Annotated in this window: 44 protein-coding genes (2 of these 44 only partly in view); 16 read left to right on the top strand and 28 right to left on the bottom strand. The window is 64.9% G+C overall.

All coding sequences use genetic code 11. The features are described 5' to 3' along the window. The 9 genes from AB4136_RS23765 to hutI form a co-directional block, all read right to left on the bottom strand. Nucleotides 1-400 carry the 5' portion of a D-lyxose/D-mannose family sugar isomerase gene (locus AB4136_RS23765; protein ID WP_024922250.1) on the bottom strand. Its footprint begins 287 nt before the window's first position, so the window shows 400 of its 687 coding nt (coding positions 1-400); its start codon is at nucleotides 398-400; its stop codon lies off the left edge, out of view. 191 nt (nucleotides 401-591) lie between these two features. Beyond that, on the bottom strand, nucleotides 592-1,347 hold the full coding sequence (locus AB4136_RS23760) for a heme ABC transporter permease (RefSeq protein WP_024922249.1): 756 nt from the start codon (nucleotides 1,345-1,347) through the stop codon (nucleotides 592-594). Nucleotides 1,348-1,475: 128 nt separating this feature from the next. Continuing rightward, nucleotides 1,476-3,251 carry a glucan ABC transporter ATP-binding protein/ permease gene (locus AB4136_RS23755; RefSeq protein ID WP_024922248.1) on the bottom strand — a complete coding sequence of 592 codons (1,776 nt, stop codon included), beginning with the start codon at nucleotides 3,249-3,251 and terminating at the stop codon, nucleotides 1,476-1,478. A 276-nt stretch (nucleotides 3,252-3,527) separates the two neighbouring features. Next, nucleotides 3,528-12,083: a GH36-type glycosyl hydrolase domain-containing protein gene (locus AB4136_RS23750; RefSeq protein ID WP_024922247.1), complete on the bottom strand. Its 8,556-nt coding sequence runs from the start codon at nucleotides 12,081-12,083 to the stop codon at nucleotides 3,528-3,530. A gap of 280 nt (nucleotides 12,084-12,363) precedes the next feature. Next, nucleotides 12,364-12,939, bottom strand: coding sequence for a HutD/Ves family protein (locus AB4136_RS23745; RefSeq protein ID WP_024922246.1), 576 nt, complete (start codon nucleotides 12,937-12,939; stop codon nucleotides 12,364-12,366). Nucleotides 12,940-12,944: 5 nt separating this feature from the next. After that, nucleotides 12,945-14,621 carry a urocanate hydratase gene (gene hutU, locus AB4136_RS23740; RefSeq protein WP_024922245.1) on the bottom strand — a complete coding sequence of 559 codons (1,677 nt, stop codon included), beginning with the start codon at nucleotides 14,619-14,621 and terminating at the stop codon, nucleotides 12,945-12,947. Nucleotides 14,622-14,640: 19 nt separating this feature from the next. Then, on the bottom strand, nucleotides 14,641-15,459 hold the full coding sequence (gene hutG / locus AB4136_RS23735) for an N-formylglutamate deformylase (protein ID WP_024922244.1): 819 nt from the start codon (nucleotides 15,457-15,459) through the stop codon (nucleotides 14,641-14,643). Continuing rightward, nucleotides 15,456-17,000 (bottom strand): histidine ammonia-lyase, encoded by a 1,545-nt coding sequence (gene hutH, locus AB4136_RS23730; RefSeq protein ID WP_137900730.1) that lies wholly within the window; start codon nucleotides 16,998-17,000, stop codon nucleotides 15,456-15,458. The genes hutG and hutH overlap by 4 nt, the downstream gene beginning before the upstream one ends. Further along, on the bottom strand, nucleotides 16,997-18,229 hold the full coding sequence (gene hutI / locus AB4136_RS23725; protein ID WP_137900731.1) for an imidazolonepropionase: 1,233 nt from the start codon (nucleotides 18,227-18,229) through the stop codon (nucleotides 16,997-16,999). The genes hutH and hutI overlap by 4 nt, the downstream gene beginning before the upstream one ends. 100 nt (nucleotides 18,230-18,329) lie before the next feature. Here hutI and AB4136_RS23720 point away from each other — a divergent pair, with 100 nt between their 5' ends. Beyond that, entirely contained in the window at nucleotides 18,330-19,685 is a 1,356-nt protein-coding gene (locus AB4136_RS23720) for a formimidoylglutamate deiminase (RefSeq protein ID WP_137900732.1), read from the top strand. 36 nt (nucleotides 19,686-19,721) lie between these two features. After that, nucleotides 19,722-20,450 carry a histidine utilization repressor gene (gene hutC / locus AB4136_RS23715; RefSeq protein WP_137900733.1) on the top strand — a complete coding sequence of 243 codons (729 nt, stop codon included), beginning with the start codon at nucleotides 19,722-19,724 and terminating at the stop codon, nucleotides 20,448-20,450. 12 nt (nucleotides 20,451-20,462) lie between these two features. Here hutC and AB4136_RS23710 read toward each other — a convergent pair whose 3' ends face one another. Further along, nucleotides 20,463-20,891 carry a GNAT family N-acetyltransferase gene (locus tag AB4136_RS23710; RefSeq protein ID WP_441931585.1) on the bottom strand — a complete coding sequence of 143 codons (429 nt, stop codon included), beginning with the start codon at nucleotides 20,889-20,891 and terminating at the stop codon, nucleotides 20,463-20,465. Between the two features lie 100 nt (nucleotides 20,892-20,991). Further along, a complete protein-coding gene (locus tag AB4136_RS23705) occupies nucleotides 20,992-22,527 on the bottom strand; it encodes a DEAD/DEAH box helicase (RefSeq protein ID WP_137900734.1) in 1,536 nt (511 codons plus the stop codon). A gap of 487 nt (nucleotides 22,528-23,014) precedes the next feature. Here AB4136_RS23705 and AB4136_RS23700 point away from each other — a divergent pair, with 487 nt between their 5' ends. Further along, the gene (locus AB4136_RS23700) at nucleotides 23,015-24,547 is read left to right on the top strand and encodes an acyl-CoA carboxylase subunit beta (protein WP_024922237.1); all 1,533 of its coding nucleotides are present in this window, start codon (nucleotides 23,015-23,017) and stop codon (nucleotides 24,545-24,547) included. Between the two features lie 10 nt (nucleotides 24,548-24,557). Here AB4136_RS23700 and AB4136_RS23695 read toward each other — a convergent pair whose 3' ends face one another. Together AB4136_RS23695 and AB4136_RS23690 are read right to left on the bottom strand one after the other, a co-directional pair. Then, nucleotides 24,558-25,565: a hypothetical protein gene (locus AB4136_RS23695; RefSeq protein WP_024922236.1), complete on the bottom strand. Its 1,008-nt coding sequence runs from the start codon at nucleotides 25,563-25,565 to the stop codon at nucleotides 24,558-24,560. A gap of 94 nt (nucleotides 25,566-25,659) precedes the next feature. After that, the gene (locus AB4136_RS23690; protein WP_162835308.1) at nucleotides 25,660-25,836 is read right to left on the bottom strand and encodes a hypothetical protein; all 177 of its coding nucleotides are present in this window, start codon (nucleotides 25,834-25,836) and stop codon (nucleotides 25,660-25,662) included. A 316-nt stretch (nucleotides 25,837-26,152) separates the two neighbouring features. On the opposite strand from AB4136_RS23690, the gene AB4136_RS23685 reads away from it, so the two are divergent. Next, nucleotides 26,153-26,542 carry a hypothetical protein gene (locus AB4136_RS23685; RefSeq protein ID WP_024922235.1) on the top strand — a complete coding sequence of 130 codons (390 nt, stop codon included), beginning with the start codon at nucleotides 26,153-26,155 and terminating at the stop codon, nucleotides 26,540-26,542. Between the two features lie 9 nt (nucleotides 26,543-26,551). On the opposite strand, the gene cckA is transcribed toward AB4136_RS23685, so the two are convergent. Further along, nucleotides 26,552-29,176, bottom strand: coding sequence for a cell cycle histidine kinase CckA (cckA, locus tag AB4136_RS23680; protein WP_024922234.1), 2,625 nt, complete (start codon nucleotides 29,174-29,176; stop codon nucleotides 26,552-26,554). Nucleotides 29,177-29,449: 273 nt separating this feature from the next. On the opposite strand from cckA, the gene AB4136_RS23675 reads away from it, so the two are divergent. Next, a complete protein-coding gene (locus AB4136_RS23675; protein WP_036254749.1) occupies nucleotides 29,450-30,175 on the top strand; it encodes a flagellar biosynthetic protein FliO in 726 nt (241 codons plus the stop codon). A 163-nt stretch (nucleotides 30,176-30,338) separates the two neighbouring features. On the opposite strand, the gene dksA is transcribed toward AB4136_RS23675, so the two are convergent. Continuing rightward, nucleotides 30,339-30,755, bottom strand: a complete 417-nt coding sequence (dksA, locus tag AB4136_RS23670; protein ID WP_024922232.1) for an RNA polymerase-binding protein DksA — start codon at nucleotides 30,753-30,755, stop codon at nucleotides 30,339-30,341. A 251-nt stretch (nucleotides 30,756-31,006) separates the two neighbouring features. On the opposite strand from dksA, the gene AB4136_RS23665 reads away from it, so the two are divergent. The 4 genes from AB4136_RS23665 to AB4136_RS23650 all read left to right on the top strand — a co-directional run bounded on the left by AB4136_RS23665 (nucleotide 31,007) and on the right by AB4136_RS23650 (nucleotide 34,831). Then, a complete protein-coding gene (locus tag AB4136_RS23665) occupies nucleotides 31,007-31,510 on the top strand; it encodes a SixA phosphatase family protein (RefSeq protein ID WP_024922231.1) in 504 nt (167 codons plus the stop codon). 111 nt (nucleotides 31,511-31,621) lie between these two features. Further along, nucleotides 31,622-33,097, top strand: a complete 1,476-nt coding sequence (locus AB4136_RS23660; protein WP_024922230.1) for a YcjX family protein — start codon at nucleotides 31,622-31,624, stop codon at nucleotides 33,095-33,097. Continuing rightward, a complete protein-coding gene (locus tag AB4136_RS23655; protein WP_024922229.1) occupies nucleotides 33,094-34,173 on the top strand; it encodes a YcjF family protein in 1,080 nt (359 codons plus the stop codon). The genes AB4136_RS23660 and AB4136_RS23655 overlap by 4 nt, the downstream gene beginning before the upstream one ends. A 103-nt stretch (nucleotides 34,174-34,276) precedes the next feature. Further along, nucleotides 34,277-34,831 (top strand): hypothetical protein, encoded by a 555-nt coding sequence (locus AB4136_RS23650; protein WP_024922228.1) that lies wholly within the window; start codon nucleotides 34,277-34,279, stop codon nucleotides 34,829-34,831. Between the two features lie 93 nt (nucleotides 34,832-34,924). On the opposite strand, the gene AB4136_RS23645 is transcribed toward AB4136_RS23650, so the two are convergent. Next, nucleotides 34,925-35,194, bottom strand: a complete 270-nt coding sequence (locus AB4136_RS23645; protein WP_024922227.1) for a hypothetical protein — start codon at nucleotides 35,192-35,194, stop codon at nucleotides 34,925-34,927. A 260-nt stretch (nucleotides 35,195-35,454) separates the two neighbouring features. On the opposite strand from AB4136_RS23645, the gene AB4136_RS23640 reads away from it, so the two are divergent. Both AB4136_RS23640 and AB4136_RS23635 read left to right on the top strand, forming a co-directional pair. Then, nucleotides 35,455-37,299, top strand: coding sequence for a monovalent cation:proton antiporter-2 (CPA2) family protein (locus AB4136_RS23640; RefSeq protein ID WP_024922226.1), 1,845 nt, complete (start codon nucleotides 35,455-35,457; stop codon nucleotides 37,297-37,299). Between the two features lie 31 nt (nucleotides 37,300-37,330). Further along, nucleotides 37,331-37,879 carry a DUF924 family protein gene (locus AB4136_RS23635; protein ID WP_024922225.1) on the top strand — a complete coding sequence of 183 codons (549 nt, stop codon included), beginning with the start codon at nucleotides 37,331-37,333 and terminating at the stop codon, nucleotides 37,877-37,879. A gap of 10 nt (nucleotides 37,880-37,889) precedes the next feature. Here the strand turns inward: AB4136_RS23635 and AB4136_RS23630 are convergent, their stop codons facing one another. From AB4136_RS23630 to folP, 4 genes are read right to left on the bottom strand one after another with little or no spacing between them, the layout of a single operon-like run. After that, nucleotides 37,890-38,057 (bottom strand): low temperature requirement protein A, encoded by a 168-nt coding sequence (locus tag AB4136_RS23630; RefSeq protein ID WP_137900735.1) that lies wholly within the window; start codon nucleotides 38,055-38,057, stop codon nucleotides 37,890-37,892. A 42-nt stretch (nucleotides 38,058-38,099) separates the two neighbouring features. Beyond that, complete coding sequence (gene folK, locus AB4136_RS23625; RefSeq protein WP_024922224.1) at nucleotides 38,100-38,612, bottom strand: 2-amino-4-hydroxy-6-hydroxymethyldihydropteridine diphosphokinase; 513 nt, start codon at nucleotides 38,610-38,612, stop codon at nucleotides 38,100-38,102. Further along, the gene (folB, locus tag AB4136_RS23620) at nucleotides 38,596-38,955 is read right to left on the bottom strand and encodes a dihydroneopterin aldolase (protein ID WP_024922223.1); all 360 of its coding nucleotides are present in this window, start codon (nucleotides 38,953-38,955) and stop codon (nucleotides 38,596-38,598) included. Before folB ends, folK begins: the two co-directional genes overlap by 17 nt. Nucleotides 38,956-38,957: 2 nt before the next feature. After that, on the bottom strand, nucleotides 38,958-39,806 hold the full coding sequence (gene folP, locus AB4136_RS23615) for a dihydropteroate synthase (RefSeq protein WP_024922222.1): 849 nt from the start codon (nucleotides 39,804-39,806) through the stop codon (nucleotides 38,958-38,960). 85 nt (nucleotides 39,807-39,891) lie between these two features. Here folP and AB4136_RS23610 point away from each other — a divergent pair, with 85 nt between their 5' ends. After that, nucleotides 39,892-40,506: a DUF922 domain-containing Zn-dependent protease gene (locus tag AB4136_RS23610; protein WP_024922221.1), complete on the top strand. Its 615-nt coding sequence runs from the start codon at nucleotides 39,892-39,894 to the stop codon at nucleotides 40,504-40,506. A gap of 296 nt (nucleotides 40,507-40,802) precedes the next feature. Beyond that, nucleotides 40,803-42,284 (top strand): MDR family MFS transporter, encoded by a 1,482-nt coding sequence (locus tag AB4136_RS23605; protein WP_137900736.1) that lies wholly within the window; start codon nucleotides 40,803-40,805, stop codon nucleotides 42,282-42,284. A gap of 44 nt (nucleotides 42,285-42,328) precedes the next feature. Here the strand turns inward: AB4136_RS23605 and AB4136_RS23600 are convergent, their stop codons facing one another. Next, nucleotides 42,329-42,649 carry a 2Fe-2S iron-sulfur cluster-binding protein gene (locus tag AB4136_RS23600; protein WP_024922219.1) on the bottom strand — a complete coding sequence of 107 codons (321 nt, stop codon included), beginning with the start codon at nucleotides 42,647-42,649 and terminating at the stop codon, nucleotides 42,329-42,331. A gap of 150 nt (nucleotides 42,650-42,799) precedes the next feature. Further along, nucleotides 42,800-43,168 carry an Hpt domain-containing protein gene (locus AB4136_RS23595; RefSeq protein ID WP_137900817.1) on the bottom strand — a complete coding sequence of 123 codons (369 nt, stop codon included), beginning with the start codon at nucleotides 43,166-43,168 and terminating at the stop codon, nucleotides 42,800-42,802. Between the two features lie 282 nt (nucleotides 43,169-43,450). Between AB4136_RS23595 and AB4136_RS23590 the strand changes: the two genes are divergently transcribed. Both AB4136_RS23590 and AB4136_RS23585 read left to right on the top strand, forming a co-directional pair. Continuing rightward, the gene (locus AB4136_RS23590) at nucleotides 43,451-50,191 is read left to right on the top strand and encodes a kinesin (protein ID WP_137900737.1); all 6,741 of its coding nucleotides are present in this window, start codon (nucleotides 43,451-43,453) and stop codon (nucleotides 50,189-50,191) included. A gap of 123 nt (nucleotides 50,192-50,314) precedes the next feature. Continuing rightward, nucleotides 50,315-50,725, top strand: coding sequence for a GNAT family N-acetyltransferase (locus AB4136_RS23585; protein WP_024922216.1), 411 nt, complete (start codon nucleotides 50,315-50,317; stop codon nucleotides 50,723-50,725). Between the two features lie 34 nt (nucleotides 50,726-50,759). Here the strand turns inward: AB4136_RS23585 and AB4136_RS23580 are convergent, their stop codons facing one another. From AB4136_RS23580 to AB4136_RS23565, 4 genes are all read right to left on the bottom strand, one after another. Continuing rightward, nucleotides 50,760-51,356, bottom strand: a complete 597-nt coding sequence (locus tag AB4136_RS23580; RefSeq protein WP_024922215.1) for an ABC-type transport auxiliary lipoprotein family protein — start codon at nucleotides 51,354-51,356, stop codon at nucleotides 50,760-50,762. Nucleotides 51,357-51,429: 73 nt separating this feature from the next. After that, nucleotides 51,430-52,803, bottom strand: coding sequence for an MlaD family protein (locus tag AB4136_RS23575; RefSeq protein ID WP_024922214.1), 1,374 nt, complete (start codon nucleotides 52,801-52,803; stop codon nucleotides 51,430-51,432). Between the two features lie 8 nt (nucleotides 52,804-52,811). After that, on the bottom strand, nucleotides 52,812-53,630 hold the full coding sequence (locus tag AB4136_RS23570; RefSeq protein ID WP_171020938.1) for an ABC transporter ATP-binding protein: 819 nt from the start codon (nucleotides 53,628-53,630) through the stop codon (nucleotides 52,812-52,814). A gap of 1 nt (nucleotide 53,631) precedes the next feature. Continuing rightward, nucleotides 53,632-54,816: an ABC transporter permease gene (locus tag AB4136_RS23565; RefSeq protein ID WP_137900739.1), complete on the bottom strand. Its 1,185-nt coding sequence runs from the start codon at nucleotides 54,814-54,816 to the stop codon at nucleotides 53,632-53,634. Between the two features lie 78 nt (nucleotides 54,817-54,894). Between AB4136_RS23565 and dgcA the strand changes: the two genes are divergently transcribed. Continuing rightward, nucleotides 54,895-55,875 carry an N-acetyl-D-Glu racemase DgcA gene (dgcA, locus tag AB4136_RS23560; RefSeq protein WP_137900740.1) on the top strand — a complete coding sequence of 327 codons (981 nt, stop codon included), beginning with the start codon at nucleotides 54,895-54,897 and terminating at the stop codon, nucleotides 55,873-55,875. On the opposite strand, the gene AB4136_RS23555 is transcribed toward dgcA, so the two are convergent. Both AB4136_RS23555 and AB4136_RS23550 read right to left on the bottom strand, forming a co-directional pair. After that, complete coding sequence (locus AB4136_RS23555; protein WP_137900741.1) at nucleotides 55,846-57,060, bottom strand: MFS transporter; 1,215 nt, start codon at nucleotides 57,058-57,060, stop codon at nucleotides 55,846-55,848. The two genes, dgcA and AB4136_RS23555, sit on opposite strands and share 30 nt — an antisense overlap. 142 nt (nucleotides 57,061-57,202) lie before the next feature. Then, a protein-coding gene (locus AB4136_RS23550; protein ID WP_024922209.1) for a UDP-2,3-diacylglucosamine diphosphatase crosses the window boundary here: on the bottom strand, nucleotides 57,203-57,671 show its 3' portion. 368 nt of this gene lie beyond the right edge of the window; the window shows 469 of its 837 coding nt (coding positions 369-837); its start codon lies off the right edge, out of view — the gene reads right to left on this strand; the stop codon is at nucleotides 57,203-57,205.

Here is a 57,671-nt window from a genome sequence, read left to right as displayed (position 1 = left end):
TGCCGCCCTCGGCGTCGGGCATGAACAGTTCCAGCACCAGCTTGCCGCCGCCGCGGTTGATGATGTCTTCCGCCTTGATGACGTGGCGGTGCATGGGCGAGAGCTGGTCCTTGCGCGAGATCATGATCTTCTCGGCATAAAGCATGCCGGCGCCCTTCTTCATGTCCTCGAAGCGGCCGTTGCGCACGGTGAACAGGAAGAGGCCAAGCTCGTCGAATTTGCCCTGGCCGTAATCGGTGATGTCCCAGCCGAGGCGGGACTCGAAAATGCCGGCCGAGCTGCCGCGCCGCGCCTTCATCTCCTCCGGCGTCCAGTAAGCGAACGGAGGCATGATGTAGCCGAAGGAGCGGATGAAGGCGTCGGCCTCGCGGATGATGGCGTTGACGTTCGAGCGTTTCATGAAAGCGGTCCCGTAAGAGCGGCGGTGGCGTTAGAGCGCCGCGCGTCCAATTGGACGCGCAAAGGACGCTCTGACACTTTTTATCTGCTGCATCGTGCCTGTCGAAAATCGATTCCGATTTTCTGGCCGATGCAGCAGCATTTCGCATAGCGCAACGCCCCGCCGCTGTCGATGCGCGGGCAGCGATCCGATCAGCTATCGGCGCGCCGTGCCGCCATGCGGCGCATGGCGATGACGCGGCGGCGGCGGATTTCGGTGCGCATCGCCATCATGTGCAGCGCGAAGAACAGGACGGTGAAGCCCACCGCCATCACCAGCAAGGGCCACAACAGGCTGGGATCAATGGTCGGACCGTCAAGCCGGAACACGGATGCCGGCTGGTGCAGCGTGTTCCACCAGTCGACCGAAAACTTGATGATCGGGATGTTGATGAAGCCGACCAGCGTGATGACGGCCGCCGCCCAGGCGGCGCGGGTGACATCGTCCAGCGCGCGGGTCAGCGCGATGATGCCGAGATACATCAAGAACAGCACGAACACGGAGGTGAGCCGGGCGTCCCACACCCACCAGGTGCCCCACATCGGCTTGCCCCAGATGGAGCCGGTGATGAGCGCGAGCGCCGTGAACACCGCGCCGATGGGTGCCGCCGCCTTCAGCGCGACATCGGCCAAGGGATGTCGCCACACCAGCGTGCCGAGCGCCGAAATGGCCATCACCGAGTAGCACATCATCGAGAGCCAGGCGAAAGGCACGTGGATATACATGATGCGCACGGTGATGCCCTGCTGGAAATCCTCCGGCGCGGTGAAGCTCATATAGAGGCCGACGGCCAGCACGACGGCCGCAATGCCGACCAGCCACGGCACCAGCCTGTCTGCCAGCGTCATGAAACGCGTCGGGTTGGCCAGGTCCGCCCAGCTCGAAGAACGTGCACTCGTTTCGCTCATGCGATGTTCTTTAGAGCTTTTCGGATCGGGATTGAAGCCGTTCTGAAAAGACAACACCGCGCACCTTGAAGGTACGCGGTGTCATGATTTTCGCGAAACTGGCGACCAGAGGCCAGCCGGTTCGATGATTAAGCGGCTTCGCCGGTCACCGACACGACGCTGAGGCGGCGAACCTCGTCGTCGTTGAGCAGGCCGCCGGCACGCAGCAGCGAGGCAAAACGGCCATTGCGCAGCGACAATTCCTGGAAACCGCCCATCTCGACGACCTGGCCCTTGTCCATGAAGACGACCAGATCGGCGTCGCGGACGGTGGTCAGGCGGTGAGCGATGACGAAGGTGGTGCGGTCGCGCCGCAGATCGTCGATGGCTTCCTTGACACGGCCTTCCGTCTCGACGTCGAGCGCGCTGGTCGCCTCGTCGAGAACCAGGATCGGCGCGTCCTTCAGCACGGCGCGGGCGATGGCGATACGCTGACGCTCGCCGCCCGAAAGCTGGCCGCCGCGCTCGCCGACAAGCGTGTCGTAGCCGTTGCTCTTCGACAGGATGAAGTCCTGCGCGACCGCGGCGTTGGCGGCTGCGTGCACTTCCTCATTGGTGGCGTCGGCGCGGCCGACGCGGATGTTGTCCTCGATCGAGCGGTTGAGCAGGCCGGCATCCTGGAAGACGGTGGCGATCGAATGGCGCAGCGACTTGCGGGTCACGCTGCGCGTGTCGATACCGTCGATGAGGATGCGGCCCTGGTCCGGCGTGTAGACGCGCTGCAGGAGGTTGATGAGCGTCGTCTTGCCGGCGCCCGTCGGGCCGACGATGGCGACCGTCTGGCCGGCGGCGACTTCGAAGGAGACATCCTCGACGCCCTGGGTGGAGTTGGCGAAGGAGAAGCCGACATTCTCGAAGCGGATATGGCCGGTGACCTTGCCAAGATCGCGCAGGCCTTCCGGCTCGGCCGTCTCGGCGGCCGCTTCCTCGAGCTTGTAGAAATCCTCGAGCTTGGCGCGTGCTTCCGAAATCTGCGTCACGAAGGCCGAAACCTGGTCGAGGCGCGAGATCAGCAAGGTGGCGAAACCGGTGAAGGCAACGACATCGGCGATGCGCAGTTGATTGTGCATGACCAGATAGGAACCGATCAGGAGCACCACCATCATCGAGATGGTCGAGGACAGGCGGTTCATGGCGCTGGCCAGCGCCCACCAGTCGAGAACCGGGTTCTGGGCATTGAGCAGGTCGCGCACATAACGCTTCAGCGTTTCGGTTTCCTGGCCGATACGGTTGTAGCTCTGCAGCACGGCAACGTTGCTGACGGTGTCGGTCACGTGGCCGAACACTGTGTGATAGTGGCGCTCCACATTGGCCTGGCCCGCCTTGGTCTTGCGCATGACCAGCCGGCCGACGGCGAAGTAGAACACGCCGAGCACGAGCAAGACTGCGGACATGCGCATGTCGAGGCGCATCGCGGTCGGCACCAAGAACATCAGTGCGACGACGGTCGACAGATGCTGGCGCATGAATTCGAGCCAGAGGCTGAACAGCGACTCCACCGCGCGCAGCAGCGTCTGCAGCGAGTTCGAGGTGCCGCGCTGCTGGTGCCAGGCAAGCGGCATGGTGATGACGCGCTCGAAGGATTCGCACAGCACTTCCGAACGCCGCTTGTGAGCGAAACGGTCGGCGCCGCGGGCGACGAGCACGAATGCAATGATGTTGAAGGCGCCGAGACCTGCCCACATGACAAGTTCGCTGATCGGGTTGGTGCGCTCGGCGATGGCGCCGATGACCTTACCCAGCAGCAGCGGCTCGTAAACCGCGACCATCGCAAGCATGACGTTTGCCAGGCAGATCAGGGTGAGACGCTTCTTGTCGGCAGTAAGATAGCCGAGCGCTCTCCAGTAGATTTGCAGCAGTGACAACTCGATTACTCCGCGAAACGATCCATTGCGCGCCGCATTATTGCGGTGAACACGTATCTCCAGATGAGCGGCAAAACAATGCCCACCAGTGCCTTCTGTTCCGTTCCGTCGAACAAAACATGACAACGGGCAGAAATCTGCCGTGATCGCGTAACGGTTTGAGATAAAAGGTGAAATCCCAATGCTGCGGCAAAATTGCGGCAGAAGCCCGCCGCTGCCACATTTTTGTGCATTTCAAGGCAGCCGCCGGTGACTTCCGGCGGCCGCCCTCCGGCATCAGGCCGGTATCTTGACGACGACCTCGGTAATCTTGCCGTCCTTGAGGTCGAAGGCGTTGCCCTTGACCTTGGCGCCATCCACTTCCAGCGAGATCGTCTTGGCGCCCTTGGCGCGCACGACGCGGACCGCGTGCTCGGTGCCGTCGATCTTGAGCCTGGCCGAATAACCCGGCCAGTCGGACGGCAGTTTCGGGTTGATCTCGACGCGCTTGCCGCGCCGCTCGATGCCCAGAATGCCTTCCACAGCGGCACGGTAGAGCCATCCGGCGGAACCGGTGTACCAGGTCCAGCCGCCGCGCCCGCCCTTGCCTTCGCCGGCATAGATGTCGGCCGCGACGACATAGGGCTCGACCCGGTAGTGTTCGGCCGCGTCCGCGTCGAGGGCGTGGTTGACGGGGTTCAGCATCGAGAAGCAGCGATAGGCCTCGTCAGTGCGCCCCATCTCGGCCAAGGCGATGACGAACCACGTCGAGGCGTGGGTATATTGGCCGCCATTCTCGCGCACGCCCGGCGGATAGCTCTTGATGTAGCCGGGATCCTTCGTGGTCTTGGAGAAGGGCGGCGTGAACAGCTTCACGATCTTGAGCTCTTCGTCGACCAGATGCTTGATCGCCTGATCCATCGCCGTATGGGACCGCGCCGGATCGCCCTCGCCCGACAACACACTCCACGACTGCGCGATCGAGTCGATCTTGCACTCGTCGGAACCGCGCGAACCGAGCGGCGAGCCGTCATCGAAGCTGCCGCGCCGATACCACTCGCCGTCCCAGGCCTTGTTCTCCAGCGCTCGCTTGAGGTTGGCGGCATGCGCCTCCCAGGCCTTGGCGTGCTTGGCATCGCCCTGTGCCTTGGCGACCGCAGAGAAGTCGGTCAGCGTCTTCAGCAGGAACCAGCCCAGCCAGACGCTCTCGCCCTTGCCGCCAACGCCGACACGGTTCATGCCGTCGTTCCAGTCGCCGCCCAGCATCAACGGCAACCCGTCGGCACCGGTGCGCTGGATCGCTAGGTCCAACGCCCGCGCGCAGTGCTCGTAGAGCGGCACGATCGTCTTGGAGACTTGCGGCTCGAAGAAGGAGTCGTGCTCGCCCTCGGCCAGCGGCTTACCCTCGATGAACGGCAGCGCTTCCTTCAGGATCGACTTGTCGCCGGTCACGGTGATGTAGCGCGACACCGCATGCGCGAGCCAGACGACGTCGTCCGAGATCGTGGTGCGCACGCCGGCGCCGGTGCGCGGCAGCCACCAATGCTGCACGTCGCCTTCCGGGAACTGGCGTCCGGCGGCGTTCAGGATTTGCTCACGTGCCAGCGACGGGTCATGCGCCAACAGGGCCAGCGTGTCCTGCAGCTGGTCGCGGAAGCCGAAGGCGCCGCTCGCCTGATAGAAGGCGGTGCGGGCACGAATGCGGCAGGCCAGCGCCTGATAGGGCAGCCAGTGATTGACCATGGCATCCAGTGCCTTGTCGGGCGTTTCTACCTGGATCGTGTCGAGGAAGCCGCGCCAGGCGACCTCGTTGTCGGCAAGCCGCTTGTCAAAGTCCTTGGCGCGATGCGTCTTGACCAATGCGCTCGCCTCGCCGGCGGAACCGGCGTCGCCCATCAACCACAGCAGCGTGACGTCGCCGCCCGCCGGAATGTCGACGTCGCGCGCCAATGCCGCGCATGGATCGTCGCCGGCCTCGATGCGGCCGGAGAGCGCAGCACCCGCGGTGACGGACTGCGGCGACGCGCTGGTGCCGTGCCGGCCGAGGAACTCCTGTCGGTCAGCGGTGAAGGATTGCGGTTCGCGATCGCTGGCCAGGAAGGCGACGCGATCACCGAAGTCGAGCCCATAGGGGTTCTGGGCCAGGAGCGCGCCGGTTGCCTCGTCGCGCTGCGACAGGATGGTCGCGGCCGTCTTCGAGCGATGGCTGCCGAGCACCCATTCGGCGTAAGCGTAGATGCGCAGCCTTGCCGGCTCTGTGCCGGAGTTCTGGATACGCAGCCGCGTGACGCGCACGGGGTCCGTCGGATCGACGACATGGGTCAAATCCATCGACAATGCGCCACGCTTGGTGCGGAAAGTGGAAAAACCCTGCCCGTGCCAGGTCTCGTAGACCATGGCCGGGTCGCGCAGCAGCGCCGCCGTCGGCGAATAGGATTCGCCGCTGTCGAGATCGTGGATGTAGATGCCCTCGCCCGGCCGGTTGGCGACCGGATCGTTCGACCACGGCGTCAACTGATAGTCGCGGCTGTTGCGGCTCCAGGTGAAGGCAGCGCCTTCAGCCGATGTGTGGAAGCCGAACGCCTCGTTGGCGATGACGTTGATCCATGGCTGCGGCGTCGAGCGACGACCGGTCAGGCGCACCACATAGTGACGGCCGTCGCCGTCGAAGCCGCCATAGCCGTTCCAGTAGTTGAGATCGGTGCCGTCGGCGGCGATGTCCCTGCCATCCTTTTCCGGCTTGCGGGGCGCGGGTGTCTCGGCGATTTGTGCCGCCCGACCCGGATTGAGCACGTCGCGTGCCTGGATCGCCGCCGCCTCGGCCCGTTCGATCTGGTCGAAGATCATGCCGTTGCGGGTGTGCAGCACCACGCGCGCCACCGCCAGCAGCGTCTTGTAGGTGGTCTCGTCCATCAAATCGCGACGCACCGCGAAGATGTGCTGGCGCGGGCCGAACTCGTTGCCGCGCAGGCGGCTGTTCTCGCACAGAGCATCGATCGCCTGCTGCAGGTCCTGGACATAGGAAGACGCCTGCTCGTTGACGATGACGAGGTCGGCCGTCATGCCGCGTGCACGCATATACTCCTGGAAACGCAGCGCCTCGGCGACGATCTCCAGATCGGCGACGTCGCCGATGCGTACCGCGAAGATCGGGAAGTCGCCCGAAATGCTGGTTGGCCACAGGCTGGACTGCTTGCCGAGACCGGACGCGACCGCGTCCGACGGCAGGCGCAGGAACGGATCGGGATAGATCAGGTAGCGCGCCAGCTTCTGCACATTGGCCGCGTCGGTCAGGCTGAGGCCGAGATGGCGCGTCTGCACCTGCGAACGGGTCCAGGCCAGCATCGCCTGGCGGGCGAAGCTCTCGGCATGGTCGAGCCGTGCGATCGCCTCGTCCAGTTCGGTGCGGTTGGCACCGACCACCGTCCAGAAAGTGAGCGATATCTTCTTGTTGGCCGGCACGCGCACGCGCCGCCTGAGTGCGGCGACCGGATCCAGTGTAAAGCCGGCATGACCGCCGAGCTTTGCGTCGGGATCGAAGGCGGCGGCATCGGCGATGGTGCGGCCACGGCCGATGAAGGCGCGGCGGTCGGTCTCGGCTTCGCCGTCGCGGGCAAGACCGGACGGATCGGTGACGAAGTGGGCCGCGGCGATGTCCGGCTCGCCGGCGTCGCGCTTGCGGCGCGCGGCGAAGATCGCATTTCTGTTAGGCGCGATCTCAGTCTCCACGAACATCTTGGAAAACGCCGGATGGGCATTGTCGGAGGCGTCCGTGCCGAGCACCAGCTCGGCGAAGGAGGTCACCTCGATATGACGATCGGTGGCGCCGTCATTATAGAGCGTGACCCGCCTGCCCTCGCCATTGCCTTCGGAAATGACGATGCATTCCACTTCCGAGCGCAGCGAATGCACGGTCTTGATGAAGGACGCCTTGTCGTCCGAGAACTGTGCCTGGGCAACCTCGCCCGGCACGCGCTTCGGCTCGACGGTGGCCGACCACCAGTCGCCGGTGTCGGCATCGCGCAGGAAGATGTAGGAGCCCATCCGGTCCTCGGTCGGGTCCGGCTGCCAGCGGGTGACGGAAAAGTCGCCCCAGCGCGAATAGCCCGAGCCGGTCGCCGTCACCATCACCGAATAGCGGCCGTTCGACATCAGATTGGTGGCACGCAGCGCCCAGGCGGGGTCGAGCACGACCCGCGTGTCGGGGTTCTGGAATTCGGTCTCGTCGGCGACGGCCTGTTCCTCGACGTCGGTTCGCACCGTGTCGGCCGGGATTTCGCGCGGCGCCTTCTCCTGCAGCAACAGTTCAGCGGATTCGATGACCGGATCGCTGTGGAAGCGGTCGCGCAGCCGGCCCTCGAAGACGGCGTCGGCGATGGCGGCGATCGACATGCCGGAATGGTGCGCGAAATAGTTCTGCACCACGGCATGGTCGGTGCCTTCCGGCACGCGCTGCGGCGTGAAGTCGACGGCGTCGTAATAGCCGTAGCGGCCAAGCGCGCCGATGCTTTCGAGACGCTTCAGATTGGCGACGGCCTCGCGCGGCATGAACTGCGCGGCCATGATCGTCGCATAGGGCGCGATCACCGTGTTCTGGCCAAGACCGCGCTTCAGGCCTAGGCCGGGCACGCCGAAATTGGTGTACTGGTAGTTCATCTCGCGGTCGCGGGCATTGTAGGCCGCTTCCGAAATGCCCCACGGCACGTTCTTGGAACGGCCGTACTGCATCTGCCGCTTGATGATCAGCTTGCTTGTCTGGTTCAGGATAGAGCCCTGCGGTTCCTTCATGACCAGCGGCGGCATCAGATATTCGAACATCGAGCCGGACCACGACATCAGCGCGCCGCGGAAACCGATCTCGACCACCGGGCGGCCGAGGCGGAACCAATGCTCGGTCGGCAGGTCGCCCTTGGCGATGGCGAACAGGCTGGTCAGGCGGCATTCGGAGGCAAGCAGGTCGTAGCAGGCCTCGTCGAGCTGACGCTCCTCGACCCGGTAGCCGATCGACAAGAGTTTGCGGTCCTGCCGCAGCAGGAAACCGAACTCCATCTCGAAGGCGTAGCGACGGGTGCGCTCGTGCAATTCGAGCAGCTTGACGCGCAACGCCTGCGCCGCCTTCTCGTCGGCCTGCGCGTCCTGCACATGCGCCTCGCATGTCGCTTCGAGCCGCGCCGCCCAGTCGACGATGATGTCGCTGGCGGTCGAATTGGCTTCGGCATGGATGGCGGCGGCGAGCTTGCGGATTTCTCCGGCAAGCACGGTCAGGTTGACGGTGCGCGCGGAAGCCATTTCGGGCTGCGCCTTGATGGTGCGCACGGCGCGGCGCATGCCGTCCAACCGGTCGGCCAGGCGCTGACGCAGCGGCCGCAGCTGGCGACGGTCGTCCGGCAGATCGTCCAGGCTTTCATTGAGGATGGCCACGGTGTCGAGCACCCCCTCGACATCGCCATGCAGATGCACGGACGGCGCTTCCGCCCATTCGGCGCAGGTCGCCGCCACCGTCACCAGATGGCCGGCGAGATTGCCGCTGTCGACCGCTGAAATATAGGTCGGACGCAGCGGGTTGAGCGTCGTCGTCTCGTACCAGTTGTAGAGATGGCCGCGGCTGCGCTCCATGCGCTCGATGGTCTGCATGGTCGCGTCGATGCGCGCGATCGCTTCCGACAGGCTGATCCAGCCGAAATCGCGGGCCGAGACGACCGAAAGCAAATAAACGCCGATATTGGTCGGCGAGGTGCGCGACGCCACGATCGGCTTCGGGTTTTCCTGGAAATTGTCCGGCGGCAGATGGTTCTGTTCGGCCGTGACGAAGTTCTCGAAATAGTGCCAGGTGCGGCGCGCCGCGACGCGCAGCGCATGCACGTCCTGCGGCAACAGGTGCAGCCGGTCCTCGGTTTCGGCCGAACGGCTGACCAGCCAGGCAAAGGCCGGCGAGCCGATCCAGAACAGGGCGAAGGCGAAGGCGACGAAGGCGCCGGTAGAATCGTCGAACACCGGGATGACGAGGCCGATGGCGCCGATGATCACCGCGCCATACATCATGCTGTAATAGGAGCCGATGTCGTTTCCGCTGCCCTTGTGCGCCTGCGAGGCGGTGCGCCATTCGAGCAGATTCTTGCGGCTGACGAACAGGCGGTAAAGCGTGCGGATGATAGCGTCGCCCATCATCCAGGCCTGGTGTGCCATCAAGACGATCTTCAGCGCCACCATGGCGGTGCCGAAGGCGATGTCGTGCGCCAAGGCCGAGAAATGCCCGCGCGGCGTGGCATCGCTGCTCTTCGGGATGATGGCGTTGACGATGTCGAAGGTGGGCGCCATGAACAAAGTCAGGATCAGCAGCGCCTGCCACTGCGCGGCTTGCGTGAACGGCAAAAGCGTCCAGCCGGCGATCGCCGCCATCACCCAGAAGATCGGGGTGAGCGAACGGCGCAGATTGTCGATCATCTTCCAACGCGACAATGCGGGCACGCCAGAACGCGGATCGAAGATGAAGCTCAACAGCTGCCAGTCGCCGCGCGCCCAGCGATGGGTACGCGAGGCGTCCACCCAGTAGCGGGTCGGATAATCCTCGACCAGCTCGACATCGGTGACCAGCGCCGAACGCGCCAGCGCGCCTTCGAGCAGGTCGTGGCTGAGCACGGTGTTGTCTTCGATGCGCCCCTTCAGCGCGGCCTCGAAGGCATCGATATGATAGAGGCCCTTACCGGTGAAGGAGCCGTCACCGAACACGTCCTGATAGAGATCGGACACGGCGAAGACATAGGGATCGAGGCCACGATTGGCCGAGAACACGCGCTGGAAGAACGACGCCTCGTCGCCGGTGGTCAGCGACGGCGTGATGCGCGGCTGCATGATGCCGTAGCCGGCGGTGACGCGGCGCTTTACCGGGTCGAAATGCGGCTTGTTCATCGGATGGCACATCTTGCCGATGAGCTTGGCGATCGCGTCGCGCGTGGTGCGCGTGTCCGCGTCCAGCGTCATCACATGCACGATGTTCTCCGGCAGCGGCGTCTCCAGCGGCAGGAAGGTGGTGTCGCTGTCGCCGCGCAGAAGCAGGTTCAATTCGTGCAGTTTGCCGCGCTTGCGTTCCCAGCCCATCCATGCGCCCTGCGCCGGATTGTAGAGCCGGCGCCGATGCAGGAGATAAAAGCGCGGCGCGCCCTCGGTCGGATAGCGCTGGTTGAGCATCGCGATCTGGCTATGGGCGAAATCGAGGATCTCGGTGTCGTTGGCACTGATTTCCGCCTTGCTGTCGGGCCAGTCCGAAAGCAGGGCGAAATGCAATTCGCCCGACATGTTGGCGAGGTGATGCACCTCGATGTTGCGGACATTCTCCTCGACATCGTCGCGGGAGCCGATCAGCGACGGCACCACGACCAGGGTGCGCGCCTCGACCGGAATGCCGTCCTTGTATTCATAGCCGACAAGGCGTGTCGGCTTGAGGAACAAAAGCACCACGGTGTTGAAGAAGGCGAGCGCGCCTTCGCTGGCCGGTACGGCGAACAGCAGCAACATCAGCGTGATGCCCGCGATCGGCAGACCAAGAGCGGCCAGCGCGTTGCCCGTCAACCACAACAAGAGGACGGTGAGCAGGAAAACCGGCAGCACGATGCCGAGCCAGCCGGTCTTGCGGAAACCGCGCAGGAAGCTGCGGCCGAGGCTCGGCGAATAGCCGATCGCCTTTTCAAGTTCGGGACGGCGCGAACCGACAAGGAAAAAGCCGATGTCAGTGCCGTTGGCCGCATCCGTAGCCTGGTCGACAGCCTGCCCGGCCGCCGCCGCCATATCCGTCGCCTTTTCGGCAACGACGTATTCCGACTGCTTCGAACGCTTGGCCAGTTCCTCGATCTCGGTGCGGTATTGGTCGCGCGAGGCGAAATCGAGTTCCGAGAAATTGGTCCGCTCGCGCAACAACGCGTCGATGCGGCTGACCCCTTCGAACCAGACCGTCCAGTCGACGTCGTTGATCAAGCGCAGGCCGCGGATGATGTTACCGGTGGTGACGTTGCCGCTCGACAGCGTCTGGTGCTCGGCGATGGTGATTTCCTCGGCGTCGGTGCCGGACTTCTCCAGCTCCGCCTCGAGCCATTCGAGCGCCCTGCCGGCATTCTGCGAACCGTCGCGCAGCCGGTAGAGCAGCTGGGTGGCGAAAGTGGTGTCGCCCGCATGCGCCTGGTACTTGCCCAGGATCGACTGGCGGTCGGCGCTGTCGCCGGCGGCAAGCACCTTGTCGGCGACGTCATTGGCGATGAGCCGCATGTCGCGCGAGCGGTTGACGCGCACGGCAAGGCGGCGAAGGTTTTCGATCAAGACGAAGCGCAGCAGCGACGGCAGCGCCCAGATCTCGCCGATCTTCATCGGCTCGATCGACTGGAAGCCCTCGACGATCGCCTTGAACATCTGCGAGGAGATCGAACTGTCGGAATGCGCGACATAGGCCCAGGCAACCGCAAGCGCGCGCGGAATGGCGGTGCCATCGGCGAGCTTCAGCGTCGGCAGCTGGCGATAGAAGCGGCGCGGCAGGTCACGCTTGATCTGATAGATCGTTTCCTCGACCAGATAATTGTTGTCGAGCAGCCACTGGGCGGCCGGCGTCACCGTCTCGCCCCGCGCCTGCGCGGCATTGGTCAGGCGGTAGACTTCGAGGATCTTCTTGGCGCTGTCGCGGTTGCGCTTCTGGAAATCGAACGGCTCGAGCCCGGCGAGATCGGAGACATCGCCCCGTGCCAGGCTTTCGCCCAGCGCCCGCAACCTGTCCTCGGACAAGTACTGCGACCGGATCGGCTCCTCCGCAGCGGCTGGGAAACGCGCGGCGGCGGTCCTGATTTCGGCGGGGCTATTCTGAATGTTCATCAAGCAATCCGTGCGGCGGGAACCGGTCGCGGCGCGACCCTATCGTCCCCGATGTTCGATATCGATTTACAGGTGATTGATTGCGTAGCAAAGCGGGTCGAACGAGCTTGTCCTCTCATCTCGTCGAAGATTAGTGGCCGTTGCTCCCCCGACAACCTCTATGCACGCGCCTGCGCTACCAACGGGCCGATCGAATGGCAAGGATTCAGGCATTTTCGTGATAGCGCAACCGCCCGGCGCGATATTTCGGGCCGGGCGCGATAACGCTTGGAATCAGCCTTTAATCGTTTTGGATGGCGATCACAAAAAGGATCGCGTGCGGCTGGGGCACGAGCCGCAGCGTTTCGCTGGCTCCGTCGAGCCACAGCGTGTCGTGGGCATCGAGCGCGACGGGCGACGATTCGCCGATCGCGATGCTGCCTTGATGGCAGAACAGAAGCGTGGTGGCGGCTTCAGAGACGAAGTCGAACGGCTTGGCAAGCACCAGCCGGCGAACGCCGTGGCGCGCGCGGCCACGGCGGGTCATGACATTGAGGTCGGTAATCGGTCCCGCCGGCAGCGACGCATCGGTCGCCGCGTCGGCGGGAAAGAAAAGCGGATCGGATGCGCGCGTGAGCTCGACCGGCGCGCGGCCGGCGATCGTCAGCCGCATCCCCTCGCCTTCCAGGATCGACAGCGTGCGGTCGATGCCGGCAAAGACCGAGAACGGCCCGCCCGCCTCGACGCGCGCCATCGAGATGCGCCAGTCGAAATCGTCCAGTCCGGCGCCGGCCGGCGAGACGGCGATTTCCGTCGTCACGCCGCCGCCGTTCTTCCACGGCATGGAACGATAATCGGCCGCACGCAGGATGCGCATCGCGTTTAGCCCAGGATGCCCGGCAGGTTGAGCTGGTGTTCCCTGGCGCATTCGATGGCGATGTCGTAGCCGGCATCGGCATGGCGCATGACACCAGTGGCCGGATCGTTCCACAACACACGCTCGAGCCGGCGTGCCGCATCTTCCGTGCCGTCGGCGACGACGACCATGCCGGAATGCTGCGAGAAGCCCATGCCGACGCCGCCGCCGTGATGCAGCGACACCCAGGTGGCACCTGACGCGGTGTTGAGCAGAGCATTCAGCAGCGGCCAGTCGGACACGGCATCCGAACCGTCCTTCATCGCTTCCGTCTCGCGGTTGGGCGACGCGACCGAGCCGGAATCGAGATGATCGCGGCCGATGACGACCGGGGCCTTCAATTCACCCTTGGCGACCATTTCGTTGAAGGCGAGGCCGAGGCGGTGACGGTCGCCGAGGCCGACCCAGCAGATGCGCGCCGGCAGGCCCTGGAACTTGATACGCTTCTGCGCCATGTCGAGCCAGTTGTGCAGGTGATGATTGCCGGGGGTCAGTTCCTTCACCTTGGCGTCGGTCTTGTAGATATCCTCCGGATCGCCCGAGAGTGCTGCCCAGCGGAACGGGCCGATGCCGCGGCAGAAGAGCGGACGGATATAGGCCGGCACGAAACCGGGGAAATCGAAGGCGTCCTTGACACCTTCCTCCAGTGCCATCTGGCGGATGTTGTTGCCGTAATCGACGGTGGGCACGCCCATCTTATGGAAGTCGAGCATCGCCTTGACATGGGTGGCCATGGATTTCTTGGCGGCGACGACGACAGCGTTGGGATCGCGCTCGCGCTTTTCTTCCCATTGCCCGACGGTCCATCCCTGCGGCAGATAGCCATTGACCGGATCGTGGGCCGAGGTCTGGTCGGTGACCGCGTCGGGGCGCACGCCACGCTTCACCAGTTCGGGGAAGATGTCGGCGGCGTTGCCGAGCAGCGCCACGGAAATCGCCTTCTTTTCCTTGCAGGCCTTGTCGATGATGGCCAGCGCATCGTCGAGGTCCTTGGCCTGGACGTCGACATAACCGGTCTTCAGACGCATCTCGATGCGCGAGGGCTGGCACTCGACGGCAAGGCAGGAGGCGCCGGCCATGGTGGCGGCCAGCGGCTGCGCGCCGCCCATGCCGCCGAGGCCGGCGGTGAGGATCCAGCGGCCGGACAGGTCGCCATTGTAGTGCTGGCGGCCGAGCTCGACGAAGGTCTCGTAGGTGCCCTGCACGATGCCCTGCGAGCCGATATAGATCCAGGAACCGGCCGTCATCTGGCCGTACATCATCAGGCCCTTCTTATCGAGCGCGTTGAAATGCTCCCAGGTCGCCCAGTGCGGCACGAGGTTGGAATTGGCCAGCAAAACCCGCGGTGCATCCTTGTGCGTCTTGAACACGCCGACCGGCTTGCCGGACTGAACGAGCAGCGTCTCGTCAGCCTCGAGCTTGCGCAGCGCGCCGGCGATGCGGTCGAAACTGTCCCAGTCGCGGGCGGCGCGGCCGATGCCGCCATAGACCACCAGCTCGCCGGGCTTTTCGGCGACGATCGGGTCGAGATTGTTCATCAGCATGCGCAGCGGCGCTTCGGTGAGCCAGCTCTTGGCGGTCAGCTCGGTGCCGGTGGCGGCGCGGATGGTGCGGGAATTGTCGATACGGGTGTGTTGGGTCATGCGAATGCTCCCTCGAAGATCAGGCCTTCGCCCAGTTGAGTGCGGTCGTCAGGATTTCAGTCAGCGTCGCGCGCATCGGCGCGGCGAATTCGGGATCGTAGCGGCTCGGCCAGTTGGCCGGACCGACCTTGCCTTCCGGCTCCAGCATGTAGCCACGGCAGGAAAGCTCCATCTGCAAGGCATGGACGCCGTCTTGCGGCCGGCCATGATCGCGGGTGATCCAGCCGCCCTTGAAGCGGCCGTTGACGACCCAGGGCCGCCCCGTCGCGACCATGATGTCGGCGACCTTTTTCTCAAGCGCCGGATCGGCGCTCTTGCCGGAATTGGTGCCAAGGTTGAACAGCGGCAGCTTGCCTTCGAACAGCCTCGGGATGACGGAACGGATCGAGTGGCAATCGTAGAGCACGATCTTGCCGTGCAGGCCGCGCAGCCGCGCGATCTCGGCCTCGAGCGCGGCATGGTATGGTTCGAAATAGATCTTGCGGCGCCCGGCCACGTCGTCGGTGTTCGGCTCAAGCCCTGATTTATAGAGCGGTTCACCGTCGAAGGTCGTTGTCGGGCACAGTTCCGTCGTCGCCTGCCCCGGATAAAGCGAGACGCCGGACGGATCGCGGTTCACGTCGATGACGGAACGCGAGATCGTGGTGCGCACCACGGTGGCGCCGAGGCCGACGGCGAAATCGTAAAGCTGCTCGATCCACCAGTCGGCGTCGCGGCGGGCGAGCCAGGCAGAGACGAAACGATCGTCCAGCCCGGCAAGGTCGGTACCGGTGTGCGGGATCGAGACCAGCAGCGGCGCCTCGCCGCGCTGGACGGTGAGCCAGGCGGGTTGCGTCATGCAGCGCCCCCGCTGATCGCCGGCAGCTTGATCGCCTTGGCGGCCTCGACCAGCGCGCCACCGCGCACCAGCGCGATCGCCTTTTCCATGTCGGGATGGAAATGACGGTCGTCGTCGAGATAAGGCACCTGCGTCCGCACCGCCTTGCGCACGGCCTCCAGCGCGGCACTGGAAGCCAGCGGCTGGTGGAAATCGCAGCCCTGGGCCGCGGCAAGCAATTCGATGCCGATCACCGCGGTGGCGTTCTCGATCATGCCGATCAGGCGGCGCGCGCCATGCGCGGCCATCGAGACGTGGTCTTCCTGGTTGGCCGAGGTCGGGATGGAATCGACCGAGGCCGGATAGGCCTTCTGTTTGTTTTCGGAAACGAGTGCGGCCGCCGTCACCTGCGGGATCATGAAACCGGAGTTGAGGCCGGGTTTTGGCGTCAGGAAGGCCGGCATGCCGGACAGCGCCGGATCGACCAGCATGGCGATGCGCCGCTCCGACAGCGAGCCGATCTCGCAGACGGCGAGCGCGATCATGTCGGCGGCGAACGCCACCGGCTCGGCATGGAAATTGCCGCCGGACAGCGCGGTGTCGTCCTCGGCGAAGATCAGCGGGTTGTCGGTGACGCCGTTGGCCTCGGTTTGCAGCGTGTCGGCGGCCTTGCGCAGAACGTCGAGTGCGGCGCCCATGACCTGCGGCTGGCAGCGCAGGCAATACGGGTCCTGCACGCGCTCGTCGCCGACGCGGTGGGATTCGCGGATGGCGCTGCCGGCCATCAGGTTGCGCAGCGCTTCCGCGGTCTCGATCTGGCCGCGATGCTTGCGCAGCAGATGAATGCGCGGATCGAACGGCGCGTCGGAACCTTTCGCGGCATCCGTCGACAGCGCGCCGGCTATCAGCGCCGATTGATAAAGCACTTCTGCCTCGAACAGGCCGGCCAGCGCATAGGCGGTGGAGAACTGCGTGCCATTGAGCAGCGCCAGCCCTTCCTTGGCGCCCAGCGTCACCGGTTCCAGGCCGTGCGAGGCAAAGGCGACCCTGGCCGGGAAGCGGCCATGCGGGGTAAAGCATTCGCCAACGCCGATCATCACCGCCGTCATGTGCGAGAGCGGTGCGAGATCACCCGAAGCGCCGACCGAGCCTTGCGCCGGCACCACCGGAATGACGTCGTTGGCCAGCATCTTCTGCAAGAGATCGATCGTCGCTGGCTTCACGCCGGAAGCACCCTGGGCCAGCGAGGCAAGCTTCAGCGCCATCATCAATCGCGCCACCGCGACCGGCATCGGCTCGCCTACACCGGCGGCATGGCTGAGCACGATGTTGCGCTGGAGCGTTTCGAGATCGGCGGCGGGAATGCGCACGCTGGCGAGTTTGCCGAAGCCGGTGTTGATGCCATAGACCGGCTCGCCCTTGGCGACGATGCGTTCGACCGCCCTGGCACTGGCCTCGATGACCGGCTTGCAGGATGGATCGAGCACCGGCACGGCACCGCGATAGATGGCGCGCCAGTCGGCCAGCGTGGCGTTACCGGGTTTCAGCACGAGTTCGGTCATTGTCCCCTCCAGATACGGGCATGGAGCGGATTGAAGCCCATGCGATAAACAAGTTCAGCCGGCCGTTCGATATCCCAGATGGCGAGGTCGGCCCATTTGCCGGCTTCCAGCGTGCCGGTCTCGCCCTGCAATCCGAGCGCGCGGGCGGCTTCGCGGGTGATACCGGCGATGCATTCGTCCACCGTCATGCCGAACAGCGTCGCCGCCATGTTCATGGTGAGCAGCAGCGAGGTGAGCGGCGAGGTGCCGGGATTGTTGTCGGTGGCCACCGCCATCTTCACGCCGTGCTGGCGAAACAACGCGATCGGCGGCTTCTTCGTCTCGCGGATGAAATAATAGGCGCCGGGCAGGATACCGGCGACCGTTCCCGCCTTGGCCATCGCCGCCGCTCCGGCATCGTCGGTATATTCGAGATGATCGGCCGAAAGCGCGCCGTAGCGCGCCGCGAGCGCCGCGCCATTCAGATTGGACAGCTGGTCGGCATGCAGTTTCACCGGCAGGCCGGCAGCCTTCGCCGCGTCGAAGACGCGGGCAATCTGCTCCGGCGAAAAGGCGATGCCCTCGCAGAAACCGTCGACGGCATCGGCGAGCTTTTGGGCGGCGATTGCCGGCAGCATCGTCTTGGCCACCAGGTCGATGTAAGCGTCCTTGTCGCCATTGGCTTCGACCGGCAGCGCATGCGCGCCGAGGAAGGTTGTGCGCACCGCCACCGGGCGCTCCACGCCGAGGCGGCGCGCCGCCCTCAACGACTTCATTTCATTGGCAAAGTCGAGCCCGTAGCCGGATTTCACCTCTACGGTAGTGACGCCTTCGGCCATCAACGCATCGAGGCGCGGCAGGGTCTGCGCGACCAGTTCATCCTCGCTCGCTGCACGCAGCGCCTTCACCGAAGAAACGATGCCGCCGCCGGCGCGGGCGACTTCCTCATAGGTGGCACCAGCCAGCCGCATCTCGAATTCGTTGGCACGGTTGCCGGCATGGATGAGATGGGTGTGGCAGTCGATGAGGCCGGGCGTGATCCAGCGGCCTTCGCAATCGACGATTTCAGCCCCGGCTGCGGCTGCCGGCATGTCCGCTTCGGGACCGGCATAGACAATGCGGCCATCGCGCGCCACGACGGCGCCGCGTTCGATTTCACCAAGACCCGCGGCAGTTTCGGCCAGCGTCGCAAGGCGCGCATTGCACCACACGCGGCTTGCCCCTGCCCGGCCCTTCTCCTCCTCAGCCATAGCTTTTTTCCGCTTCACTCCACCGAAATTATGTATATACATATTGAAACGCGGCGCAAGTGTTATTCTGGCGCCGTTTACGTACAGGGAGGATGACGGCGTGACGGCAATCTTTGCGGAACAGGCGCTTTTGGCCGACGGCTGGCGCAAGAATGTGCGCATCGCGGTTTCCAACGGCACGCTGGCCTCGGTGCAGCCCGGCACGACCGCGCAGCCCGGCGATGAGCGGCACGCCATCGTCGTCCCCGGCATGCCGAACCTGCACAGCCATGCCTTCCAGCGCGGCATGGCCGGCCTTGCCGAAACGCGCGGCCCCGGCGCCGATTCCTTCTGGAGCTGGCGCGAGGTGATGTATCGCTTCGCGCTGTCGATGACGCCCGACGACGTCGAGGCGGTCGCGTCGCAGCTTTATGTCGAGATGCTCGAGGCCGGCTTTTGCCGGGTCGGCGAGTTCCACTATCTGCATCACGACTGCGACGGCAGCGCCTATGCCAACATCGCGGAAATGGCGGAGCGCATCGCCGCCGCAGCCAATTCGACCGGGCTGGGGCTGACCCTTTTGCCAGTATTCTACGCCCATTCCGGCTTCGGCGGCAGCGCGCCGAATGAAGGGCAGCGGCGTTTCATCAACGATCTCAACGCATTTTCGAAACTTCTCGATAAATCGCGGAAGACTGTAGGCGCCCTCGATGGCGGCGTTGTCGGCGTCGCACCGCACAGCCTGCGCGCCGCGACGCCGGCGGAATTGACGGATGTGGCCAAGCTGCTGCCCAAGGCGCCGATCCACATCCACATCGCCGAACAGGTGAAGGAAGTGGACGACTGCATTGCCTGGTCGGGCAAACGGCCGGTCGAATGGCTGCTCGAAAACCAGCAGGTCGACGGCCGCTGGTGCCTGATCCATGCCACCCACATGACCGATGCCGAGACGATCGCCATGGCGAAATCCGGCGCCATCGCCGGGCTGTGCCCGATTACCGAGGCTAATCTCGGGGATGGCACCTTTTCCGCGCCTCTGTTCTCAAGCCATGGCGGCCGCTACGGCGTCGGTTCCGATTCCAACGTGCTGATCGGGGTTGGCGACGAACTGCGCCAGCTCGAATATTCGCAGCGGATTTTCCACCGCGCCCGCAATGTGTTGGCGGCGCCCGGCCAATCCAACGGCCGCAACTTGTTCTGCTCCGCCCTGGTCGGCGGAAACCAGGCGCTCGGTGTTGCGAAAACCGGTCTCGAGGCGGGCGCGCCCGCCGATTTCGTCTCGCTGGATGCGAACCATCCTTCGCTTGCCGGCAAATCGGGCGACGCCATCCTCGACGCCTGGATCTTCGCAAACGGCACGCGTATCGCCTGCGCCTGGGTGCATGGCAAAAAACTGGTCGAGAACGGCCGTCATTTTGCGCGGGAGGCCATTGCCGAACGCTTCCGGAACGTGATGATCAAGCTGTCGGCCGGTTGACGGCCGCCGGATTGCAAAGATGGGGGATGCAGACTGATGACAATGACAGCGGAACCATCGTCGCTGCATCAGCGCATCCTGTCGGACATCAGCGAGAAGATCCTGTCGGGAACCTGGGCCCCCGGCCACCGCATTCCCTTCGAGCATGAACTGACCGCCGAGTATAATTGCTCGCGCATGACGGTGAACAAGGCGCTGTCGCAACTCGCCAAGGCCGGGCTGATCGAGCGCCGTCGCCGCTCCGGCAGCTTCGTGCGCCAGCCGCATTCGCAGGCGGCGATTCTCGAAATCCACGACATCCGCACCGAGGTCGAGGTGACCGGCCTGCCCTACCGCTACGAGCGCGTGTCGCGCCACAAGCGCCGTTCCAATACCGAAGATCGCGAACTGCTCGGCCTCGAAACCGCCGGGCCGGTGCTGGCGCTCGAATGCCTGCACTTCGCCGGCAAACGGCCATTCTGCCAGGAACGGCGCCTGATCAACCTGACCGCCGTACCGGAAGCCGACGAGGAACAGTTCCTCGACATCAGCCCGAGCCCCTGGCTGGTCGGGCGCGTGCCGTGGAATGCCGCCGAGCATCGCATCCGTGCGATGGCGGCCGACCAGGCGATTGCAACGGCGCTCGACATTGCGGTGGGCGCGCCATGCCTGGTGGTGGAGCGGCGTACCTGGAACGCCGAACACCCGGTCACGCAGGTGCGTTTCGTCTATGCCGCCGAAAGCCACGAACTGGTGGCCCGCTTCGCGCCTTCGCAGGGAACCTAGAGCGTTTCCCGCCTAGACCGAGCCGTTCGCCCCAGATTGCCGCTGCCACAGATAGAGAATGTCCGGCTCGCGCTCTTCATTGCTGCTGCCGTCGGTTTCCTCGATGGCCGCAAAACCGTGCTTTTCGTAGAAAACGCGCGCGGCCCGGTTCTTCTGGAACGTCCATAGCCGCAGCCTCGGTGAGGCTGCCTTGGCGATATCGAGCAATGCCGTACCCATGCCGCGTGCCTGATGGGCCGGCAGCACGTAAAGCTGGTCCACCCAGCCGTCCCGGAACGCGATGAAGCCGACGATGTCGCCGTCTAGCGCACCCCAGATCTCGCATGTCCGGTGGACGTGGTTTCGAAAGAAGGCCCTGTCCTCGTCGGGCCTGTGCAGCCCGGCAAGCCAGGGCAGCCGCTCGTCAAAGGCTTGCCGCAGGACGATGGCGGCACGGTCCATGTCCTCCAGGAGCAGACGGCGTAATGTGAAGGACATCGACGTCAAAACACGCGGCAAAAAAAACGGGGCCAATCCGAACCGGATGGCCCCGCTCTGTTCGTTAGGCAGCTCGCGCGGCCGGCTTGCGGCCGAAGCGGCGCTTGCTGCGGAACGGCTTGTTGCCGTCCGGCTTGCGCTCGCCATGCGGCTTGTCGGCGAACGGACGGTCGCCCTTGGGCTTGCCGTGGAAATGCCGTTCACCGGCCGGCTTGCCGCTGAAGGGACGGTCACCGCCCTGGCTGCGCTCGCCCTGGGCACCACGCTCGCCATCCGGCTTGCCGGAGAACGGACGTCCGCCCGGCTTGCCGCCGAAGCGCTTCTTGCCGAAGCCATCATTGCGCGGCCGGCCGTCGCGACGATGCTCGCGGCCTTCGCGCGCGCCGTCATTGGCCGGCTCGAAACCGCGTTCGCCCTGCGGGCGCGGCTCGCGCGCCGGATCGGGCTGGCCGAGATGGTCTGCCAGTACCGGCAGCTTCATGCGGATGATGCGCTCGACCTGGCGCAGCTTGCTGTTCTCCGACGGATCGACCAGCGTGATCGCAATGCCGTCGCGGCCGTTGCGGCCGGTGCGGCCGATGCGGTGGACATAGCTTTCCGCTTCATCCGGCAGGTCGAAGTTCACGACATGGCTGATGCCGGGCACGTCGATGCCGCGGGCGGCGATGTCGGTAGCGACCAGAATGCGCACCGAACCGTTGCGGAACCCGTTCAGCGCGTTCTGGCGGGCGTTCTGGCTCTTGTTGCCGTGGATGACGGCGGCCTCGAAGCCATCGCGCTCCAGATCCTTGGTGACGCGGTCGGCGCCATGCTTGGTGCGGGCGAACACGATCACCGAGCTCATGGCTTCATCGGCCAGCATGTCGGACAGAACCTTACGCTTCTGCTTGGTGCGGGCGAGCACGACGCTCTGCACGATCTCGGCTGCGGTGGTGCCCTGCGGCGCCACTTCGACACGCACCGGCTCGCGCAGCAGGCTTTGCGTCAGCTGTTCGATCTCGGACGGCATCGTGGCCGAGAACAGCGCGGTCTGCCTGGCCGGATGGGTGGCCTTGGCGATGCGCTTGACGTCGTTGATGAAGCCCATGTCGAGCATGCGGTCGGCCTCGTCGAGCACCAGCCAGGTGGTCTCGGAGAGAATGACGTCCTTCTCGCGCACCAGGTCCATGAGGCGGCCGGGCGTGGCAATCAGGAAATCGACGCCGGGGCCGATCTTGCGGACCTGGCTGAAGCGGGAAACACCGCCCAGAACCAGTGCGGTGGAGATATGCGCGCCCTTGGCGAGCACCTTGATGGTTTCCTCGATCTGGACTGCCAGCTCGCGGGTCGGCGCCAGGATCAGCGCGCGCGCCGTCTTCGGCCGGCGCTTGGTGCCGAGCGCGATGATCTTCGACAGGATCGGCAGCGCGAAGGCAGCCGTCTTGCCCGAGCCGGTCTGGGCGATGCCCAGGATATCACGGCCGGCGAGCTGCGCCGGGATAGCCTGCTCCTGGATCGGCTTGGGCTCGGTGAAGCCCGCCGCATTGGTGGCCTTCAGGAGCTGGCCGGAAATTCCGAGTTTGGCGAAGCCGTTCAGCTCCGCAGCGATTTCATTGGTCAAAACAATCTTCTTTCATGCGGACATAGCCGCAAACAGCGATGGCGGCCGGGCGCAACCCGCCGTCAAAAACAGGAATGGGACGACAAGGCGGGCGGGCTTTAAGCCCGCTCGGCTGCGCTGTCGTGCCCGCCAGCCTCTTGCCGCGGGACTTACACCGCCTTGCCCAAAAGCAAGGGGAACAGACGCAACCAGTCTCGATCAAGGAGAAAGCCGGGAAAGCCCCGGCCCGAGCGCCTATGAAGCGGCATATGGAGGAGTTCGCTCAAAAAAGCAAGGGTCTGATGTTGCATTGCAGCATTGCGCATCTGCCTCGCCATCTGGAACGAGGCGGGCCGGCATGGCCGCGGGACTTGTCGTTACCGGCCGCCGATATTTCGCCGTCGAAGCGACGAAATGCCGGTTTGCATCGTGAAACCAAAGCCCTGCTTGCACTCCCCTCGCCGCGCCGATACCAAAAGCGGACAGAGCATTGCAGGGAGGCCGCCCGATGAAGGAAGTGCTGAAGGAACTCGAGCGTCGGCGCGAGATCGCCAGGCTTGGCGGCGGCCAGGCCCGCATCGACGCCCAGCACGCCAAGGGCAAGCTGACCGCGCGCGAGCGCATCGAGATCTTCCTCGACGAAGGTTCGTTCGAGGAGTTCGACATGTATGTCGAGCACCGCTCGACCGATTTCGGCATGGAGAAATCGAAGGTGGCCGGCGACGGCGTCGTCACCGGCTGGGGCACGGTCAACGGCCGCCCGGTCTATCTCTTCGCCAAGGATTTCACCGTGTTCGGCGGCTCGCTGTCGGAAGCCCATGCCGAGAAGGTGATGAAGGTACAGGATATGGCGCTGCGCAACCGCGCGCCGATCATCGGCCTCTACGACGCCGGCGGCGCCCGCATCCAGGAAGGCGTGGCCGCTCTCGGCGGTTATGCCGAAATCTTCCAGCGCAACGTCTTGGCCTCCGGCGTCATCCCGCAGATTTCGCTGATCATGGGCCCCTGCGCCGGCGGCGACGTCTATTCGCCGGCAATGACCGACTTCATCTTCATGGTGCGCGACACCTCCTACATGTTCGTCACCGGACCGGACGTGGTGAAGACGGTGACCAACGAGACGGTGACGGCCGAACAGCTCGGCGGCGCCTCCGTGCACACGACGAAATCGTCGATCGCCGACGGCGCCTATGACAATGACGTCGAGGCGCTGCTGCAGATGCGGCGGCTGGTTGACCTCTTGCCGGCCTCCAACACCGCCGAGATCCCCGAGATCGAATGCTACCAGTCGGTGACCGACCACGACATGTCGCTCGACCGCCTGATTCCCGACAACGCCAACAAGCCCTACGACATCAAGGAACTGATCCTGAAGACGGTGGACGAAGGCGACTTCTTCGAAATCCAGGCCTCCTTCGCCAAGAACATCGTCACCGGCCTCGGCCGCGTCGAGGGCCGCACGGTGGGTTTCATCGCCAACCAGCCGATGGTGCTGGCCGGCGTTCTGGATTCGGACGCAAGCCGCAAGGCGGCGCGTTTCGTGCGCTTCTGCGACTGTTTCAACATCCCCCTCGTCACCTTCGTTGACGTACCGGGTTTCCTGCCGGGCACCGCGCAGGAATATGGCGGACTGATCAAGCATGGCGCCAAGCTTCTGTTCGCCTATGCCGAGGCGACCGTGCCGAAGGTGACCGTGATCACCCGCAAGGCCTTTGGCGGCGCCTATGACGTCATGGCCTCGAAACATCTGCGCGGCGACATGAACTACGCCTGGCCGACGGCGCAGATCGCGGTGATGGGCGCCAAGGGCGCGGTTGAGATCATCTACCGCAAGGATATCGGCGACGCCGACAAGATCGCCGCCCACACCAAGCGCTACGAGGATCGTTTCCTGTCGCCTTTCGTGGCGGCGGAGCGCGGTTATGTCGACGAGGTGATCATGCCGCATTCGACGCGCCGGCGTGTGGCGCGCGCGCTCAGGATGCTGCGCAACAAGGACCTCCAGAACCCCTGGAAGAAGCACGACAACATTCCGCTCTAGGCGGCGCGGCCTAAGCCGCCCATTGCGCGATGTATTTGGCCGTGTCCTGGTTCATCAGGTAGCCGTAAAGGTCGTGCGGGTTGGACACGAGCCGCCCCTTGGCGGCGTCGCGGTAATACCAGCAATTGTAGATCTTCTTGTCTGTGATCGAACGGCAATACTTCTTCGAACGCATGGTCGAGAACGCCGAACGCATGCTTTCGGCATGGGCGATATAGTCGTCCTCGGCATGTACGTTGACCCAGTCGAGGAACTGGTCGCGCGGATATTTCTCGTCGTCCAGCACCACACCGTCGAGCAGGTTGCGCTGCACGCCGACCTCGCCCAGCGGACAGCCGATGGTGAGCCACAGGTTCACCTTCCGGCCGGCGTCGCGCATATGCGCGTATTCGGACCGGAACGAATATTTCCAGAAGACATCATAGGCGACCATGCAGCCGAGGCTGTGGGTGACCAGGCAGATGTCGTCGCCCGCCGCCAGTGCCGGCTCCAGAACCTGCTGCAGCCGGGCGCGGATCTCGGAGCCGACACGCTGCGAGGTCAGATAGGCGGTGAGGTCCGACTTGACCGTTTCCACCACCAGCGTGTTGAGCAGGCCGAAGGTGAGAAGGCTGCCGAACAGGCTGGCGGCATCCGCCGCCTCGTCGAGCAGCCGCCAGTCATCGGCGATATCCAGCACATGCCGATAGGCGGCCAGGTTGAAGCTGCGCAGCGCGTCGGTCATGGCGTAGGCCGCTTCCAGCTCGGCGGCAGGAAAGCACGGCCTGAAAGCGTAACCGGCATCGTTCTGCGCGGTCAGCAGCGCCGCCGTCTTGGCGCTGTAGGAAGCTTCGATGCGGTTGTTGATGTCACCGTAATAGGCGCTGGAGAAACGAACAGCGCCACTCGCCACGCCTTGGGCGATGTCGGCGCGCCCTGCCCGCTGCAAGCCTCTGACGATCGCCCGCTTCGACAGCGAGGCGAGCTCCGAACCCGCCGGCTTGATGTCCCTGCCATGAACGACGATGAGGTGCTTCATGCCGCGTCCCCCGCTGCATCAGCGATAATACCACAAAGGAGCACAGCGATCCCGGCTCTTGTTGGCTAAGCCCGAAGGCCTGGCCGCACCCGGATCAGGCTGCCCTTACCAGCTCATTGTATTCATCGAGGTCGACATAAAAGACGCGCGTGATCTCGGTAATGATCTCGTCCTCGTCATAGCCCTGCGATTTCAGAATATTGATGGCGGTCAGAATGTCGGCGCGGTTGACCAGGCGCCGTTTCTGGTAGTCCTCGAAGAAAGTCTCCACCGGCCCGTCCCCTTGCCCGATGCGCTTAGCAACGCTCAGATCGCGGAAGGAAGCCTACGCTTCATCGCTTGCGTGGAACTTGCCAGCGCCGGCGACGTCTTCCTCGATCTGCCCCCAAATCAAGTGTGACGCGGAAAAACGGCCGACTCACCAAGGCCATGCAAAGCATAACATGGATCGGTAAGGCCAAGAGCCGTATTAGAGGTCGGCTATATATGATTGCAGCGCTCCACATTACGCAAGCGCCTTCCCGTTCCAATGTTGCGGCTCTGTCGAAAAAATGCTGCATGCTTGGCAACGCAACCGGATCCAGCCGATGAAGCGCCGCCTCCTGATCCCGCTTTCGCTCGCCGCAGCACTTGTTGCCGGCAGTGCACGCGCCGGTATCGCCGACGGCACCCTGCCCGACGGCGGCTATCGCTGCGAGGTCTACCTGCTTGGCGCCTTCCTCTATCTCGGTGACATCACCATCAAGGGACGCGTCTATAGCGGCCCGACCTACGGACCGGCCATGCAGGGGTACAATTACGAGATGGACAAGAACGGCGAGATCACCTGGCTTGGGCCGCTCGGCGGCTTCTCGACTGGCGGCAACAAGGTCTCCCTCACCCAGGCCACCGAGGACGGGCCGAAGAATATCTTCTTCGACATCATCATGCGCCAGCCCGACGGCGCGGCGAGCGCCGCGACCTGCACGCTGCGCTAGGTCGAAAACTCAGCTTTCCAGCACGTCCTTGACGACGGTTGCCAATTGCTTGAGCGAGAACGGCTTCGGCAGGAAGCCGAATTGGGCATCGGCCGGCAGGTTCTTGGCGAAAGCGTCCTCGGCATAACCCGAGACGAAGACGAACTTGATGTTGGGCTGGCGCTTGCGCAGTTCGCCGAGCAGGGTCGGCCCGTCCATCTCCGGCATCACCACGTCCGACACGACGATGTCGATCTTGCCCTTGAGTTCGTCGAAAATCTCCAGCGCCTCGACGCCTGACGTCGCCTCGTGCACGGTATAGCCGCGCGACTTCAGCGCCCTGACCCCACCCATGCGCACCGCGTCCTCGTCCTCGACGAGCAGGACTATGGCAGAGCCGGACAGGTCCTTGGCGTCGCCATTCCTGGCGGCATCGGCGGTCTTTGCGGGTGCTGCGGCAGCGGTCTCGCCACCGACCGCCTCTCCGGCGATCTGCGACTTCGCCTCGGCTGGCTGCTTCGGCGCCTCCGCGACATGGCGCGGCAGGAAGATGCGGAAGGTCGTGCCCTTGCCGACTTCCGAATCGCAGAAGATGAAACCGCCGGTCTGCTTGATGATGCCGTAGACCATCGACAGACCGAGGCCGGTGCCCTTGCCCACTTCCTTGGTGGTGAAGAACGGCTCGAAGATCTTCTTCAGCACATCCGGCGCAATGCCCGAACCGGTATCCTCGACCTCGACCGCGACGTAGTCGGCCGCGGGCAATTCGCGATAGCCGTAGGTGGCGCATTCATCAGTGGTGACATTCTTGGTGCGCACGGTGAGATCGCCGCCCGACGGCATCGCGTCGCGCGCGTTGACAGCCAGATTGACCACCACCTGCTCGAACTGGCCGATGTCGACCCTGACCGGCCACAGATCGCGGCCATGATCGACCTTGAGCTTGATGGTATTGCCGACCAGCCGGGCGAGCAGCATGCGTAGGTCCGCCAGCACGTCGGTGAGGTTAAGCACCTCGGGCCGCAGCGTCTGCTTGCGCGAGAAAGCCAGCAGCTGGCGCACCAGGGAGGCGGCACGGTTGGCGTTCTGCTTGATGTTCATGATGTCCGGGAAGGACGGGTCCGACGGCCGGTGATTGGCGAGCAGAAGGTCGGAAGCCATGATGATGGCGGTGAGCACGTTGTTGAAGTCGTGCGCGATGCCGCCGGCGAGCTGGCCGACCGCCTGCATCTTCTGGCTCTGCGCCATCTGGCCTTCGAGCGCCTTCTGCTCGGTGGTCTCCACCGCATAGACGATGGCCGCTTCCTCGGCGCCTTCGCCGTCGGTGCCGTCGGCAACCGCGTTGACGTAGAAGCGCACATGCCGCTCCTCATTGTCGGGCAGCACGGTGTCGATGGGCGCGATCTCAGCCTGCCGCTGGCGCGCGCTTTCGAGCGCTGCGGCAAAAGCCGGGCGGTCGCGCTCGTGGATGACGGTGTCGAGCCGTACCTTGCGGTCGAGCGAGTCGCGATCGACGGCTGGGGAAAACAGCGACAGGAACGGCGCGTTGGTGCGCAGGATGCGGCCGGCATGATCGACGCCGGCGATCGCCATCGGCGTCGAGTTGAAGAAGCGGGTGAAGCGGATTTCCGAGGCGCGCAGATCGGCCGAGGCGTCCTCGCCTTGCGTACGGTTCAACACGATGGTGCGACTGGGCCCGCTCAAGCCTTCGCGGCTGGCCGAAACCCGGTGCATGAAACGCACCGGCAGCGCCTTGCCGGCCATGGTGGTGAGATCGAGGTCGATGACGGCATTGCGCGTCGTGCCTGGATCAGCGCGCACCGAGCGGATCAGCGCCATGCCGTCGCCGGCAACGATGTCGGAAAGCGCCACGGCACCCGGCGAGAAGGATGTCAGATCGATGCCCAGCCATTCGGCAAGCGTCGCGTTGACATAGGTGACGCGACCTTCCGGGTCAGCGGCGAAGAACCCGGCCGGCGCATGGTCGAGATGATCGATCGCTTGCTGCAGGTCGAGGAAGAAACGCTCCTGTTCGGCGCGCTCGGCCGAAATGTCGGCGAGCTGCCAGGCCGACAGGGGCTGGCGCAGGCCCGGCACCGAGAAAGTGCGCGCCCTGGTGCGGTACCAGTGCGCGCCGGGTTCGGCGCCCGGCCGGATCGAATGGGTGAGCCTGAATTCGCCATCGCCGGCCTGGCCGTCGCGCAAACCAGCCGCCAGCCGGTAAATCGTGCCGGTCGCCTCCGGAATGTCGGAAAGCAGCCCCTCCACCGTCTTGACGTCGGCGGCAGCGGTTGCGCCGGTCATCGCGGCATAGGCACGGTTGGCGTAGACCACGCGGTCCTTGGCGTCGGTTACCAGCAGGCCCTGCGACATGGAATCCACATAGGCCTTGGACAGTTCGTCGCTGGTCGAGCGCGGCGCGATCTGGACGAAGCCGATCGCCGTGGCGAACAGGAAGCCGACGCCGATCATCGCCAGCACGCCGAGCATGCCGAGCAGGAAGGGATCGCCGAAACGCTCGCGGAAAAGGCCGAAGACGATCGCGGCGCCGGCCAGCACCACCATGAAGACGATCAGCCGGGTTACGGCACCCGGCCGCGTGCCCTGGTCGACGATCGGCATGGGATAGAACTCGCCGCCCGTTTCCTTGGCCATATGCCCCCTGCTCACCAATTCTAGAGCCTGTTATGGACTTGCGATGAGACTGCGCTGCAGCCGACGGCGCCCGACTCGCCCGGTTGAATCATATTCTCCCTGCCCGGAAAAGACCCCGCTGGCAAATGTAAGTCAAAAACAGCACCATCGACGGCCGTATGGAATGATGTTCTGTGGCGTCCTGTTCACAATGCATGAAACGCGCCTTGCGACGGCCGGACGGCACAATTAGTGTCGCCGCACGTACGGGGCCGGATAGTTGTGGGGATGTCGATGCTGGGTTGGCTGGAAAGCATTGCGGGGCCGAATTACGCGCCCGCCATCCTGTGGACCCTCGCCGCGCTGGTGTTCCTCGTGGTCATCCTGCTCATCGTCAAGCTGATCCGCAGCCTGACCTTCGGCACCTATGTGGCCGGCGGCCGCAACCGCAAGACCCGCCTGGCGGTGATGGACGCCACCGCCGTGGACAGCCACCGCCGCCTGGTGCTGGTGCGCCGCGACGACATCGAACATCTGATCCTGATCGGCGGACCGACCGACGTGGTGGTCGAGCGCGATATCCGCATGGTTCCCTCGCGCCGCCCGGTGCTGACCGGAGACGGCCAGCCGCAGGCGGCAGCTCCGGCGCCTGCCAGGCAACAGCAGCGCCCGGCCCAGCCGGCACCCGCGCCCCAGCCCGTGCGGCAGGAGCCGCCACGCCAGCAGGCGAACCATGTGTCGCATCGCGAACCGGTGGCGCCAGCGGCAGCGCCGCGTGTCCAGCCGCAGCCGGCAGCGCAGCCCGCCCCACGGGCCGAGCCTGTACGAGCGGAAACCGCCCTGCGAACGCCGCCGCCACCCGTCACCGACGATCTTCTCGACGACGCGCTGATGCAGGAACTGGAAGTGTCGCTGGAGGAAGACGCCCTGCCGCCGGCCAAAAGCGGCGCCAAGGCTTCGCCGTCGCTCGACGACGAAATGGCCAAGCTGCTGGGCGAGCTTTCCAACCACAAGCGCTGAAATCGCCACCCCGGGAGAGCGGTTCCTGAAGCGAATGACTGCCCGGGCGCGCCGGGCGGAACCGCACAAGCAGGTTTCAGGGCGCTCTTAACAGCGACCGCAAAAGAAAATGGCCGGCAAGCCGGCCATCCTCACAAAGACTGTCATACGGCCAAAGCCGGCCTCAATCGTCGCGATAGACCTTTTCGCGGCGCTCGTGGCGTTCCTGCGCCTCGATCGACAAAGTCGCGATCGGGCGTGCGTCGAGGCGCTTCAGCGAGATCGGCTCACCCGTCTCCTCGCAATAGCCATAGGTACCCTCGTCGATACGCTGCAGGGCGGAATCGATCTTGGAGATCAGTTTGCGCTGACGGTCGCGCGCCCTGAGCTCGATCGCCCGGTCTGTCTCCGACGATGCACGGTCGGCCAGATCGGGATGATTTGCATTTTCCTGCTGCAGGATTTCGAGAGTTTCGCGCGCCTCGCGCAGAATATCATTCTTCCAGGTAATCAGCTTTTGCCGAAAGTATGATTTTTGCCGTTCGTTCATGAACGGCTCGTCTTCGGAGGGTATGTAATCGGAAGCTATAATTGCGCTCATTCGACTCACCCGACTGCCCTAAATTTGGCGCCTATATATTCGCGAGGCAATGGCTGTACAAGCGCAAACAGTCGACATGTTGCGCATTTGTTAATACAGGTCCCGCCGCGGTTCGCCCGCGCCCCCGATCAACCCCAGGTCGTGCCGCTTGTGGCATATTTGCCAATGCCTGCAACGTTGCGCCGAAACGATCCGCTGGCTAATCCTGTAACGGAGAACCGGCGACCGGCGCCGGCAGGACGGGGGTGTTGGTGGCGAAACTCTATCTTCTCAGGCATGCCAAGGCTGGATGGGCCCTGCCCGGTACGCGCGACTTCGACCGCGCGCTCGACCCTTCCGGAATTGCCGATGCCGAGGCGATCGGTACCGCCATGCGCGCCAACGGCTATGTTCCCGACCTCACTTTGTGTTCCGGCGCGCTGCGAGCGCGCGAGACGCTCGGCGGCATCGCCAGCCATACCGACACCGGCCGCGTGCTCTATTTCGACAAGCTCTACAGCGAGGACGCCGCCGGTTATTTGCAGATCATCCGCGACAATGGCGGCTATGGTTCGCTGCTCGTCATCGGCCACAATCCGATGATGGAGGACCTGGCCATGGCGGTGTCGGGCGATGGTGATCCGTCCGCCCATGAAACGCTGGAGCACGGCTTCCCGACCTCGGGGCTTGCCGTCATCCGTTTCGACGACGGCCTTGCCAATGCCGCTCCCGGGAAAGGTTATCTGGAGGCGTTCCTCATTCCCGCGACGGTGTGATCGCCTCGACGCCATTTTGCGCCGCGCCATTTTAATGACGCCGCGAACGACCTATATCGGGGTGCCCGCGCTTGCGGGAGATCAGGACCGGCAAAGCGCGAGAGGACCGGATTGGCGTCATCGCTGACAACCTTTTCCGACGAGGCCCGCATTGCGCTGGACACGGTCGCAGGCCGTGCCACCAGCCTTTTCACCCCCTCGCTCAGGCTCGGCGTCACCGGCCTGTCGCGCGCCGGCAAGACGGTGTTTATCTCCGCGCTGGTGCACAATCTGGTGCATGGCGGCCGCCTGCCACTGTTCGAGGCGCAAAAGTCCGGCCGCATCGCCCGCGCCTTTCTCGAACAGCAGCCCGACGACGCGGTGCCCCGCTTCCAGTACGAGGACCATATCGCGGCACTCGTCGATCAACGCATCTGGCCGGATTCGACCCGCGCCATCTCGGAACTGCGCCTCACCATCGAATATGAATCAGCTTCCGGCTGGAACCGCATGTTCTCGGCCGGCAAGCTGTCAGTGGACATTGTCGACTATCCCGGCGAATGGCTGCTCGATCTGCCATTGCTCGGCAAATCCTACGCGGATTTCTCCAACGAGGCCTTCGAACTGGCCGCCCTGCCGGTGCGGGCCGACCTCGCCCGGGAATGGCGAACGCTGTCGGCCGATGCAAGCGCCGATGCCGACGCCGACGAACTGACGGCGCGCCGGCTGGCCGAGAGCTTCGCTGCCTATCTGAAAGCCTGCAAGCTGGATGAAAGGGCACTGTCGACGCTGCCGCCCGGCCGTTTCCTGATGCCCGGCGATCTCGACGGTTCGCCGGCGCTGACTTTCGCGCCACTGCCGGGGCTTGGTGCCACGCGCGCCCGGCCGGGCTCTCTGCATGCGATGATGGAGCGGCGCTACGAGGCCTACAAGACCCATGTGGTGAAGCCGTTCTTCCGCGAGCACATCGCCCGGCTCGACCGCCAGATCGTTCTGATCGACGCCATGCAGGCGCTGAACGCAGGTCCCGCTGCGATGGCCGACCTCGAACGCGCCGTCACCGAGATCCTCGCCTGCTTCCGGCCGGGGCGCGGCTCCTTCCTCACCGACTGGTTCTCGCGCCGCATCGACCGAATCCTCATCGCCGCCACCAAGGCCGACCATCTGCATCACGAAAGCCACGACCGGCTGCAGGCGATCGTGCGCCGGCTGGCCGACCGCGCCATCGCCAAAGCAAGCTTCACCGGCGCGGCGGTCGATGTAGTGGCCATGGCGGCGGTGCGCGCCACCCGCGAAGGCACCGTCAAGCAGGGTGGCGAGACGCTACCGGTCATCATCGGCACGCCGCTGGCGGGCGAGCGCATCGGCGACCAGACTTTTGATGGAAACACCGAAACAGCCATATTTCCCGGCGACTTGCCGAAAAGCGTTGATGCCGTGTTCGAGGATCATCGCGCCGCCGACCTGGACGAGGTCGATCCAGCCGTCCGCTTCGTGCGCTTCCGCCCGCCCAAGCTCGAACGCACCGCCGAAGGCGTGACGCTGTCGCTGCCGCATATCCGCCTCGACCGTGCCCTGCAGTTCCTGATCGGAGATCGTCTGGCATGACCACGTCCCGCAAGCCGGCGGCGTTCCGCATCGAGCCCGAACCGGCAACGAAACCCAACGAGCCGGCAAGACCGGTCGAGACGGCGCGCAAGCCGCGCGCGCTGAAGGCCGACGTCGCGGTCGTCGTTCCCGACGCCATCGATGTCTTCGACGAGCCGGATTTCACCGCCGCCGAACCGCCACCCGCGCCGGCACCGCGCAAACGCTCCTTGCTTGCCAATGTGTTCTTCGGCGCCGTCGGCATTCTGATATCGCTGGCCATTGGCCTGTGGACCGACCGGCTGATCCGCGACTTGTTCACCCGCGCCGACTGGCTGGGCTGGCTGGCCACCGGTGTCGCGGCGGTCGCCTTGTTTGCTCTCATCGTCATCCTTGGTCGCGAATTCCTGGCGATCGCGCGGCTGGCCAAGGTCGAGAAGCTGCAGACGAAGGCGCTCGACGCGATCGCCCGCGACGATCCCAACGCCGCCCGTGCCGTGGTGGACGAGCTTTCCGCCTTCGTCGCCGCGCGCCCGCAGACCGCCGCCGGGCGTCGCGCACTGGCCGAATTGCGCGGCGAGATCATCGACGGCGGTAATCTGGTTAGGCTGGCCGAAACCGAAATCCTGACCCCGCTCGACAGCCAGGCCAAGGCGCTGATCCTCGACGCCGCCAAGCGCGTGTCGCTGGTGACGGCGGTGAGCCCGCGCGCTTTGGTCGACATTGCCTATGTCGTCTTCGAGGCCGGCCGGCTGATCCGTCGCCTGTCGGAACTCTATGGCGGCCGACCCGGCACGCTGGGTTTCTTCCGCCTGGCCCGCAGCGTGCTGGCGCATCTGGCGGTCACCGGCTCGATCGCCGTCGGCGACAGTTTCGTCCAGCAGATCGTCGGCCATGGCCTGGCGGCGCGACTGTCGGCCAAATTAGGCGAAGGCGTGGTCAACGGCATGATGACGGCGCGAATCGGCATCGCCGCGATGGAAACGGTTCGCCCGCTGCCCTTCACCGCGGTCAGGCGCCCCGGCATGGGCGATTTCCTCGCCGCGCTCACCTCCTTCGCCAGCGGCAAGGACGGCAAGAACGACGCGAAATCATAGGTTCGGAACCGCCCGAAGGCTGCTCGGGTCACGAAGCATTAACCAATCTTCTTCATGGTTGCCCCACGTTCCAACACAGCGTTCTCGTTGCCGGGTGTCATTCATGAAAAGCGTGATTTCGTCTGCCGCCATGCCGCTAGCGCTTGCGGCTGCCGTTTCGGTAGCGGCAGGAACGACGGCCTTCGGCGCCGATCGCGACAAGCAGTTCTTCCAGACGGTCGAAGGACAATGGGTGGGCCCGGGCGAGATCGTCGCCGGCAAATACAAGGGCACCAAGTTCACCTGCAATTTCACCGGCTCCACGCCGAGCGGCAAGGTTGGCATGACGCTGGACGGCGATTGCCGCGTCGGCGTCTTCTCGCAGAAGATGGCGGCCACCGTCGAACGCAAGGGCCGCGACGGCTACAAGGGCTCCTTCATGGGCGGCTCGTCCGGCACCGGGATGGACATCATCTCCGGTAACGTCGTCGACGACCGCAAGGTGGTTTTCGCCATCAATCGCAATCAGTTGCGCGGCGTCATGCAAGCGCGCGTGCCCGACCAGAATTCGATGATCGTCACCGTTTCGGTCAAGGTCGACGAGCAGATGGTGCCGGTGATCGGCATGAACCTGAAGCGCGTCGACGATGTCGCCGTCGGCTCCATCGCCCGCAATTGAGGTAAGCCACGGACTTCAAAAGCAAACGGCGGCCAGGGGCCGCCGTTTTTCATTCCGGATGTCCGCGAGGCATGAGCCTTGCGGCGCGGGCGATCAGCCCTTCTTCACTTCGGCGATGATCTCGTCATAGGCCTTGCAGGCATCGGCCTGGTTGGTCGAACCGGCATATTTGGTGGCGATTCCCTGAACCTTGGCGGCCCATTCGGTCGCCTTGGCCGGGTTCTTGGTCACGGCTTCCTGCACGGCGGTGGTCAGTTCCTGGGTTTTCTTGGTGATCGCTTCCTGGTTGCATTCGGGCGCCTTCGAGCACGCCGAAAGACCGAGCGCCGCCATGCCGATGACGGTCAGCACAATTTTCTTCATAACAAAAAACCTCTCCAAAATGGCGGCGATCCCAACCGCCGTAAGTTTCAAGCCCCAGCAACCGTGCATAGCGCGCGATTGTGTCACGCTGCAACTCACCAACATACAGCCCTTGGAAATATTGGATTTACCGGCCGTGGCCCGGCCATCGGCGCAGGTCGAAACATGCTGATTCGGGCTGTTCGCTGCCGGCCTAAGCCCTTATCGTGACAAACGGCGCCCCCTACCGCGAACGACTTGGCGAAAGGTTGAAACACGCAATGGCTGTGGAAGCTTCGAACAGCGACTTGGTGAACGTCGTCGCCCTGCTCGGTGCCGGCGTCATCGCGGTGCCGATCTTCAAGCGGGTGGGCCTCGGCTCCATTCTCGGCTATCTCGCTGCCGGCCTCGTCATCGGCCCGTTCGGCCTGCGCATCTTTTCCGACCCCGCCGCGATCCTGCATGTGGCGGAACTCGGCGTCGTCATGTTCCTTTTCATCATCGGCCTTGAAATGCAGCCCTCGCGGCTGTGGGGCCTGCGCCGCGACATCTTCGGCCTCGGCGCCCTGCAGGTGGGGCTCTGCATGCTTCTGCTGACGGCGGCCGGACTGGCCGGCGGCTTTCCGGTCGCGCAGGCCTTTGTCGCCGGCGCCGGCTTCGTACTGACCTCGACCGCCATCGTCATGCAACTGCTGGAAGAAGAAGGCGAGATCGCCACGCCGAAAGGCCAGCGCATGGTCTCGATCCTGCTCCTGGAAGACCTGGCGATCGTACCGCTTTTGGTGCTGGTCGCCTTCCTGGCGCCCGGCGGCGCCGGCACCACGCTGCAGCAGCGCTTCATCGAGATCGGCATTGGCGTCGGTGCCATTGTCGGCCTGGTGCTGGCCGGCCGCTATCTGCTCAATCCGTTTTTCAGGCTGCTGGCCGACGCCAGAGCCCGCGAAGTGATGACGGCCGCGGCTTTGCTGGTGGTGCTGGGCTCGGCGCTCGTCATGCAGATGAGCGGACTGTCGATGGCGATGGGCGCCTTCCTGGCGGGCGTGCTTCTGTCGGAATCGACCTTCCGCCATCAGCTCGAGGCCGATATCGAGCCGTTCCGCGGTGTGCTCCTCGGCCTGTTCTTCCTTGCCGTTGGCATGTCGCTCAACCTCGGCGTGGTGGTCGAGAACTGGCAGCTCGTCGCTGTCTATGTTGTCGCCTATATGGTCGCCAAGGCGGCCGGCATCTATGTCGTTGCCCGGCTGCTGAAGGCGCCGCACCGCGAGGCGCTGGAGCGGGCGGTGGTGATGGCGCAGGGTGGCGAATTCGCCTTCGTGCTCTATGCCGCCGCCAGCCAGGCCGGCATCATCGATGGCCGCGCCAATGCGGTGCTGACCGCCATCATCATCATCTCGATGGCGCTGACGCCGCTGATGATCATTGCGCTGCGTTACTTCTACCCGCAGCACGACGAGCCTTCGCTTGACGGCATCGACGTGGCCGACAGCCTTTCCGGCTCGGTGCTGATCATCGGTTTTGGCCGCTTCGGCCAGATCGCCAGCCAGCCGCTGATCCTGCGCGGCGTCGACGTTTCGATCATCGACAACGATGTCGAGATGATCCAGGCGGCCGCCAATTTCGGCTTCAAGGTCTACTACGGCGACGGCGCCAGGCTGGACATCCTGCATGCCGCCGGCGCCGGACGCGCGCGCGCCGTGCTGATCTGCGTCGACAAGCCGGAGATCGCCGTGCGCATCGCCGAACTGGTCAAGGCCGAATTCCCGCTGGTGACGCTGTTCGCCCGCGCCTTCGATCGCGGCACGACGCTGCAGCTGATCCGCGCCGGCGTCGATTACCAGCTGCGCGAAACCTTCGAATCGGCCCTCGTCTTCGGCGGTTCGACGCTGGAAGCGCTCGGCGTCGACCCGGACGAGGTCGCTGAACTGATCGAGGATGTGCGCCGGCGCGATGCCGCCCGGCTCGACCTGCAGCTGGCCGGCGACATCCGCGATGGCCGCAACTTCCTGAAGGGCAACATCGCAACACCGGTGCCCGCGCCGGTGACGACGCCACGCCGCCCGGCGCAGCCACTCAGCGAAGAAACCGCGACGGTGCTGAAGGACGCGGCATCCGCGGCGCAATCCTGAACAATCCACGTCAACATTCGGGGGGAACATCATGAAGAAGCTGGACGAACACGCGCTCGCGGTAACGGCGTTCTGGCGCAAGGCAGGCCCGGACGCCTGGTTCACCAAGGACGAGGCTTTCGATACCGATTTCAGGAACCGGTTCCTCGATCTCCACTACGCGGCGGCCAGGCGCGAACTGGATGACTGGATCGACCAAACCGAAAGCGCGCTGGCGCTGATGATCCTGCTCGACCAGTTCCCGCGCAATTGTTTTCGCGGCACCGGCCACATGTATGCCACCGACGCGCTTGCCCGCCATTTCGCGTCGAGGGCGATCGCGGTCGGACACGACCTAACGGTCGACAATGACCTGCGCGTCTTCTTCTACCTGCCGTTCGAACACTCCGAGGACCTGGCCGACCAGCACCGCTCCGTCGAACTGACGCAAGCCAACGCCGAGGAATACATCAAATACGCCGTCGAGCACCGCGACATCGTCGAGCGTTTCGGACGCTTTCCGCATCGCAACCCCATGCTTGGGCGCGAGACCACGCCTCAGGAAAAGGCTTATCTCGAGGACGGCGGCTTTTCCGGCTGACAGCTCAGGCTCAATGGCCTTCGGCGCATGGCGATATCTGGGTGACGGCAAAGACGAAGACGAGGTCGAAGAACAATTCGACGAACTCCACCCGCGTCTCGGCGCCGGCGATTCGCTTGCGTTCCAGATTGCGCCGCGCACCGAAGCCAGCGTCGGCCTCAGCCCTCGTTTCCGTCATCGTCAGCCTTGCCCCTCTTACAGCCGCAGGTAGCGGCAGGGGTCAAGCCTGCCACCAATCGCGGCCCGAAGGCAACCGTTCGATGCCCGACACGTCCATGCCGGCCAGGCGTTCCGTCACCGTCTTGTCGGCCAGCACCAGGTCCGGCGCGATTTCGGCCAGCGGCACCATGACGAAAGCGCGTTCCAGCATGCGCGGATGCGGCACGGCAAGCTCGGTTTCGTGGATGGCGCGGGTGCCGAAGACGAGGATGTCGATGTCGATCAGACGCGGTCCCCAGCGCTCCTCGCGCACCCGCTTCAGCCGGCGCTCGATATCGAGGCAGAATTCCAGCAGCACATGCGGCGACAGCGCGGTCGAAAGCTCGGCCGCGATGTTGAGGAAATCAGGTTGGTCGGTCTTGCCCCAGGGTGGCGTGCGATAGAGCGAGGAGACCGTGACGACCCGGGTTTCGGCATCCTCGTCGAGCAGGTGCAATGCCGCCGCCATCGACTGCACCGGGTCGCCCAGATTGCCGCCCAGGCTGAGGAAAACGCGGCTATTGGGGCCAGACAACGGTGACCTCGACGGTATCGAGCACGCCGGGCACCGGCGCATTGGGCTTGCGCACGGTGATCTCGGCTTCGCGGATCTGCGGGAAACGCGCGGTCAGCGCCTTGGCGACATCGAGCGCCAGTGCCTCGATGAGGAAGCGCCGCTCGCCGGTGATGATCTTCTCGATCACGGTGAAGGCAACGCCATAATCGACCGTGCTGTCGATGGCGTCCTCGTCCAGCCCCTTGGCGGGATCGACGGTCAGCACCGCGTCGACATAAAAGCGCTGTCCCAGCCGCTCTTCCTCGTCATGCACGCCGTGCCTGGCGAAGAAGGCGCAGTTCTTCATACGAATGACGTACATTATCAGGGTTCCTGCCGGATGGGATCGTGCGCCAACATAGCATCCGTCATGGCAAGCGCGTCCACGTTGATTGCGACATCGTGGACGCGAAACAGGTCGGCGCCCTTAAGTCTCAGAATGACGCTGGTGGCGGCGGTGCCAGCCGCGCGCTCGGCCGCTTCGCGGCCGGTGACGGTGCCGATGAAGCGCTTGCGCGAGGTTCCGGCCAGCAATGGAAAGCCGAGCGCGTGCAGTTCGCCGAAGCGCGCCATCAACTCGAGATTTTCCCCGGCCGTCTCCTTGTTGAAGCCGAAGCCGGGGTCGAGCACGATATGGTTGTCGCCGATGCCGGCCCGACGGGCGATTTCCAGCGATTTTTCAAGGAAAAGGCGCTGGTCGGCGATGACGTCGGCGAGCTTTTCGCGGTCGCGTCCGGTGTGCATGATAACCACGCCGGCCCCTGCCCGCGCCGCCACCTCGGCAATCTCCGGCTCGCGCTGCAGGCCCCACACGTCGTTGACGATATGGGCGCCGGCTGCCAGCGCCAGCCGCGCCGTCTCGGCGCGATAGGTATCGATGGAAATCAGCACCCCGCCGCGTTTTGCCAACATCTCGATGATCGGCAGCACCCGCTGCTGTTCCTCGTCGGCGGTGACCGGGGCGGCACCTGGCCGTGTCGATTCCCCGCCAACGTCGATGATGGCCGCACCTTCAGCGACCATGCGCAGCGCTTGTTCCAGCGCGCGATCGGGCGCATCGAACAAGCCGCCATCGGAAAAAGAATTCGGCGTAACGTTGAGAATGCCCATGACGACGGCTTTCTCGCCCAGGTCGAGATGGCGTCCGTGCGCCAATTGCCACCGTCTGTTCATTTTTGCCCGCCAAGCTGCGCTGGCGTCACGGATCTTCGTTGCGCCGGCAAGGGCCGTAACGCAAGGTGGGGCAAGAGGCAATAAAATGAATCGTACCCTGATGACCGCGCTGTTCGTCCTTTTCGCCGCTTCGGCGGCCGACGCAGCCAATCTCGTCAAAACCTACAGCTATTTCTCGATCGGCGGGCGCACGCTCGACCAGATTCAGGCCGAGCTGTCGAAACGCGGCCCGTCGGTGAAATCGACCGGCATGCGCCATCCCGGCGCCACGCGCATGGCCTTCACCAGCCGCATCGGCTACGCCGAGGCTCCGGATTCCTGCCGCATCGTCTCCGCGGCGGTGACGGTCAAGACCGAGGTCATCCTGCCCAAATGGCGTCCGCGCGGCAAAGTGGCGCCCGACGTGCGGCTGTTCTGGAACACGCTGGCCGCCGACATCAAGCGCCACGAAGACCGCCACGTCGAGATCGCCAAGGACTACGGCCGCCGCCTCGAAACGGCGCTGCTGGAAACCCGCAAGGAACCCAATTGCAAGGTGGCCGCCGCCAAGGCCAGGGAAGTCACCGCGCAGGTGCTTGGCCAGCATGACCGGGCACAGGTCGAATTCGACCGTGTCGAAATGATCAATTTCGAAAGCCGCATCATCCGGCTGATGCGCTATCGCATCGAGCAGATCGAGGCCGGCCGGATCCCCGGCTGAGTGTGATCGCCAAGATTTGATTGGCGGTTTCGTCGATCAGGATCGATTGAAGCGGCTCGCTGGTCCTTGAGGCCGGCGGCGAAAGGTGAACGAAGTTCAACAATGGCGAAATGCGCTGATGCGTGCCGCCGGCGGTAACAAATTTCGATCGCCTGTCGAAACCGACGAACTTCGAACGACATAGGTTCGACCGGCGCGGCAGTCCGCCCCGACGGACGAACAGCGCCGCCACACCACAATCCTAGCCGGTTGAAACCGGCTCAGGCAGGTGTGCGGCAAGACAGGTGATGGAATTCATGGACCAGACCGTTTCCAAGCCCGCCACGGCACAAGCCGCCGCGCCACTTTCGGAGGCCGAGAAGAACACCATCATCGCCGGCGTGCTTTTGTCGATGCTGCTGGCCGCCCTCGACCAGACCATCGTCGCGCCGGCCATGCCGACCATCGCCGCGGCGCTCGGCCATGCCCAGTACCTGCCCTGGATCGTCACCGCCTACCTTTTGACCGCCACGGCGATGGCGCCGCTCTACGGCAAGATTTCCGACGTCCATGGCCGCCGGCCGACGCTTTATGCGGCAATCCTCATCTTCCTGGCCGGCTCGCTGGTCGCGGCGCTGGCCCCCAACATGCTGATGCTGATCCTCGGCCGCGCCATCCAGGGGGTCGGCGGCGGCGGCCTGTTCGCGCTGGCGCAGATCGTCATCGGCGATCTGGTGCCGCCGAAGGAGCGCGCCCGTTATGCGGCGTGGATTTCCGGCACCTGGGCGGTTGCCAGCATCGCTGGCCCCCTGCTCGGCGGCACTTTCGCCGAACATCTGCATTGGTCGCTGATCTTCTGGGTCAACCTGCCGCTAGGCCTGCTGGCCATGGCCATCATCAACAAGCCGCTGAAGAAGCTGCCGATCGCGGCCCACCGCCACAGCATCGACTGGGCAGGCGCTGCACTCCTGGTTACCGCCACCTCGCTGCTGCTTCTGGCGCTGAACTGGGGCGGCGGCACCTATGCCTGGGGCTCGCCGGAAATCCTCGGCCTCGCCGCTGCCTCCACCTTGTTCTGGGCGGTCTTCGCGCTGCGGCTGGCCAAGGCGGCCGAGCCGCTGATCTCGCTCAACGTGCTGCGCAACGCCATCGTGCTTGCCGGTGCGCTGTCGCTTTTCATGTTGCAGGCGGCCAGCATCGGCCTTTCGGTCTATCTGCCGGTCTATCTGCAGACCTATCTTGGCCTCACCGCCTCGGCCTCGGGCATCGCCATGCTCGGCCTGCTGCTCGGCACCGTCGCCGGCGCCGCCACCAGCGGCAAGCTGATACCGCGCTTCGTCCATTATAAGCGGCTGGCGCTCGCCGGCGTCGGCTTCGGCGCCGTCTGCGTGGCGCTGCTCGCTTATGTCGCCGGCAACGCCTCGCTCGCTTCGGTAATCATCCTCACCACCTGCGTCGGCATCGGCACGGGCACCACGTTCCCGGTCGCCACCATTTCGGTGCAGAATGCCGTCGAGCACGTCTATCTGGGTGTCGCCACCGGCGTGCTCACCTTCATGCGCTCGCTGGGTGGTGCGCTGGGCGTTGCCCTGCTCGGTGCCGTCGCTGCCGGCTATGGCCTGCCGCTGATCGGCGAAGGCAGCGCCACAAAGGTGCAAATCGCCTCGGCGACGCCGTTCGCGGCGGTGTTCGCGGTCAGCTTCGGCCTGCTTGTCGCCACGCTGGTCGCACTCAGCCTGATGCCGGAAAAGCCGCTGCGCGGGCGCGTCGAAACCGACACGCCGGTGCTTGCCGAATAACGGCCCGGAAGCAGAAGGTTATGGGCGCAAGCTGGACCGGGGGATCAGCCCTGGCGCTCGGGAACGCGCACGACCAGGCCGTCCAGTTCGTCGCGCACCTTGATCTGGCAGGACAGGCGAGAATTCGGCTGCACCTCGTAGGCGAAGTCGAGCATGTCCTCTTCCATCGCCTCGGGTTCGCCGACCGCGCCGGTCCATGCCTCGTCGACATAGACATGGCAGGTCGCGCAGGCGCAGGCGCCGCCGCATTCGGCTTCGATGCCCGGCACCGAATTGCGGATGGCATTCTCCATGACGGTCGAGCCGTTTTCGGCCTCCACGTCGAAACGGGTGCCGTCATGGGCGATGTAGGTCAATTTTGTCATTCGATCACCTGAGAAGTCACAGCCGAGATAATCACTCGGCGGCACAAGTCAACTGCCGCGCGAAACCGTCCCAAGGTGACGTTTTTTGAAAAGCAGGGCTTCGGCCAGCCCGAACCGATCGGGCATCCACAAACCAGGCCGCTCGCAGCGCTAGCGATTGACGGCTGCAATGAAGTCGCGCACGTCCTGGATCAGCTTTGCCAATCGGCCCGCCAGACGCTCGTCTTCGGGGCGGCGTTCGAATTCGCTGGCCCAGTCGGCGATCGTGAAGGCGCCCACCCCACGCGCCGAACCCTTGAGGCCGTGTGCCAAAAGGAGACGCCTGCTCTTGTCTGCCGCGGGCAGTTCATCACGCACCGAAAGCGCCTGTTGCACGAACAGCGCCAGCACTTCGCGCTCGAGATCGCGGTCGTCCATCGTCTGCCTGGAGAGGTGCTCCAGATCGACCGGACGGCTGCGCGCCGGGCCGGAGGCATCGCCGCCCGGCATCGAAAAGGCCACGCTGTTTACGCTACGCATCGCACTCAAACTCCATTGCAGCAGCCGTTCCGGGCCCTGCACACTAACGAATTCCGATGGATGCGCGGTTAACAAGGCCTTGTGAAAAAAGTTTGGCGGCGCGCGCTCCGGTCACGCTTGCGTTAACCTTATATTTAAAGTTTTACGTATGCCGCCGAATGCATGTTTTCTTTACCCCCCTGTGTCATTACGATACGAGGGTCCATAATCAGGCCTCAGGCGCGGGGCGATAAAAGACGACAACAATAGCTTCCGCAGCAGCTAGTACAGGGTAGCGTAGGCATGGCGAAGAAAACCACCACCACGAAGAATCTCGATTCCGAGGTTGCCAAGGAGCTCGAAAAGGCTCTCGATCTCGACCTTTCCGGAGGGCCGGGAGATCTCGATATCGCCGCCTCGATGGAGGATCTGGAAGCCCAGATTTCGCAGGCCGCCGACGAGCTGGCACGCGCCGGGCGCGCGGAACGGGCTACCCCTCCCGCAGCCGCCAATCCGGCACCCAGGGCCGCCGCGACCGAGCCGAAGCCGGCCGAGCTTCGCCCCATCGAGCCGCGCGGCAACGGCCAGCCCGCTGGTTTTTCGCCCGCCAATGACGATCGCCAGAAAGATTATCGCTCCCTGCTGCACGGCCTGAACCGCCGTGCCTCCAACACCATCTATTGGGTGGTGGCTTTCGTTTCGATCGCCTGGATCGCGGGCGCCGCGGCGCTCGCCAATCTGCTGTTCGGCTCCGATATCTGGAACATCCGCTCGATCGCGCAGATCCTGCAGCGCCCCGAGCTGATGGGTATTGCGGTCGCCGCCATCGTGCCGGTCATCCTGTTCTGGGCCTTCGCGGCGATGATCCGCCGCGCGCAGGACATGCGCATTGCCGCCCAATCGATGACCGAAGTTGCCTTCCGCCTCACCGAGCCGGAGAATATCGCGCAGGACCGCGTGATGATGATCGGCCAGGCGGTGCGCCGCGAGGTTGCCGCGATGGGCGAAGGCATCGAGCGCACGCTGGCGCGTGCCGTCGAGCTCGAAACGCTCGTCCACAGCGAGGTCAGCCAGCTCGAACGCTCCTACTCCGACAATGAAAGCCGTATCCGTTCGCTCGTCGACGGCCTCGGCAGCGAGCGCGAGGCCGTCATCGGCCACGCCGAGCGCGTGCGCGCCTCGATCTCCGGCGCCCATGAGACGCTGCGCGACGAAATCAATTCGGCAAGCGATATCATTCGCGAGAACATCCTTGGCGCCTCGTCCAAGCTGTCTATGACGATCACTTCGTCGGGCGACCAGCTGATCGACCGCATCAACGAAAGCTCGATGTCGATCTTCGATTCCGTCGAGGGCCGTCTGGATACGATCACCGACCGTCTCTCCACGTCCGGCGAAGCCTTCGCCAGCCTGCTCGACACCCGCATCGCCAAGCTGACCGACAGCACCGACGGCCTCACCCGCTCGCTGACCGAACTGCTCGACGACCGCACCCAGGGCATGGTTTCGCTGCTCGGCGGTGCCGCGCGCACGCTGAGCTCGGAATTCGAGGCAAGCCTTACCGGCATCGAACGCACCCTGGCCGAACGCGGTCAGGCACTGATCAGTGAGTTCCAGACCCGCGCCGAGGCGCTCGACACCGGCACGCAGAAGCTCAATGCCGCGCTGGAGGCCCGCGCCCGCCAGATCAACGAAACGCTGGTCGACCGCGCCCGCGACATCGCCAACGCCTTCAACGACGGCAAGGACACGCTGGCCGCCATCATCGACCAGGGCAAGGCGCAGATCGGCGCCGACATGGCCGACATCGTCTCCTCCACCTCGACCATGCTGGAAGCCCGCGCCGGCGACTTCGCCGGCCGCATGGAAGCGGCGCGCCACACCGTGTCGCGTTCCTTCGACGCCGACATTGCCCGCCTGACCGACGCCCGCGCCGGCATCGAGGATGCCGTCGAGAACCACAGCCGCAAGCTGGAGGAAAGCCGCGAGCGCATGGCGCAGGCCATGCAGGCCGACCTGGAGAAGTTCTCCGAGGGTCGCGCCGCCATCGACGACGCGGTCACCTCGCAGGTGCACATGCTGGCCGAGGGCCGCAACCTCATCAGCCGCGCGCTGGAAGAGGACCTGCGCAAGGTCAACGAGTCCCGCGCGGCCATCGACGCCTCGCTCGGCAGCCATCTGGAACGCCTCGAGGAAGGCCGTGCAAGGCTGACGCTCGCCTTGAACGAGGACGCCGACAAACTCGTGCAAGCCCGTACGATCATTGACGAAATGGTCTCCGGCCATGTCGGCAAGCTGGCCGAGGGTCGCGGCATTCTGGCCCGCGCGCTCGAAGCCGACATGAACAAACTGAGCGAAAGCCGTTCGGATATTGATAATTTGGTCGCCGGCCAGGTTGCCAAGATCGCCGAGGGTCGCGCCGTTCTGGCCCGTGCGCTCGAAGCCGACGTCGACAGCATCAAGGCACTGATGGAAAACCATTCGGTGCAGCTCGCCGACGACCGCGACCAGCTCGGCCGCGCCCTCGACGCCGACCTGTCCAGCATCCGCCGCCTCGTCGGCGACCATGCCGGCCAGCTCGCCAATGAGCGCAGCCTGCTGTCGCAGACGCTGGAATCCGACCTTGCCAAGCTGGCCGACAGCCGCGCCTCCATCGACGGTCTCGTCGCCGGCCAGGTCGAAAAGCTGGCCGAGGGCCGCGATATCCTGAAGCGCGCCCTGGAAGCCGACCTCAACACGATCAGCACTGTCATCTCCGATCAGTCGAACAAGCTGACCGGCGACCGCGCCGACTTTGCCCGCGCGCTGGAAGCCGACCTGCAGAGCGTCAGCGCCCTCGTGCGCGGTCACGCCGAGCAGCTGGCGGCCGATCGTTCGCAACTGGCCCGTGCCTTGGAAGACGACCTTGCCAAGCTGGCCGACAGCCGCTCGTCCATCGACGGCCTCGTCGCCGGCCAGGTCGAGAAGCTGTCGGAAGGCCGCGATATCCTCAAGCGCGCCCTCGAAGCCGATCTCAACACGATCAGCGGCGTCATGGCCGACCATTCGCAGAAGCTGGTCGACAACCGGACCCAGTTCTCGCACGCGCTGGACGCCGACCTTATCAACGTCAACAACCTGGTCGCCGGTCACGGCGAACGCCTTGCCGCCGACCGTTCCCTGCTCGCCAGGGCGCTGGAGGACGATCTCAACAAGCTGGCCGAGAGCCGCTCGTCCATCGACGGTCTCGTCGCCGGTCAGGTGGAGAAGCTGGCCGAAGGCCGCGACATCCTCAAGCGCGCTCTCGAAGCCGACCTCGCCAAGATCGGCGATACCCGTTCGGGCATCGACGAGGCGATCGCCGGCCATGTCGGGCGGCTGGCCGAAGGCCGCAGCATGCTGACCCGCGCGCTGGAGGACGACCTCAACAAGTTGGCCGAAAGCCGCTCGTCCATCGACGGCCTTGTCGCCGGTCAGGTCGAGAAGCTTTCGGAAGGCCGCGATATCCTCAAGCGTGCCCTCGAAGCCGATCTCAACACCATCACCGGCGTCATGGCCGACCATTCGCAGCGTCTGGTCGACAACCGCGCCCAATTCTCGCAGGCGCTGGACGCCGACCTGCTCAACGTCAACACCTTGGTTGCCGGCCACAGCGAACGCTTGGTCGCCGACCGTTCCCTGCTCGCCAGGGCGCTGGAAGACGATCTCGCCAAGCTGGCCGAGAGCCGCGCTTCCATCGACGGCCTGGTGGCCGCGCAGGTGGAGAAGCTGTCCGAAGGCCGCGACGTGCTCAAGCGCGCGCTGGAGGCCGACCTCTCCTCCATTGGTGGGGTCATGGCCGGCCAGTCGCAGCAGCTGGTCGAGGCTCGCGCCGAGTTCCAGCAGGCGCTGGACAACGAGCTGCAGCGTGTCAACGCGATCGTCAGCGGCCACAGCGAACGCCTCGCCGCCGACCGCTCGCTGCTCACCCGCGCTTTGGAGGACGATCTTGCCAAGCTGGCCGAAAGCCGCGCCTCCATCGACGGGCTGGTCGCCGGTCAGGTCGAGAAGCTGGCCGAGGGCCGCGACATACTGCGCCGCGCGCTGGATGCCGATCTTGCCAAGATCAATGACAGCCGCGGTGGCATCGATGCCGTCATCGCCGACCATGTCGGCAAGCTGGCCGAAGGCCGCGATCTGTTGACGCGTGCCCTGGAGAGCGATCTTGCCAGCATCGATGGCGCCATGGCGGGCCACGCACAGCGCCTGACCGACAACCGCAACGACTTCGCGCAGGCACTGGAAGGCAATATGCATTCCGTGCATGGCCTGATCGCAGGTCACAGCGACCGGCTGGCCGCCGACCGTTCAGCCCTCACCCAGGCACTGGAGAGCGACCTCGCCAAGCTGGTCGATGCCCGCCGCGACATCGACCGCGCGCTGGCCGGCCACATCGACCAGATCGCGACCTCGTCGTCGAGCATTTCGGATGCCATCGCCGCCGACATCGAGAAGGTCGAGCAGGCGTTCGCCCGCCAGACCGGCGTCATCGAGGAGCGTTCCACCACCATGGAGCGCGCGCTCAACGTTGGTGTCGACAACATCCGCGGCGCGCTGGAAAAGAGCGCGCTGTTCGTTGCCGGCCAGTTGCGCGAGAAGGTGCTGGAAGTCACCAACTCGCTGCATGAGCAAGCAGGCATTGCCTTCACCGACGCCGATCGCAAGATCGCAGAGCGTGCCGAGCAGACCTCGGCCGCGCTGATGGCGCGCGCGGAAGACATTGCTCAGACCTTCGAGACCGCCGACCAGCGGCTGGTGGCGCGTGCCGTCGAGACGGCGCAGACACTTGCCGCCCGCGCCGGCGACATCCTGCGCAACTTCGAGACCGCCGATGAGCGCATGGGCGTCCGCATCGCCGAATCCGCCGATGCGCTGGCGACCCGTGCCTCGGACCTCAGCCGCATCTTCGAAACCCTCGAGGAGCAGCTTACCGCGCGCATCGCGCATGGTTCCGACGCCCTGTCGGCCCGTGCTTCCGAGATCGGCCGCATCTTTGACGACGCCGACAGCCGCATGGTGAGCCGGATCGCCGAGACCTCGTCCTCGATCGGCGGCCACGCCGACCAGATCGTCGGCGCCTTCGCGGAGACGGAACGGCGCGTTGCCGACCGCGCCCGCATGACCGGCGAGGAACTGGCCGGCCATGCCGGCGAGATCGAGCGCGCGCTGAACAGCGCCGACCAGCGGCTGGCCTCAAGTGCCGCCGCCGCGGCCGCTCGCGTCGAAGGCCATATCGCCAGCGCCGAAAGCCGCTTCGCAAACTCGGCCGACGCGATGGGCCAGAAGCTCGACCAGCAGATCACGCAGGCCGAGGGTCAGCTCGCTTCGCGCGCCAACGTCATCGCCGAAACCTTCGCCGCCGTCGGCCAGCATATCGGCCAGAGCACCAACGAAGCGGCCAAGACCATCGGCGCCAACACCCGCGAACTCAACGCCATGCTGGCGAGCCGTTCGGCCGAACTCTCCAAGATCCTGGACGAGACGGCACGCCCGCTGGTCGACAAGTTCTCGCAGGGCGGTGTCGAACTGCAGCGCAGCATGGAGGAGGCAACCGAACGTGCCACCGCCGCACTGCATCGCGAGAACGCGACGCTGGCCGATGCCATTGCCAGCCGCACAGCCGAAACGCTTGCCGCTGTCGACGGCGCCCGCTCGTCGCTGGCCGGCAATGTCGCCGACCTCATCGACCGCATGACGGCCTCGTCCGCCCAGCTCAACAAGCTAATCGCCAAGGCTTCGGAAAACCTCGGCGAAGTCGAGTCCCGCCTCGCAGGCTCGACGCAGAGCTTCGCGGTGACCACGGAGAAGGCAGCGCAAACCTTCGCCTCGTCGGCGCGCCTGGTCGATTCCAACACCACCAGGCTCACTGAACTGTCTTCGTCGACGCTGCGTGAGGTGGCCTCCATCGCCACGCGCTTCGACGAGCACAGCCGGCTGCTTGCCAGTGCCTCGGACCTGCTGGGTTCGGCGCAGAGCAATCTCGAGCACACGCTGGAGCGCCAGTCCTCGCTCGACGATCTCGCCGTCGGCCTGGTCAAGAAGTCGGAAGACCTCGAACGGGTCATGCGCTCATTCGAGACGCTGGTCGGCCAGACCCTGCAGAATGCCGAAGGCAAGACGCTGGAATCGGCCGACAAGATCCGCGTCGCCATCTCGGAAGTGGTCGAAGCCGCCACCAAGCGTTTCGCCGACGCGACCGACGAGATGCGCCGCACCGCTGGCTCCATCAAGAGCGAGCTGGACCTGACCCGCGCCGAGCTGCGCAAGGGCGTCATCGAGATGCCGGAAGAAGCCAAGGAATCGACCACGGCCATCCGCCGCGCCGTTTCCGAGCAGATCAGCGCGCTGAAGGAACTGTCGGAGATCGTGGCCAAGTCCGGCCGCACCGTCGACGTCTCGGAGCCGCGCAACCTGCGGCCGACCCCTGCTCCGCGTCCGGCGGAACCGCCGCTGCGCCGCCCGGCACAGCCTGAACAGCGCGCCCCGCAACCGCCGCTCGCCTCGACCGGCCTGCGTGGCCCGCTGGAGCCCGGCGAAACGGCGCTGCGTCCGCGCGGCGATGCCCGCGCGCCGCAGCAGGGCGGCTGGGTGCGCGACCTGTTGACCGGCGCTTCGGAAGACGATGGCGCCCGACCGGCGCCGGTGCAGCCGCGCGCCACGCCAGTGCAGCGCTCGCCGCTGCATGTCGTGGAATCGCTCAACTCGCTGTCCGTCGACATCGCCCGGGCCATCGACCACGACGCTTCGATCGAACTGTGGAACCGCTACAGGCGCGGCGAGCGCGACGTCTTCACCCGTCGCCTCTACACGCTGAAAGGCCAGCAGACTTTCGACGAGATCCGCCGCAAATATCAGTCGGAGGCCGAGTTCCGCGCCGCTGTCGACCGCTATTGCGACGACTTCGAGAAGTTGCTGAAGGATGTTTCGCGCAACGACCGCGACAACATGATCTCGCAGACCTATCTCACCTCGGACACCGGCAAGGTCTACACCATGCTGGCCCATGCGAGCGGCCGTTTGCGCTAAAGAGGCCTTGGCTGAAAAACCGAGAGGCGGCGGCAACGCCGCCTCTTTTCATTTACGGGCGGCCGGGACGCCGCGAGTGGTCGAGCGCGCCCGCTTCCGACGGAGGGCATTCCAATCGCTGACGTGACCGAAGCCACAACACCGACGCTGGAATGGCGCGGCGCCTTCACCAATGCCGAACTCAACGCATTGCACGCCGAATGCTTCGAGCATCGCCTTCTCGATGACGACTGGTGGGGTCAGGTCAACCGCCACAGCCTGGGTTGGGTGTGCATGCGCCACAATGGGTTGCTCACCGGCTTCGTCAACGTCGCCTGGGATGGCGGTGTCCACGCATTCCTGCTCGACACGATGGTGACTGGCGCATTGCGGCGCCACGGCCTTGCGACAAGGCTGGTCAGGGAAGCGGCACAGCAGACGCGCCAGTCGGCGTGCGAATGGCTGCACGTCGATTTCGACCCACATCTCAAGGATTTTTACTTCAACGCTTGCGGTTTTACGCCGACGGACGCCGGCCTGATCCGACTGCGCTGAACCCGGCGTGGTGTGCCGGGCACCCCGGGGCTGATCAGATAGACGTGTCCGCCCAGCGCACGATCTGCTGCGCGGCCTCGCCGAAGGCACGGTCGAGGGCTGCGACATAAGCCTTGTTGCCGCCGCCGGATACCGGCGCGCTGGCGCTGAAGGCGCGGGATGCGCGCACTTCGCCGTTGCGGTCGTTCAAGATGCGCACGAACAGTTCGACATGCGCCTGTTCGCCCTTTTCGGCGCGCACTTCGAAGGCGCGGATTTCGGTGATGATCTGATAGTCGATCGCCAGCCCCTCGCCCGGCTTGCCGACGCCGGCAAAGCGGCCGGTGCGCTGGAAAGCCTCCGCGAGACGCGCCTGCACGATCACCGGCAGCCGGTCGGCCCATTGCGCGCCCTTGAGATACTGGATCGAGCGATCGCCGGTCTTGATGACAATGTTCTGGCTGTCCAGCGCCTTCAGCGCCGCCGGCTGGGTGATCAGGATCTGGCCACGGCCGCGGCCGGCGGCCGACACTGTCGGCGTCGTCAGGTCAAACGTGTCGAGCGGCGCCGGGCCGCCGCCCGGCAGCGCCGCGCACCCTGTCAGGCCAAGCGCGAGCAGCAACGCGCCCGCATACGCTCCAATCGATCTCACGCGACGTCCCCACTGACCGAATCCGTCCGGTCCCCTTCCGAACGCTGTTTATCGACTTGACCGTGCGACGCCGTCAACGCCGCGTCCGCCCATCATACTGGCGCACCTCGCCATCGCCTCCCGACAGGATGCGCTGTGGATTGCGCTGGATGTCGGAAACGGCCGACTCGATGCGATTGATCGAACGGCGGCTGTCCTGCACGAGCGCTTCGACATTCTGCAGGCCCTGGCCGGAGAAACGCTGCAGATTGTCGGCGATGGTGCCGATATGCTGGTTGAGCGTATCGGCCACCTGCTTGAACGACTTCAGCGTGTCGGTGGCCTGCGCCACCAGCCCCTTGGTGTCGCCGGACCCCAGCATTCCGTCCACCTTGGCCAGGATGCCGTCGACGCGCACGGAGGCGTTGTTGAGGCGCGCGGCGAGCTGTTGGGCGTCCTTGATGGTCTGGTCGATATCGCCGGCCCGCTCGCTGAACTTCTCCGTCACCTTGGCGATGTCGGCGGAGGCCTTGTCGGCATTGGCGCTGGCTTCCTTGATGTTGGCGAGCGCTGCGCGCACATCGGCCGGGTCGACGCTGTCGAGAACCCCATTCACCTTGTCCAGCGTGACCTGCGTCTTCTGGGCGAATGTGTTGACCGAACCGACTGCCTGCTTGACCTCGGCGATGGTGGAATCGAACTGGTCGCTGGTCTGTTTCAGGTTCTGCGTGATGGTGTCGACATTGGCGACGATCTGGCGAACCTTGTCCTTGTCGACGGCGTTGAGCAGGCCCTCGGCTGCCTTCAGCGCGCCGTCCAGCTTGCCAGACACGCCCTGCAGTTCGGTCGACAGCGCGCTGACGGAAGCGAGGAACTTGTCGACGCCGTCGGAGTTCCTGGCCAGCGCATCGGAGAATTTCTGGGCGTTCTGCGCGGTCTGGGTGAGCGGGCCGCGCACGTCCTGCGTGAAGCCTTCGAGCTGCGACAGCACCTTGTCGGCGCGCCCGAAAATGTCCTGCGCGGTCTGCAGGAGATTGGTCACGGCGGAAGGCTTGGCGATGATCACCGCCACGCGCCCGTCCTTCTCGGCCTCGTCCAGCAGCTTGGGTTCCTGCGGATTGGCGCCGGTCAATTCGATATTGGCCTGGCCCGTCAGGCCGGCGAGGCCGATATCGGCCTGCGTCGAACGCGTGATCGGCGTCTTGCGGTCGATCTCGGTGTCGGCAACCGCAATGGTCGGGTTGTCGACGTCGATATAGACGCGGCGGACGTCGCCGACCTTCACGCCGTTGAACAAGACCTGGCTGCCGCGGCCGAGGCCCGAGGCCGAACCCGGAATACGCACACGCAACGTCGTCGTCTCGCCCCGGTCGCCGATCGCCGCGGTCCAGTAGACAAAAGCGAAGGCCGCCAGAATAGCCACCAGCGTGAAAATGCCGACGATGACGTAGTTGGCTCTGGTTTCCATTGCTTCACTTATGGCTGCGCGCGCGTGGCAAGATCAAGCTGCCGCGCCCGTTTTCCGCGGAAATAGGCCTTCACCCAGGGTTCCTCGCTCTTCAACATGTCATCGACAGTGCCTTCCACCAGCACCCGCTTCTTGCCGAGCACGGCGATTCGGTCGCAAGCGGTGAACAGCGAATCAAGGTCGTGCGTGACCATGTAGACGGTGAGGCCCATCGTGTCGCGCAGCTTCACCACCAGCTCATCGAACTCGGCCGCGCTGATCGGATCGAGACCGGAGGTCGGCTCGTCGAGGAAGACGATGTCCGGATCGAGCGCAAGCGCGCGGGCGAGCGCGGCGCGCTTGATCATGCCGCCCGAAAGCTCGGAGGGGTATTTGCGCGCAGCTTCCGGCGGCAGCCCCACCAGCTCCACCTTGAGCATAGCCAGTTCGTCCATCAGCTTGCCGGGCAGGTCGAGATATTCGCGCATCGGCACCTGCACGTTTTCCATTACAGTCAGCGCCGAAAACAGCGCGCCCTGCTGGAACAGCACGCCAAGCCGCATGTCGATGCGCAGCCGCTCCGCATCGGTTGCCTCGGAGACATCGGTACCGAACAGCTTGATGGTGCCGCCCTGTTTCGGCACCAGTCCGAGAACCGCGCGCAAAAGCACCGACTTGCCGGCGCCCGAGGCGCCGACGAAGCCGAGGATCTCGCCGCGATGGATATCCAGAGACAGCCCGTCGAGGACGACCTGATCGCCGAACGCCACCTTGATGTCGCGCGCCGACAGCACGATCTCGTTACGGTCTTCGGCGGCTGGCGGGGCCTGTTCCTGGACGCTCTGCATCTCAGAAACTGATCGACGCGTAGAAGATGGCGAAAAGGCCATCGAGAATGATGACCACGAAGATGGATTTCACCACCGACTGGGTCACGTGCAGGCCAAGCGATTCGGCGCTGCCGCCGACCTTCAAGCCTTCCACCGAGGCAATCGTACCGATGATCATGGCCATGAACGGCGCCTTGATCAGGCCGGCGAAGATGGTCGACAGATCAATGGCAACCCGCAACCGCTCGATGAAGGCGGCCGGCGGAATGCCTGAATAGAGCCAGGCAGCGGCGATGCCGCCGCCGAGTGCGGCGAAATTGGCCAGGATGGTCAGGCAAGGCAGTCCGATCACCAGTGCCACCAGGCGCGGGAACACCAGCACGCCGATGGGATTGAGGCCGATCACCTTGAGCGCGTCCACTTCCTCGCGCATCTTCATCGAACCGATCTCGGCGGTGATCGCGCTGCCCGAGCGGCCGGCGATCATGATCGCCGTCATCAGCACGCCAAGCTCGCGCAGCACCAGAACGCCGACCAGATCGACGACGAAGATGTCGGCGCCAAAGTAGCGCAACTGGTAAGCGCCCTGCTGGGCGACGATGGCGCCGACGATGGTGGACATCAACAGCACCACCGGAACGGCACCGACGCCCATGCGGTCGAGCTGGTTGAAGATCGCCGCCGGGTTGACGGCGTGGCCGCGTCCAAGCTTCATCTGCGCGCCGCGAATGGTAGCGCCCAGAATGTTCATGCCGGCAAGGAAATCGTCGCGCATCTCATAGACACGCATGCCGATCAGCTCGAGCGCGCGGATGATGATGTTGGGGCGTGGCATCGCCTGCGCTTCGCCCGCCCGCCGAACCGCCTCGCCCACCGCGTTGAGCAAGGTGGCGGCGGTTTCGCTCTGGCCCTGCAGCCTGATCTCGACACCGCGCGCTTCGTTGGTGTTGACCAGCCGCTGGATCAGCCAGGCGCCGGCGGTATCCATGCGCCCGATCTTGGAAAGATCGAGCGCCAGCGTCTTGAAGCCGTTGCGCTTTTCGACCTTGCGCATTTCGGCGTCGACCTCGCCGACCCGCCGCGTCGTCCAGTTGCCGGAAAAGACGCAGGCCAGCACGCCGTCGCGCTCGGCAACGGCGATCTGCGGCTGGCTTTCATCGGCGCCGGCCTTGTCGCTTGCGTCGCGTTTGCGGATCGTCAACATGCGCTCCTGTTTAGCTCGACGGGACAGGCCTGTCGATTTGTCGGCGGCATTACGCCAGCATTACCGGAGCAGAAAAACATGGCGCGTGTCATTTCGGTCGAAGCCGAACGTTTTCCGATAGCCGGCGTCTTCACCATCGCCCGCGGCTCCAAGACCGAGGCGGAAGTCATAACCTGCACGATCGGCGACGGCAGCCATGCGGGACGCGGCGAATGCGTCCCCTACAAACGCTATGGCGAGACGATGGACAGCGTGCTGGCGCAGATCGAGGCGATGCGGGCAGCACTTGAGGCCGGCATGGGTCGCGCGGAATTGCAGGCGGCGATGCCGGCGGGCGCGGCGCGCAACGCGATCGACTGCGCGCTCTGGGACCTCGAAGCCAAAACCGCAACAACCTCGGTCGCAGCCCTGCTGGGCATCGCGCCCGGGCCACTGGAAACCGCCTATACGCTGTCGCTGGCCGAACCGGAGGCAATGGCTGCCCAGGCGCGCGCCAATGCGGGACGGCCGCTGCTCAAGGTCAAGCTCGGCGGCGAGAACGATGCCGCGCGTATCCGCGCCGTCCGCGATGCGGCACCGAACAACCGGCTTATTCTCGACGCCAATGAGGGCTGGACCGACGACAACGTCGCCGAAAACATCGCGGCCGCCGCAGCACTTGGCGTGACACTGATCGAACAGCCCTTGCCGGCCGGCCGCGACGGCAAGCTGCGCCACATTGCAAGGCCGGTCCCGATCTGCGCCGACGAAAGCGTGCACGCTACCAACGACATCGAGACGCTGGTCGGTCTCTACGATGCCGTCAACATCAAGCTGGACAAGGCCGGCGGGCTGACCGAAGCGCTGCTGCTGCGCGACAAGGCCCGCCAATGTGGCCTGTCCATCATGGTTGGCTGCATGGTCGGCACGTCGCTTGCCATGGCACCGGCCGTGCTTTTGGCGCAGGGCGCCGACTATGTCGACCTCGATGGCCCCTTGCTACTTGCCCGCGACCGCGACCCCGGCCTGCATTACCAGGGATCGCTGGTTTCACCGCCTCAAGCGGCGCTGTGGGGCTGAACGCGCGGCGAGCACGATCAAGGCAAGGCCGAGCAACGCCACCGGCACCATGGCGAAGAAACCCTCGACGCCGAAACGCTGATAGAGCGGCCCCGAAGCCAGCGTGACGGCGGCCATGGAAAACCCGTTGGCGAAGAAGGCGATGCCTTGCGCCGCGCCCGTCCGCTCCTCCGACACCGTTTCGCCGATCATCTTCTGCAGGCTGATCAGCACCAGTGCCGTCGAAATCGCATGCAGCGCCTGGATGCCGAAGAAGCCGGTCACGCCAAGGCCGAGCGGCCAGATCAGCGGAAAGGCGATCCAGCGCACGACCGCACCGACGGCGGCGAAGACCATGACGCGCACGACCGGCACGCGGCTGAACAGCCGGTTGAAGGCCATGAACATGCCAACTTCGCAGACCACGCCGAAGGCCCACAGGAAGCCGACGACGGAATCGCTGATGCCCAGCGATTTCCAATAGATGGACGAGAATCCGTAGAGAAAGCCGTGGCTGCCGACGATGACGCCGGCGCCGGCGGCGAAGTAGAGGAAATAGGGGTTGCGCAGGCTGGGCACCGCCTGCTGCAGGTCGGTCGCAGACAGCGGCGACGCCCGTCTTGGCCGACCGAGCCGCGGCGCCATCAAGCCGATCGCCACGATGGCGCAGAACGACACGAACAGCATGATCGGCACCGCGCCCGCCCCGGTCGAGGTCAGGATGAAGCCGCCGACAAGATTGGCGCAGAGATAGGAGATCGAGCCCCAGATGCGCATGCGCGGATAATTGGCGCCGAAGCGACGCACACCCGACAGCGCCAGCGAATCGGCGATCGGCGAATGCGGTGTCCAGACGACCGCCAGCACCAGCGAGACAACCAGCACGCTGGCATAGCTGGGCGACAGGAAATAACCGGCCGAGACCACCACCGACGCCATCGCCAGTGCCAGGTAGACATTGACGCGGTCGTTCGCCTTGTCGGCCAGCGATGTAAACAGCGGCGTCGTCGCCACACGCAGGAACATCGGCGCCGAAAGGATGACAGCGATCTTTTCCGGGCTGAAACCGTGTTCTTCCAGCCAGAGCGGGAAATAGGGCAGATAGATGCCGCTCGGAACCAGCACGGTGAAGAAGATCAGCGCCATGCGCAATTCATAACGGCGCGGCTTGATCAGCTGTTCGGGAGAAAGCGGTGGCAGGGACATGAAAGGCAATCGGAAAATGCCGCCGGCAAAATGGCCGATCAGGCGTGCCCCTGCTCTATCACGCCGCTCAAAACCAAGAAACCGTTTGGCCTAATCGATTAACGTCAAATTTCGAGCGCCCGCCAATGCAGGCGGCGAACGGTCAGGCCGCCTCCGCGGCCCGCGCCTTTTGCGGCAACATGTCGATTGCCACCGGCACCAGCGCCGGTTCGACCTGCGGGGTCTCGGGCATGACATGGGCCCAATGCAGGATTTCGAACCGTCCGTCGAAATGCTCGACCACGGCCGTGCAGCTTTCGACCCAGTCGCCGGTGTTGACATAACGGACGTCGTCGAAATCCTCGATTGCCGCATGGTGGATGTGGCCGCAGATGACGCCGTCCACTTGCGAGCGGCGCGCCTCTTCCGCCAGCACCTGCTGGAAGGAGCCGATGAAATTCACCGCCTTCTTCACCTTGACCTTGGCCCAGGACGAGAACGACCAGTAGGGCATGCCGAAGAGATGGCGGAACCGGCTGATCGCGCGGTTGATGACCATCGCCGCGTCATAGGCATAGTCGCCGAAATAGGCGAGCCAGCGGGCATTGTGCACGACCGTGTCGAACTGGTCG

It is taken from the genome of Mesorhizobium sp. 2RAF21 (assembly GCF_052115345.1).
In the GTDB taxonomy this organism is placed as follows: Bacteria; Pseudomonadota; Alphaproteobacteria; order Rhizobiales; family Rhizobiaceae; genus Mesorhizobium; species Mesorhizobium terrae.
Note: the sequence above shows the minus strand (reverse complement) of the source record. Positions and strands in the feature narration are given on the sequence as shown.

Bases quoted from the DNA above. Each gene is read 5' to 3' on its own strand.
- AB4136_RS23760 (WP_024922249.1), bottom strand. From the start codon at position 1,347: ATGAGCGAAACGAGTGCACGTTCTTCGAGCTGGGCGGACCTGGCCAAC.
- AB4136_RS23750 (WP_024922247.1), bottom strand. From the start codon at position 12,083: ATGAACATTCAGAATAGCCCCGCCGAAATCAGGACCGCCGCCGCGCGT.
- AB4136_RS23745 (WP_024922246.1), bottom strand. From the start codon at position 12,939: ATGCGCATCCTGCGTGCGGCCGATTATCGTTCCATGCCGTGGAAGAAC.
- hutU (WP_024922245.1), bottom strand. From the start codon at position 14,621: ATGACCCAACACACCCGTATCGACAATTCCCGCACCATCCGCGCCGCC.
- hutG (WP_024922244.1), bottom strand. From the start codon at position 15,459: ATGACGCAACCCGCCTGGCTCACCGTCCAGCGCGGCGAGGCGCCGCTG.
- hutH (WP_137900730.1), bottom strand. From the start codon at position 17,000: ATGACCGAACTCGTGCTGAAACCCGGTAACGCCACGCTGGCCGACTGG.
- hutI (WP_137900731.1), bottom strand. From the start codon at position 18,229: ATGGCTGAGGAGGAGAAGGGCCGGGCAGGGGCAAGCCGCGTGTGGTGC.
- hutC (WP_137900733.1), top strand. From the start codon at position 19,722: ATGACAATGACAGCGGAACCATCGTCGCTGCATCAGCGCATCCTGTCG.
- AB4136_RS23710 (WP_441931585.1), bottom strand. From the start codon at position 20,891: ATGGACCGTGCCGCCATCGTCCTGCGGCAAGCCTTTGACGAGCGGCTG.
- AB4136_RS23700 (WP_024922237.1), top strand. From the start codon at position 23,015: ATGAAGGAAGTGCTGAAGGAACTCGAGCGTCGGCGCGAGATCGCCAGG.
- AB4136_RS23695 (WP_024922236.1), bottom strand. From the start codon at position 25,565: ATGAAGCACCTCATCGTCGTTCATGGCAGGGACATCAAGCCGGCGGGT.
- AB4136_RS23685 (WP_024922235.1), top strand. From the start codon at position 26,153: ATGAAGCGCCGCCTCCTGATCCCGCTTTCGCTCGCCGCAGCACTTGTT.
- cckA (WP_024922234.1), bottom strand. From the start codon at position 29,176: ATGGCCAAGGAAACGGGCGGCGAGTTCTATCCCATGCCGATCGTCGAC.
- AB4136_RS23675 (WP_036254749.1), top strand. From the start codon at position 29,450: ATGCTGGGTTGGCTGGAAAGCATTGCGGGGCCGAATTACGCGCCCGCC.
- dksA (WP_024922232.1), bottom strand. From the start codon at position 30,755: ATGAGCGCAATTATAGCTTCCGATTACATACCCTCCGAAGACGAGCCG.
- AB4136_RS23655 (WP_024922229.1), top strand. From the start codon at position 33,094: ATGACCACGTCCCGCAAGCCGGCGGCGTTCCGCATCGAGCCCGAACCG.
- AB4136_RS23650 (WP_024922228.1), top strand. From the start codon at position 34,277: ATGAAAAGCGTGATTTCGTCTGCCGCCATGCCGCTAGCGCTTGCGGCT.
- AB4136_RS23645 (WP_024922227.1), bottom strand. From the start codon at position 35,194: ATGAAGAAAATTGTGCTGACCGTCATCGGCATGGCGGCGCTCGGTCTT.
- AB4136_RS23640 (WP_024922226.1), top strand. From the start codon at position 35,455: ATGGCTGTGGAAGCTTCGAACAGCGACTTGGTGAACGTCGTCGCCCTG.
- AB4136_RS23635 (WP_024922225.1), top strand. From the start codon at position 37,331: ATGAAGAAGCTGGACGAACACGCGCTCGCGGTAACGGCGTTCTGGCGC.
- AB4136_RS23630 (WP_137900735.1), bottom strand. From the start codon at position 38,057: ATGACGGAAACGAGGGCTGAGGCCGACGCTGGCTTCGGTGCGCGGCGC.
- folB (WP_024922223.1), bottom strand. From the start codon at position 38,955: ATGTACGTCATTCGTATGAAGAACTGCGCCTTCTTCGCCAGGCACGGC.
- folP (WP_024922222.1), bottom strand. From the start codon at position 39,806: ATGAACAGACGGTGGCAATTGGCGCACGGACGCCATCTCGACCTGGGC.
- AB4136_RS23610 (WP_024922221.1), top strand. From the start codon at position 39,892: ATGAATCGTACCCTGATGACCGCGCTGTTCGTCCTTTTCGCCGCTTCG.
- AB4136_RS23605 (WP_137900736.1), top strand. From the start codon at position 40,803: ATGGACCAGACCGTTTCCAAGCCCGCCACGGCACAAGCCGCCGCGCCA.
- AB4136_RS23600 (WP_024922219.1), bottom strand. From the start codon at position 42,649: ATGACAAAATTGACCTACATCGCCCATGACGGCACCCGTTTCGACGTG.
- AB4136_RS23595 (WP_137900817.1), bottom strand. From the start codon at position 43,168: ATGCGTAGCGTAAACAGCGTGGCCTTTTCGATGCCGGGCGGCGATGCC.
- AB4136_RS23590 (WP_137900737.1), top strand. From the start codon at position 43,451: ATGGCGAAGAAAACCACCACCACGAAGAATCTCGATTCCGAGGTTGCC.
- AB4136_RS23575 (WP_024922214.1), bottom strand. From the start codon at position 52,803: ATGGAAACCAGAGCCAACTACGTCATCGTCGGCATTTTCACGCTGGTG.
- AB4136_RS23570 (WP_171020938.1), bottom strand. From the start codon at position 53,630: ATGCAGAGCGTCCAGGAACAGGCCCCGCCAGCCGCCGAAGACCGTAAC.
- AB4136_RS23565 (WP_137900739.1), bottom strand. From the start codon at position 54,816: ATGTTGACGATCCGCAAACGCGACGCAAGCGACAAGGCCGGCGCCGAT.
- dgcA (WP_137900740.1), top strand. From the start codon at position 54,895: ATGGCGCGTGTCATTTCGGTCGAAGCCGAACGTTTTCCGATAGCCGGC.
- AB4136_RS23555 (WP_137900741.1), bottom strand. From the start codon at position 57,060: ATGTCCCTGCCACCGCTTTCTCCCGAACAGCTGATCAAGCCGCGCCGT.